Annotated in this window: 45 protein-coding genes and 1 other RNA gene (1 of these 46 running past the window's edge); 32 read left to right on the forward strand and 14 right to left on the reverse strand. The window is 56.5% G+C overall.

Features of this window, described 5'->3' with window-relative positions; translation table 11 throughout:
• The 4 genes from BMX75_RS14415 to BMX75_RS14430 all read right to left on the reverse strand — a co-directional run.
• A protein-coding gene (locus BMX75_RS14415; protein ID WP_092829076.1) for an LEPR-XLL domain-containing protein crosses the window boundary here: on the reverse strand, positions 1–21,628 show its 5' portion. 5,279 nt of this gene lie to the left of the window's left edge; 21,628 of the gene's 26,907 nt are visible here — the first part of the coding sequence; its start codon is at positions 21,626–21,628; the stop codon falls past the left edge of the window.
• Between the two features lie 95 nt (positions 21,629–21,723).
• The gene (locus BMX75_RS14420) at positions 21,724–22,527 is read right to left on the reverse strand and encodes a SapC family protein (RefSeq protein ID WP_092829078.1); all 804 of its coding nucleotides are present in this window, start codon (positions 22,525–22,527) and stop codon (positions 21,724–21,726) included.
• Between the two features lie 5 nt (positions 22,528–22,532).
• Positions 22,533–23,393 carry a hypothetical protein gene (locus BMX75_RS14425; protein ID WP_139197170.1) on the reverse strand — a complete coding sequence of 287 codons (861 nt, stop codon included), beginning with the start codon at positions 23,391–23,393 and terminating at the stop codon, positions 22,533–22,535.
• On the reverse strand, positions 23,362–24,741 hold the full coding sequence (locus BMX75_RS14430; RefSeq protein ID WP_092829082.1) for a TolC family outer membrane protein: 1,380 nt from the start codon (positions 24,739–24,741) through the stop codon (positions 23,362–23,364). The genes BMX75_RS14425 and BMX75_RS14430 overlap by 32 nt, the downstream gene beginning before the upstream one ends.
• Positions 24,742–24,965: 224 nt before the next feature.
• Here BMX75_RS14430 and BMX75_RS14435 point away from each other — a divergent pair, with 224 nt between their 5' ends.
• From BMX75_RS14435 to BMX75_RS14475, 9 genes are all read left to right on the forward strand, one after another.
• The gene (locus BMX75_RS14435) at positions 24,966–26,003 is read left to right on the forward strand and encodes a helix-turn-helix domain-containing protein (RefSeq protein ID WP_092829085.1); all 1,038 of its coding nucleotides are present in this window, start codon (positions 24,966–24,968) and stop codon (positions 26,001–26,003) included.
• A gap of 257 nt (positions 26,004–26,260) precedes the next feature.
• A complete protein-coding gene (locus BMX75_RS14440) occupies positions 26,261–26,659 on the forward strand; it encodes a tyrosine-type recombinase/integrase (protein ID WP_245748571.1) in 399 nt (132 codons plus the stop codon).
• Between the two features lie 348 nt (positions 26,660–27,007).
• The gene (locus BMX75_RS14445) at positions 27,008–27,346 is read left to right on the forward strand and encodes a type II toxin-antitoxin system RelE/ParE family toxin (RefSeq protein ID WP_092829087.1); all 339 of its coding nucleotides are present in this window, start codon (positions 27,008–27,010) and stop codon (positions 27,344–27,346) included.
• Complete coding sequence (gene nadS, locus BMX75_RS14450) at positions 27,343–27,627, forward strand: NadS family protein (RefSeq protein WP_092829089.1); 285 nt, start codon at positions 27,343–27,345, stop codon at positions 27,625–27,627. The genes BMX75_RS14445 and nadS overlap by 4 nt, the downstream gene beginning before the upstream one ends.
• A gap of 592 nt (positions 27,628–28,219) precedes the next feature.
• Positions 28,220–30,109: a Dam family site-specific DNA-(adenine-N6)-methyltransferase gene (locus tag BMX75_RS14455; RefSeq protein WP_092829091.1), complete on the forward strand. Its 1,890-nt coding sequence runs from the start codon at positions 28,220–28,222 to the stop codon at positions 30,107–30,109.
• Between the two features lie 2 nt (positions 30,110–30,111).
• Positions 30,112–31,857, forward strand: coding sequence for an AlwI family type II restriction endonuclease (locus BMX75_RS14460; protein WP_175474747.1), 1,746 nt, complete (start codon positions 30,112–30,114; stop codon positions 31,855–31,857).
• Positions 31,854–32,204: a restriction system modified-DNA reader domain-containing protein gene (locus BMX75_RS14465; protein WP_092829095.1), complete on the forward strand. Its 351-nt coding sequence runs from the start codon at positions 31,854–31,856 to the stop codon at positions 32,202–32,204. The genes BMX75_RS14460 and BMX75_RS14465 overlap by 4 nt, the downstream gene beginning before the upstream one ends.
• Positions 32,205–32,829: 625 nt before the next feature.
• The gene (locus tag BMX75_RS14470; protein WP_092829097.1) at positions 32,830–33,921 is read left to right on the forward strand and encodes a helix-turn-helix domain-containing protein; all 1,092 of its coding nucleotides are present in this window, start codon (positions 32,830–32,832) and stop codon (positions 33,919–33,921) included.
• Complete coding sequence (locus BMX75_RS14475; protein WP_092829099.1) at positions 33,896–34,384, forward strand: PIN domain-containing protein; 489 nt, start codon at positions 33,896–33,898, stop codon at positions 34,382–34,384. Before BMX75_RS14470 ends, BMX75_RS14475 begins: the two co-directional genes overlap by 26 nt.
• Before the next feature lie 131 nt (positions 34,385–34,515).
• Here BMX75_RS14475 and radC read toward each other — a convergent pair whose 3' ends face one another.
• The 6 genes from radC to BMX75_RS18260 form a co-directional block, all read right to left on the reverse strand.
• On the reverse strand, positions 34,516–35,013 hold the full coding sequence (gene radC / locus BMX75_RS14480; protein WP_092829101.1) for a RadC family protein: 498 nt from the start codon (positions 35,011–35,013) through the stop codon (positions 34,516–34,518).
• 88 nt (positions 35,014–35,101) lie between these two features.
• Complete coding sequence (locus BMX75_RS14485) at positions 35,102–35,713, reverse strand: lambda exonuclease family protein (RefSeq protein ID WP_092829103.1); 612 nt, start codon at positions 35,711–35,713, stop codon at positions 35,102–35,104.
• A 35-nt stretch (positions 35,714–35,748) separates the two neighbouring features.
• A complete protein-coding gene (locus BMX75_RS14490) occupies positions 35,749–36,531 on the reverse strand; it encodes an ERF family protein (RefSeq protein ID WP_245748574.1) in 783 nt (260 codons plus the stop codon).
• 66 nt (positions 36,532–36,597) lie between these two features.
• Positions 36,598–36,774 (reverse strand): hypothetical protein, encoded by a 177-nt coding sequence (locus BMX75_RS18095; protein ID WP_175474748.1) that lies wholly within the window; start codon positions 36,772–36,774, stop codon positions 36,598–36,600.
• Between the two features lie 129 nt (positions 36,775–36,903).
• Positions 36,904–37,872 carry a DUF932 domain-containing protein gene (locus BMX75_RS14495; protein WP_092829105.1) on the reverse strand — a complete coding sequence of 323 codons (969 nt, stop codon included), beginning with the start codon at positions 37,870–37,872 and terminating at the stop codon, positions 36,904–36,906.
• A gap of 133 nt (positions 37,873–38,005) precedes the next feature.
• Positions 38,006–38,338 (reverse strand): hypothetical protein, encoded by a 333-nt coding sequence (locus BMX75_RS18260; protein WP_092829107.1) that lies wholly within the window; start codon positions 38,336–38,338, stop codon positions 38,006–38,008.
• Positions 38,339–38,960: 622 nt separating this feature from the next.
• Between BMX75_RS18260 and BMX75_RS14505 the strand changes: the two genes are divergently transcribed.
• Positions 38,961–39,650, forward strand: a complete 690-nt coding sequence (locus BMX75_RS14505; protein ID WP_092829109.1) for a YagK/YfjJ domain-containing protein — start codon at positions 38,961–38,963, stop codon at positions 39,648–39,650.
• A gap of 199 nt (positions 39,651–39,849) precedes the next feature.
• Positions 39,850–40,059 carry a helix-turn-helix domain-containing protein gene (locus BMX75_RS18420; protein WP_422822075.1) on the forward strand — a complete coding sequence of 70 codons (210 nt, stop codon included), beginning with the start codon at positions 39,850–39,852 and terminating at the stop codon, positions 40,057–40,059.
• A gap of 119 nt (positions 40,060–40,178) precedes the next feature.
• Here the strand turns inward: BMX75_RS18420 and BMX75_RS14515 are convergent, their stop codons facing one another.
• Positions 40,179–41,858, reverse strand: coding sequence for a hypothetical protein (locus BMX75_RS14515; RefSeq protein ID WP_092829113.1), 1,680 nt, complete (start codon positions 41,856–41,858; stop codon positions 40,179–40,181).
• 118 nt (positions 41,859–41,976) lie between these two features.
• Here BMX75_RS14515 and BMX75_RS14520 point away from each other — a divergent pair, with 118 nt between their 5' ends.
• Positions 41,977–43,113, forward strand: a complete 1,137-nt coding sequence (locus BMX75_RS14520; protein WP_092829115.1) for a YagK/YfjJ domain-containing protein — start codon at positions 41,977–41,979, stop codon at positions 43,111–43,113.
• Positions 43,114–43,186: 73 nt separating this feature from the next.
• Here BMX75_RS14520 and BMX75_RS14525 read toward each other — a convergent pair whose 3' ends face one another.
• Positions 43,187–43,864, reverse strand: a complete 678-nt coding sequence (locus tag BMX75_RS14525; protein ID WP_175474749.1) for a SapC family protein — start codon at positions 43,862–43,864, stop codon at positions 43,187–43,189.
• Between the two features lie 980 nt (positions 43,865–44,844).
• On the opposite strand from BMX75_RS14525, the gene BMX75_RS14535 reads away from it, so the two are divergent.
• Together BMX75_RS14535 and BMX75_RS14540 are read left to right on the forward strand one after the other, a co-directional pair.
• Positions 44,845–45,567: a helix-turn-helix domain-containing protein gene (locus BMX75_RS14535; protein WP_092829121.1), complete on the forward strand. Its 723-nt coding sequence runs from the start codon at positions 44,845–44,847 to the stop codon at positions 45,565–45,567.
• A 319-nt stretch (positions 45,568–45,886) separates the two neighbouring features.
• On the forward strand, positions 45,887–46,831 hold the full coding sequence (locus tag BMX75_RS14540; RefSeq protein ID WP_175474750.1) for an integrase: 945 nt from the start codon (positions 45,887–45,889) through the stop codon (positions 46,829–46,831).
• 224 nt (positions 46,832–47,055) lie between these two features.
• Here the strand turns inward: BMX75_RS14540 and BMX75_RS14545 are convergent, their stop codons facing one another.
• Together BMX75_RS14545 and BMX75_RS14550 are read right to left on the reverse strand one after the other, a co-directional pair.
• The gene (locus tag BMX75_RS14545) at positions 47,056–47,337 is read right to left on the reverse strand and encodes a hypothetical protein (protein ID WP_092829125.1); all 282 of its coding nucleotides are present in this window, start codon (positions 47,335–47,337) and stop codon (positions 47,056–47,058) included.
• 30 nt (positions 47,338–47,367) lie between these two features.
• On the reverse strand, positions 47,368–47,955 hold the full coding sequence (locus BMX75_RS14550; RefSeq protein WP_217639882.1) for an XRE family transcriptional regulator: 588 nt from the start codon (positions 47,953–47,955) through the stop codon (positions 47,368–47,370).
• Positions 47,956–48,243: 288 nt separating this feature from the next.
• Here BMX75_RS14550 and BMX75_RS14555 point away from each other — a divergent pair, with 288 nt between their 5' ends.
• The 18 genes from BMX75_RS14555 to fliS all read left to right on the forward strand — a co-directional run bounded on the left by BMX75_RS14555 (position 48,244) and on the right by fliS (position 57,517).
• Positions 48,244–48,588 (forward strand): helix-turn-helix domain-containing protein, encoded by a 345-nt coding sequence (locus BMX75_RS14555; RefSeq protein WP_175474751.1) that lies wholly within the window; start codon positions 48,244–48,246, stop codon positions 48,586–48,588.
• 2 nt (positions 48,589–48,590) lie between these two features.
• Complete coding sequence (locus tag BMX75_RS14560) at positions 48,591–49,028, forward strand: hypothetical protein (protein WP_092829131.1); 438 nt, start codon at positions 48,591–48,593, stop codon at positions 49,026–49,028.
• On the forward strand, positions 49,025–51,073 hold the full coding sequence (locus tag BMX75_RS14565; RefSeq protein WP_092829133.1) for a DNA-binding protein: 2,049 nt from the start codon (positions 49,025–49,027) through the stop codon (positions 51,071–51,073). The genes BMX75_RS14560 and BMX75_RS14565 overlap by 4 nt, the downstream gene beginning before the upstream one ends.
• 41 nt (positions 51,074–51,114) lie before the next feature.
• Positions 51,115–51,834: an AAA family ATPase gene (locus BMX75_RS14570; RefSeq protein ID WP_092829135.1), complete on the forward strand. Its 720-nt coding sequence runs from the start codon at positions 51,115–51,117 to the stop codon at positions 51,832–51,834.
• Between the two features lie 2 nt (positions 51,835–51,836).
• On the forward strand, positions 51,837–52,481 hold the full coding sequence (locus BMX75_RS14575) for a hypothetical protein (protein ID WP_092829137.1): 645 nt from the start codon (positions 51,837–51,839) through the stop codon (positions 52,479–52,481).
• Complete coding sequence (locus tag BMX75_RS14580) at positions 52,478–52,876, forward strand: hypothetical protein (RefSeq protein ID WP_092829139.1); 399 nt, start codon at positions 52,478–52,480, stop codon at positions 52,874–52,876. The genes BMX75_RS14575 and BMX75_RS14580 overlap by 4 nt, the downstream gene beginning before the upstream one ends.
• Positions 52,873–53,121 carry a hypothetical protein gene (locus tag BMX75_RS14585; RefSeq protein ID WP_092829141.1) on the forward strand — a complete coding sequence of 83 codons (249 nt, stop codon included), beginning with the start codon at positions 52,873–52,875 and terminating at the stop codon, positions 53,119–53,121. The genes BMX75_RS14580 and BMX75_RS14585 overlap by 4 nt, the downstream gene beginning before the upstream one ends.
• Positions 53,118–53,759 (forward strand): hypothetical protein, encoded by a 642-nt coding sequence (locus tag BMX75_RS14590; protein ID WP_092829143.1) that lies wholly within the window; start codon positions 53,118–53,120, stop codon positions 53,757–53,759. Before BMX75_RS14585 ends, BMX75_RS14590 begins: the two co-directional genes overlap by 4 nt.
• Positions 53,756–54,187 (forward strand): hypothetical protein, encoded by a 432-nt coding sequence (locus BMX75_RS14595; RefSeq protein ID WP_092829145.1) that lies wholly within the window; start codon positions 53,756–53,758, stop codon positions 54,185–54,187. Before BMX75_RS14590 ends, BMX75_RS14595 begins: the two co-directional genes overlap by 4 nt.
• 1 nt (position 54,188) lies before the next feature.
• A complete protein-coding gene (locus BMX75_RS14600) occupies positions 54,189–54,428 on the forward strand; it encodes a hypothetical protein (protein WP_092829147.1) in 240 nt (79 codons plus the stop codon).
• Positions 54,429–54,431: 3 nt separating this feature from the next.
• Positions 54,432–55,067, forward strand: coding sequence for a DUF3164 family protein (locus tag BMX75_RS14605; RefSeq protein ID WP_092829149.1), 636 nt, complete (start codon positions 54,432–54,434; stop codon positions 55,065–55,067).
• A gap of 1 nt (position 55,068) precedes the next feature.
• Positions 55,069–55,293 carry a hypothetical protein gene (locus tag BMX75_RS14610; protein WP_092829151.1) on the forward strand — a complete coding sequence of 75 codons (225 nt, stop codon included), beginning with the start codon at positions 55,069–55,071 and terminating at the stop codon, positions 55,291–55,293.
• Positions 55,290–55,514 (forward strand): hypothetical protein, encoded by a 225-nt coding sequence (locus BMX75_RS17975; RefSeq protein ID WP_139197171.1) that lies wholly within the window; start codon positions 55,290–55,292, stop codon positions 55,512–55,514. Before BMX75_RS14610 ends, BMX75_RS17975 begins: the two co-directional genes overlap by 4 nt.
• An RNA gene (locus tag BMX75_RS14615) (hammerhead ribozyme type II) lies at positions 55,513–55,577 on the forward strand. Before BMX75_RS17975 ends, BMX75_RS14615 begins: the two co-directional genes overlap by 2 nt.
• A 9-nt stretch (positions 55,578–55,586) precedes the next feature.
• On the forward strand, positions 55,587–55,994 hold the full coding sequence (locus BMX75_RS14620; RefSeq protein ID WP_092829153.1) for a hypothetical protein: 408 nt from the start codon (positions 55,587–55,589) through the stop codon (positions 55,992–55,994).
• On the forward strand, positions 55,991–56,413 hold the full coding sequence (locus BMX75_RS14625; RefSeq protein ID WP_092829155.1) for a gp16 family protein: 423 nt from the start codon (positions 55,991–55,993) through the stop codon (positions 56,411–56,413). Before BMX75_RS14620 ends, BMX75_RS14625 begins: the two co-directional genes overlap by 4 nt.
• Positions 56,400–56,828, forward strand: coding sequence for a Mor transcription activator family protein (locus tag BMX75_RS14630; protein WP_092829157.1), 429 nt, complete (start codon positions 56,400–56,402; stop codon positions 56,826–56,828). Before BMX75_RS14625 ends, BMX75_RS14630 begins: the two co-directional genes overlap by 14 nt.
• Before the next feature lie 32 nt (positions 56,829–56,860).
• Positions 56,861–57,517 (forward strand): flagellar export chaperone FliS, encoded by a 657-nt coding sequence (gene fliS / locus BMX75_RS14635; RefSeq protein ID WP_092829159.1) that lies wholly within the window; start codon positions 56,861–56,863, stop codon positions 57,515–57,517.
• Positions 57,518–57,671 lie beyond the last annotated feature (154 nt).

Consider the following 57,671-nt stretch of genomic DNA (forward strand, 5'->3'; position numbering starts at 1 on the left):
AGCTGATGGTGTGAGTCACCAGACTGCTACGCCCTTCCGGATCGGCGGAGACCACGCTACCGGTGACGTCGCCACCGACCACGAAGTTGCTGCTGCCGACGCCGCCGATCAGCTCGGTGACCACGTCGGGGCTGGTGCTAAGCACGAAGAAGGTGTCGTCGCCCTCCAGGGAGTCGACCCGCACCCGCTGAATGTTGTCGAAACCGATGTTGAGGCCGGCCCCGAACACCCCGTCCTCGGTGATCACGAAGTTGTCGTCGAGCTCGGTGCCGAGCACGGTGGTGGTGTTATATCCAGCACCACCGTCGATGCTGAGCGGAGCATTGATGTTGTACTCAATATTGTCATCACCACCGCCAGCATATATTTCGATGTCGTCTTCGGCGACGAAGGCGCGGACGATGAAGTCGTCGTTGCCGTCTTCACCTTCCATGCGCAGCAGCGCCTTGTTGCTGTAGACAATGAAATCGTCGTTGCCATCACCACCATAGATCACCAGCGCTTCGCTGTTACCGTAGCTGAGATAGCCCTGAGTGGTTTGTGTGACGTTGATCTCATCTGCTTCCCCGCGGATTCCGGAGAGGTAGTTGCCATCTCCATCCTTTGCGTTGGGGTCATCGGTAAAGATTTGGCCAACCTGAAAGCGATCGTTGCCGTTGCCACCGTCGAGGGTCATCAACGCCGAGGTGTCGTCGACCACGAACACATCGTCGCCTTCATGGCCGTTGACGGTGACCCGGCCGTTCATGGTGTCGTCGTAGTTGATGCGCTCCACCGCCGCACCTTCTGAGACCCCGCTATCGCCATCGCCCTCCATTCGGGCAATAAAATTGAAGCGAATCAGGAACAGGTCCTCGTCAGCATTGCCTGCATCGCTCAGGTCACGATCCAGATTGCCGTCGTAATTGTCATAGCCGCGCCCCTCGATATACAGGAAGTCGACACCCTCGTTGATCGCGCCGCTGTCAGCGACGGTGATCTCGTAGTTGGCACTATCACCCTGGCGGGTAACAATGCGGTAGACGTCGCTTCCGGCGCCGCCATCCAGGGTCAGCAGTTCATCGCGGTCATTGAGTTCGACTACCGTGAGCAGGTTATCATCGCCGCCGCCGAGCAGTTGGATCTCGCCGAGCAGCTCATCGGCTTGCAGCATCAGGTCGTCGTCGCCGGCGTTCCCGTTTAAGACCATCTCGCCACCTGTGGCATCGATGCGGCCGTGCACACGCAGCGCATCGTTGCCATCACCAAGCTGTATGTCCAGACGATCAATGATGCGGTGGTTGCCGTCGAAGGTTACATGATCATCGTCCTGGCCGCCGGCCACTTTCAGGTAACCGGCCTCGATGCGGCCACTGAGATAAACGCTGTTGGTGCCATCGCCAGTCAACACATCGACGTCCGGTGCCTGTAGCAGCACGTCGTCGCCCAAGGTCCATACCTGTCCCTGGGTATCGCCGCCTTGCAGCAGGATACGCTGGCCAGCACTCAGGGTACCGGCGACGAGCTGGGCGAATCCCTGCTTTCCAGAGGCGGTGCCGGTCTTCGGCATCTGTAGATTCAGCTCGATCGCTTCGTGGGCGTCCAGCAACACGTCATCATCGATGACGATACCTTCGGCGGCATATACCAAGATACTGCCCTGTTCGGCAACCACCTGAACACCGTCGGTGAAGGTGATCACGTCGTCTGTGTCGCTGTCGTTGGAGGAGAAGGTGATGTCGCCCTCTCGGCTGATCACGTCCTGAGTTACGTGAATCGGGCTATTGGCGGTGATCTCGATGCTGTTCTCAGCGACCATGCCGCTCTCGGCGATTTCCAGCTCGCCGCTATTCTCCAGGTACACAAAGCCCTGGCGCGACTCACCCTCAAGCACCCCCATCCGGGTGGTGATCACCTTCAACTCCGTGCCGATGTTCTGCTGGGCAATCAACCGCACCCCGAAGGTCAATATATTCTCTCCCTCCCCATCCTTCAGGGCATTGAAGATATTACCCTGCTCCGAGAAGATCAGTGCAATGGTGTTCTCGCTGCCTGCTTCAACCTGCCCAAGCCGCAGGTCACCGCTGCGATTGAGATCGTCGGACCCCAGCACCTCACGCACGAAGACCGTATTGGCCGCATCAATATCCAGCCGACCCACCTCATCGTCGGTCATGATTGCCAGCAGGCGGTCGGCCTCACCGACACCGCCGATACGCGTTTCCAGCCGCAGGGTGGTGGCCTTGACGTCACCGGCCAACTCATTGCCGTTGGTGCCGACGATCGACTGCAATGCACGCAGATGGGCATGCTCACTCGCCTCGATAAAGCCGATGGACATGCTGGCATCCACGGTATCGAGGAAGATGTTGCCATCTGCCTGGGCATCGATCACACCGCCCGGACGGGTGGCAAACTCCAGGAAGTTCCCGACACTGCCGATGTCTTCTCCTGCGATCAAGGTGATGTTGTTGGCCAGCATATTGATGAGATCGTGATTGAGACCATCGACAATGCTGCCATCGGCGCGAAGCACTACGTCGCCGCTTTGGGAGTACATGGTGCCCACCCGCAGGTCGCTATCCAGGGCACGCAGGAAGATGCCATCCTGAGCGCGGGCAGTGACCGTGGCACCTGTCTGAAGGTCGAGCTGTAGAGGAGCATCGGCATCGGTTCCGATCTGGCCATTGGCAGCTTCAAGTACCAGGTCGCCACTGCGCAAGACCAAATCACCGGAAAGGGTCTGAGCGGCCAGAATGCTGCCAGAGACCTTGATGCGAGCATCGGCGCCGGCCTCCATCTTGACGAGACGAATACTCGCCTCGCCCTCTTCTGCATCGGCGCCCAGATACACGGACCCACCGGCCTCGACAAAGACCTCGCCGGTGTTGTTAATGTTGAAGTCTTCAACCTGACTGATGGCGATGAATTGAATGACGTTGATCGGATCGCCGTTTTCGTCGATCTCCACCGCGGTCTGCGGGTCGAGCAATACCGTAGCGAGGCTGACGTCAACGCCCGACTCAGCGACCACGTCCAGCCCGGTCTCCAGCACCAGCTCAGCGCCATCCACTGAGATGATGTCGTAATAGAGCCCATTTTCGGTGACGTTAAGGGTGCCACCGTCGATATCCAGGCTTTCTCCGGCCTGGAACCAGGTGGTATCCCAGCCCTGGCCGTCGTTGCGCTCCAGGGTGACGGTAGTTACACCATCAACGGTATCACCGACAACGAAGTTGACATTGGCATCCTCAGGCGCGTGCTTGAGATAACTCACATCCTGACGCTCTGCGGCGGAAAGCAGCAAGCGCTCTTCATCCGAAAGCCCGGCCAGGCCGTCTGACATGTCGAGCACTTCACGGCCATTGGCTACCCCTATATCGCCGCCGGCAATCAACGTGATATCGCCCAATGGTGACTCGACATTAGCCGCCTGAATTTCCGTGCGGGTGCTGGTGGTTTCCTGGAGCAGCCCGGCGCCAATGAGAGAGAGCAGCTCCTGCTCAGTCCACTCCTTGACCGAGGACTCGATATTCGCCTCCTCGGCAGCGGTCAACGTCGGCGTATATGCCAGATCTCGTAGATCGGTGGCAGAACCGTCATCTTCGACACCATAAACCGTATGCAGCTGACGATAGACACTGGTGCGATCCTCGGCGATACCGTCGATACGCGCTTCCAGAGCCGTTTCATCATCTTCTAGCGCCGGATCCAACTCCTTCAGCGCATCACGATAAGCATCCCGCTCATTGTCAGTGAGGATCACTCCCTGGTTCTCGTCATACTCAACCACACGACGATAGGTCAACGACTGCCCCACGGCCAGGCCAGCACCCGCCGCCACAAGTCCGTCGCCGGTAATGTCGGTGAGGCTGTCAAAGGTTATAACAGTGCCACTATCATCAATGAGGCGATGCTCAGCACGGAAGTCATCGGCATCGATATCCGGCGTCGACAGCACCACCTCCCTCAAATCGCCATTCTCGTCCTCGATCCCGAGCAGCAGGTTGCCGTCATCGACTGCCTTGACGTGGTAGGTCTTGCCGTCCTCGAGGCCACTGATAACGTCCTCGCTGGTGGCATAGCGATAGTTCCAGTAGGTCTGATACTCATTGGCCTTACGATGCTTGAGCTCATCCTTGGCGTCGGCTATACGACCGCCGTCCTCGCCGGGTATGAGACCCATGCGATCCCAGACGCCCTGCAACTGCTCAATGGTGCGCTCGTCGCGGCGACTGTCATCGTTGCGGTCAAGCAGGTCGCCGTCAGCCTTGAGCCACACGTCGCCTTGGCTGCTGGCAACCCGCTCAACGCCCAGATCACCACTAACCTGATGCAGGGCGATATTGTTTCGTGCCTCAGCGTTAAGACGGCCTTCGCTGGATTGCTGGATCAGCAGCGGGCTGGCCGCACCAGAGCCAATACTGCCCCCAGAGGTCAAGGTGATATTGCGGCCCTGCACGTTAGCGTCGGCATCATCAGGCAGGCTGCCAGCGAGCAAGTCGCCAGCAGCGTCAAGGCTTACATCGCCGCCGGCATGGGCGCGCTCGACAACGATATCGCCATTGAGCTGGTTCACGTTCAGGTTGCCACGTGCGGTGGTCGCATCCAGACGCAGCGGCGGTGCACTTGCGGCATCCGGCCCTAGGCGGTTATGCAGATCGATGGCGCGCCCAGCACCAATGCCATCCTCAGCGCGTAGTATTACTTCAGCCCCGCTGATACGAATGTCACGACGTTGATCGTCGGCCTGACGAATCGCGCCCTGGCTGGTCACGCTGCTCGTGCCGTTATGATTGGCCAGATCGCCGATCAGTACCACATCACCTTGAGAATCAACGTTGAGAGTGCCGGTCTGATTGCCGATAAAGTTAATATCGACGTCGCGGTTAGCCACTATAGAGTGGGTGTACAGGACGACATCCTGCTTCTCCTGCACAAACTTGGCGTAGTTGGTCTTCTTGCCGTACCAGGTGCTCTCCGACCACTTGCGCACCTGTTGAACGTCACCCCACTCGCCATCGCCCTCACCGTCTGGCGGAGCAATTTCTCGTTCGCTATATTCGTAACCGCTCTCACTGGCGTCGGTATAAAAATAGGACAGCGCGTCCTGCAGCTCACCCTTACTTACCTCTGGCTCACCCTCCCATTCAATGTTTTCGGGATCGGCAGCGAAGGCATTGATACCCGCCCAACTGCTGGAGCCTTCAACGGCATAACGGCGCTGTGTTCTATCCTCGGATACGCTGAAGCCGTATCGGGCATCGCCATCAGGGCTGAAGGTATAGGTATTGTTGCCATCTGGATCGTAGAAGTATTCATGCAGCCCGGTATAGGCGTCGTCGATGCGCAGGTAACCCTCACCCGGCCGACTGACGTCGAGGTTACCTACCGCCAGTGTGTAGTCCGTGTTGTTAATCACATCAATAGTGCCGTAGCCGCCCAGCACTTCGAGCAGACCATTGCCGGTATTGACCACATGCCCAGTGATGTCCAAGCGGCCGCCTTCGATGGCGATATTCTCGACTTCGATCTGGCCACTGCGCGGGTTAAAGGTGACCAGAGCCGTACCGCTGGAAGAGGGCAAAGTGATGTTACTAGTACTGCCACTAGCAATGTGATTGGCAATCCGCTGAGCATCCGCATGACCGACCTCAAGCCGATAGCTATCTTGGCCGGCGCGGATGTAACCATTGAGGTTGACGTATTCGGCATCGATCACGATCACGCCCGCCGAAAGATTCGGTGAACTGCCACGACTGTTCTCAATGGCTGAAAGCGCATCGCTGTCGAGCTTGCCGGCACCACGGTCGCTATCGGCATTGACTGCTTGAGCATCGGGGTTACCCCCGGGGTTGAACTGCGATAGCCCGCGTACCGAGATCTCACCCGCCGAAGAAAGCACCAGGTTTTCGGCCCGCATTTCTCCCTCGATCTCCAGCGAGCCGGCGGCGTAGGAGACAATCTCGCCGGAAACGTTGCGGGTAATGCCATCCGATGCATAAAGAATGCTGGAGGCAGGGGCACTGTCGTAGGGAGTCCGGTCATAGAGCGCAGCTTCAAGGGCAACACTACCTAGATCTTCCAAGCCCAGGCCGCGAATCAATGCATTGAGTACCTGCTCCTGTGTGCCGTCATCGGGGTTGAAGTTAACCCCGTAGCTGTTGACGATGGTGATACGTGGAGTCGCCTCGTCACTACCCGCCGTGTTGAGCCCGGTGATATCGGCGGTTAGCAACTCATTCAAGTCATTGATGGCATCAGCGCTATCCACTTCGGTCAGGTTGAGGTAGAGCCCACCCACGACCTGAGGAATCTCGGTATTACCCATTACCATGCGCGAGGGCGCAGTATTGAGGATGGTGACACTGGCATCCCCCGGGGCGTCCACCTCGCCATGGCCGGTGAGATTATCGGCAAATACATAAACGGTGCCGGCCTGAGCCCAGACATCGTCAATAAAGACCGTCAGCTGGTCGACTTCGTTGACGATCAGCGTGCCATCGGACTGCCGCTCACCGAAGCCCTCGTCGACCAGACGCTGCTCGATCCGCTCGATCTCGTTTTCATAAAAGGTAACCAACTGCTGATTGCCGGAGTTTCGATACAGCGTGTAGCGCTCGCTAAGGTCTTCCAGCTCCTCTACCAGTTCCGATTGGGCGCGCGAATAGCCGACACTAAAGCCGATATCGTCGTAACCGTCGCGGGCTTGCACGAAATCGCCGGCGCCCCCGGAGAACAAGGCATCCAGGTCATTTTCCTTGGCTGTTATTTCGGCCTGCTTGGCATCGACTTCATCTTGCTTGTCGTTGACTTCTTGCTCTTTATCATCGATCTCAGTGTGTTTGGCATCGATCTCACCCTGCTTGGTATCGATCTCACTCTGTTTGGCATCAACCTCATCCTGCTTGGTATCAACCTCACCCTGCTTGGCGTCGATCTCACCCTGCTTTTCATTGATATCATCTTGCCTGGCTGCTATGTCATTGTCCTTTTGTTCTAGCTGGTTGGTGAGCTCATTAATTGCAGATTGATCGTCCGGATCATTCTCATCGAGAGCATCCAACTGCTCCTGGAGATCAACACGCTCTGCCTCCAGATCCGACAGCACATTCTCTAGCGCCGCCTTGTCGTCTTCAAGATCGTCGAGCGCCGCTTCCAGCAATGCCAGCTCGTCTTCTAGATCTGCAAGAGTAGCCTCCAGCAGCTGCATCTGGATATCCAGCTCGGCCAACTGGTCTTTCAAACCGCCCAGTTCAACGCCCAGCGACTGTCTTTCCGCCAACAGGGGCTGGAGTTCGGCACGCAGCTCATCCAGCGCATCATTGATCACAGAAGCTTGATCATCGACGTTAGTCATCTCCAGTATCAGACGCTGATCGCGGTCGATGCCGGTTCTTATCAAGCCGTCGATGTTCACCAGGGCGTCAGACTCGGTGATGACATCGCCATCCAGGATTTCGCTCCCCCCGTCGCTACCAAGAGCTGCGTCGATGGCATCGCCCACTGCAGAAATCCAGCTCACCCCCTTGGCTTGGGCATTCATGTCACTGAAGCCGAAGCGCTCGGTAAACAGGGTCACATCACGGGCACTCACCAATTCAGAGCCGCTCTGGATGTCGATGCGATGAGTCTGATTCATCATCGCCATGGCATTAAGATCCTCAATGGGGATCAAGCTGCCAGCAAAGCTGTCCAGGCTCGCATTCAAGGCGTATTGGTCACGATTACCGCGGATGTCACCACCGGCGGCGAAATTGACATCACCAAACGCCGTGGCGCTGGCGCCTTCGGCTATCACGATACGGTTGGTCGGGCTAAGGATCACATTAGCACTCCCCACGCCGACGGTGGCGGCCCCATAGGTATCCATCAGCAGCACTGCGCTTAAATCCGCAGAGCCTCGCGCCGTGGCCACAAGCTCACCTGCGCTTAACAGCTCAGCGTTGTCATGGATCAACACGCTGGCGGCCATGTCATCGTCGCGCAGATCTGCCGTCAATCCGGCACCCGAGGCCAGCCCCCCGGCTGTGAGGTTGATCTGCTCGTAGAAAGTGATGTCGTTGAAGGCCTCTAGACGCAGATCGCCCTGTGTTGTCAGCAGCGAAGCCCTATCTCCTACCTCAACACGTGTATCGAGATCGAACAACGCATCACTGACACCGCCGGCACCTGCCACTGCACCACCGGCTATACCACGAATGGTGTCATCGCCAGCGCCTGCCAAGCGATCACGAATCACTGTACTATCGGCCAGCATATCGAGACTGTCGGCGCGCACTGCGGCGTCTGGCGATACCTCGGCCAAGGTATTCGCATTGATTCGGAAAATGGCCTCTGCCCCGGCACCCGCCAGCACGCCACCGGCAGCGGCCAATATCTGGCTTTCCATCTCGAAGGTCTGGTCAGCACGGATCAGTAACTTGCCGGCATCGGCATCGGTGCTGCCCGGTGAGGCACTGACCGATAGCGTCGAGGCACCCAGCGTGGCGGTCGTCGTAGCGGTTTGGGTCAGGCGATTGCTGGCGCCAGCACCCGCGGCGACGCCGCCGCTGCCGGCTAGAGTATAGAGCTCGGCCTGCTGATGGCCGGCAGCGTCTACGCTAACCCGCTCGGCGCCGATCAGGTGGCCATCGCCTATGCGCCCGCGGCTCTGGGTATTTTGACGCACGTCCACCACAGCCGCGCCGGCCGCAACGAGCCCGCCCACCAGGCTCGTGGAATGACCTTCCAGCGAAGTGCGCAAGTCAGTAGCTATACGTAAATGCCCCGCCAACTCAAGGTTGTTCTCGGTGTCAGTTTCACCTGGTGCACCAGAAGTGGTCTGGGTATCGCCGATCAAAGCATCGGCGCTAGTGTTGTCACGCAGGGTCACCACGGTGGCATTGAGGCCGAGGAGACCTCCGCCGGCCGAACCGGTGGCTTTGGCAGACAACGAGGGAGCCCCCCCCAGTAGCTCACTGCCCGATTGTACGGTCAGATTGTCGGCTCGTAGGCTGATATCACTATTGTTGTTGCCCGGCGTCCCCAAATGGGCCAACACCTGAGTCCCCAGGGTGCCGACCACTACCGAAGCACCTATACTCACACCGCCGCTGACCGCCACGCCCAGCGACTGGACGCTGATGCGCGGGGTGTGCAGCGCACTGATAACCACGTCACCCAAAGTAGACAGGGTTACACCACTGCCCACCCATGCTTCGACCTTATTACCAAGGTTGACGGTAGAGACATTGGCAGTACCTGCGCCGCCCAGGCCGGCCGCCACCGCGGCGACGGTCAAGTCGACCTTGTCGATACTGGCTGAGGTTACCGTCACGCTCTGCAGAAGAACATCGTCGCCGAGCACGGCATTTTCGCCAATCCAAGCCTGGGTGGCGCCACTAATCTCGATGACACCCACCGAAAGCCCCCCAGCCACAGTACCGATGCTGCCACCGGCGGCGAGGGCTTCATGGTTACGCTCTGCCGTTGCGCTGACGATGAGGCTAGCGGGATTATTGCTATCAATCGCGTCGACGAGGACGCCGCCATCTTCGAGGGATGCCTGCTGAATGGTACGGTCGAGAATGGTTGTACTTTGGCCACCCACTGCGATTCCCAGCGCGGCGGCACCGCCAACGGCTTCGAGATTGCTGTCGAACTCAGCATGGCTGGCTACGCGCACCTCGCCACCAGCAAGCAATACGCTGTTGAAACCAACGCCGGACGTCACCGCCCCGTTAAGTTCAAGCACGGCAATCGAGATGCCCACGCTGGCGGCACCTGATATGGCCGCCCCACCTGTAGCGATATTCACGTCCAGCACTTCTTGGGCATCTATCGTAATATCACTACCTGCGGTCAGGGAGACGTTGCGACCGACCGTCGCAGAGGTATCGCCCACGGTTTGCCCTGTTGCCACATCGAAGTCGACATCGAAGATGAGGTCATTGAGCGCGGCATTGGTGCTCTTGCGGTTGCTCTCGTTCTGGTTGCCAGCATCGCTCGGGATGTCGAAATCTTCTTCAAACTGAGCCTGTTCGTCAGCATCAAAGGTTTTGTCTTCGTCCTCAACGACCCCGGAATCATCTTCCGAGCTCTTCTCTTGCATTTCATACTCACCGGACTTCAGGTCAGCGAACGTTTTATCGATCAGCGAACTGAGTTCCTCGACCTCCTCCTGATTCTCTTGGCTGAGCCCGCTCCCCAGGCTAACCACCGAAATGGCCCCACTGATGCTCAGCGCCGCCGTGGCCGAGAACGCCACCGCAGTGGAGTTCAGCACCCGGTTAAGCTCGGCCTGCACATCCAGATGACGCCCGGCGGTGATCTGAGAGTGGTTACCAACGGTGGCACTGGTCCGCTCACGCAGCACCATGACGTCCACGGCGGCACCAGCACCGGCGCCACCCACTGCGGCAGCCCCCACGGCCTGTAGATAGTCTCCCGGCGCACTGCGCTGATTGATCAACGTGGTTGTGGTCGCCATCACCGCAACATCGCGACCGGCATTGAGCACGCTATGTCGCCCATCCAGGCTACCGACCCTGGCAACGGTCTCGGCATCAGACATCATCACCGACACTGCACCGGCCACTGCACCAAGCCCCGCCGCGCCAGTCGCCACCGTGATCCCCATATCCATCTGCTGGTTGGCATTGACCTGGATATCACCTGCGGCATCCAGAGACGTACCCATCACCTCGGCGCTGGCGTTGGAATTGAACAGACCCACGGCCAGACTGGCACCGACACCCACGCCTCCGCTGCCCGCCGCTGCCCCGGCGATAAAGCGCCCGCTGACGTCATTGACGGCGTTGATGTTGATATCAACCGCTTCCAGCGTCACGTCTTGCACATAGGCGCGGGTATTCAGCGCCATGCTCACCGCGCTGGCCGAGCCAGACGCTGCAACGCCGGCCGCACCAAAGCTGGCACCAATAACCACTGACAAAAAGTCGACACTCGCCCGCGCATCGACGGCGAGAGCTTCTTCCGCCTGCACCATGGTCTTATCAGCTGCGAAGTCAGAACCATCAATCCAGGCGTGAGTGCGATGACCAAAGAGATTGACATCCACCCCCACGGTCGCTGCTGCAGTCAAGTCCAGCGCTGCTGAGCCACCGCCGCTGTCGGCATCGGCATGATGCAAGGCGCGCACGACAACGTCCGCATCGCTGCTGACCTCGGCATTATCGATCCAGGCCTGGGTATGTCCATTCACACCATCCACCGTAACGTTAGCCGCCACAGAGCCAACGACACCGCCAGCGACCGCCACGGCCAGGGTCAGGAACTCCATATGGCTGGTGGCCAGCACTACCACCCCGCTGCGCGATTCAGTGCTCCAGTCGCCATCTCCCCAGTTGATGTTACGGTCACGCTCATCTTCATCGGTGCTACCCACTTCTGCGGGGGCGCCATCCCAGGCAAAGGCGACATCGCGTGCGCTGCCGTTTGCCCGCGCCAGAACCACCGCACCGCCGCCAATCCAGGCCTCAGAATTACTGCCCATCAGATCGACGCCAACGCTGCCGCCGATTGCCACAGCGCCAACCGCAACGGCACCCAGCTTGACGCTGCTGGTGTCGTTGGTGTCCGCATGCACCATCAGGTTGCCGTCAGCGATTACCGTGCCACCATTGATGCGTGCCTGGGTGGTGTTATTGATCAAGGAGCTGCCGGTAATGCCAGCACCCGCACCAAACGTGCCGTAGGTGACCCCCGCCAGCACCGCCCAGTTGGACGAGCGGGAGTCCGCCAAGATAACGATATCGCCGCCACCGGCGCCCGTCTGGGTGGTTTCCAGGGTGGCGTTGTGGCTGCCCGCGACGATGCTGTTCTGGATATCGTGATAGGCCACCGACAGGCCAGCCGCACCGCCTTTGACGGCGACGGTGAGCTGTGCACTGGCCGAATCGATGCGGCTTTCATCCTGCGCCACGATGAAAATGCTGCCATCCGCCGTGACCGTTGCTCCCTGGACGTCGGCGAGAATCTCCTTGCGGGTAAAGTTTAGCGAGACCGTACCGCTTAGAGCGGCCACACCGGCCACCGAGGCGCCCAACGTGTAAGCATTGATTTGCGAGGTCGATTCGGCGAGCAGGTCAACGTTGCCGCCTGCAGTCACCTGGGTGGCCGCGCCTTCGATAACCGCGCGCAGCCGGTTTGGCGCTGCGCTGGTCGGGTCATCCGGGTCCCCACCGATATAGTTGTAAGCAAAGTAGCCTGCCAGGGCCACGGCGCCGGCCCCTGCACCGCCCACCGTGAAGGCGTTCATGGCCAGGTCATCGGTGGCCTGCAGGCGTATATCGCCACCTGCATCAAGCTCGGCACCGTCTGCCACAACCGCTTCGAGATTGGTGCGCATCCAGTTCAGCGACAGGCCGCCGGCGACGGCCAGCTTGCCACCGCCCGCCCCTGATAGGGCGAAGCTCCATATCTGATCACCCGCCTCTGGCGTGGCGGGCCGATCTTCATCGTCTTTCTCTGGAGGAATCAAGTCATCGTCGACGTCGATGGAGGGCACGTCGGTGACACGTATAAGGGCTGACTGGACGTGGATATCGCCGTCCGCCGTGACTCGGGTATCGGCACCGTCAATCCTGGCGCTGAGAATAGACGCCATATCGTTGGTGGCCGATGCGCCGGCTAGACCCGCGGCACCGGCCCCGGCGGCGGCACCCGAGACGTTGATCATGATCGGGGCCACTGACGCGCTTACAGTCACGTGTCCCGAATCCGCGGCGCCGCCGGCCTTGGCGATCACGACGGCATCGTTACGGATCGCCGCCAGCACATCGTTTTGCATAAGGTTGATGCCAATCGAACCGGCCAGTGCAACCTTGCCCGCTGCGGCGCCCCCTGCGGTGATATTCAGCAGCTGCGCTTTGGCGTTTGCCTCAACCGTCACGTTCCCTGCGTTGGCAGTCACTTTTGAGTCGTCGATCACCGCAGCGATCTGGCCCAGTTTATAGCCAGTGGGGGCGCCCCCCAGATCGAGCATCAACATGTCTTCCGACGCGTCGACATCCTCGTCATCTTCACTGGTGTTCTCGATGGTACGCGAGGGGTCCGTGGGGTCACCGCCAAGGTAGTTGAAGGCGATGGCACCGCCACCGGCTAGCTTGCCGGCACCGGCAACGCCGAAGGCGAAATTGACCAGGCCCTTGCTGTCGTAAGCCTCGACGGTCACGCCACCACCCGCGGTGACGTCGGCACCGTTAACGATTTCCGCGCGCACCGACGAACGCATCCAATTGAGACCCACCGCGGCGGAGCCGGCCGCGCTGCCGCCGGCGGCACCGGCGATACTGATGTTAATGACCCCCGAAGAGAAGTCGAGGTTGGACATGTCGCGCGGGGCGATATCCGACTCCTCGTCCTCATCGAGATCGTCTTCGTCGTCGACCCCTTCGCTCTCGAGGTCAACATCACCGAGCCCGACACTGGCCAGGTCGAAGTCATCGTCATCGTCAGCCAGCCCCGCCAGCACATTTACATTACCACCAGCATCGAGACTGGCAGCGCTGACGCTGGCCATGATCAGACTGTCGGTCTGCGCCGTGCTGGCGCTGATGCCCCCGGCCACCTTGCCGGCTCCTGCGGCACCAATGGCAATCACCACCAGTACGGTACTGTCCTCAGCCTGGACGTTGATATTCCCGGCGGTGGTGATATCAGCATCTTCACCGATCTGCGCCAGCGTCTGGCCCGATACGCTATTGACGGTAATGGCACCGGCCAGGCCTACCTTGCCGGCGGCAGAGCCGCCGAAGGCGACCGACACTACCAGGTTCTCGCTAAGCGCTTCGACGGTCAGGAGGTCGGCAGTAATATCGCCGCCATGGATCAGGGCGCTGGTATCGTTATCGATAACGTTGACGCTGACGCTGCCGGCTAACGCCGCCTTGCCGGAAGCCGCGGCCGCCCCGCTGATAGCGATCAACTGGGTTCTATCGTAGGCGCCGACGTGCACCTGCTCTTCAATATCCTTCATCCGAGTATTACGCGACTCCGCCGTGACGCTGTTGGCGATCACGTTGGCCGATATGCTGCCCGAGCCGGCGACTTTTGCGCTCGCCCCGACGCCGATGGTGACTGTCCGCAGCAGGCCGGTATTGTTGGCACCGACGTCGACACTCTCCGCATTGAGCAGGCTGCTATCGACGACGCTGGCCTGGGTAGTATTGGTAATCACATTGACCGAAATGGCCGCGCCAAAGCCAACGGCCCTGCCCCCACCGAGTGCACCCGCCAGGCCCCAGATGCTGCTCTTGTCGTCGGCGTTAATCGCCACCTCGCCGCCATCAAGATTGAAGTGGCTGTTCTCGACCAAGGCCTGGGTGGTGTTGGTAATCACATTGACGGTGATAGTGCCGGCGAGGCCCACCCCCTTGTCGCTACCGCCGATGCCGGCCGACCCGGCCAGACCGATCATCAGGGCGTCGTTGCGCGCCTCCACGGTGAGCGCGTCCACATCAATGTCGCTATCCTGCTCGCCGAGATTTGCCAAGCGTGTCTCTACGTCGTGCCTCATCAAGGAGAAGGCTAGCGCCCCACCTACGCCCGCTTTTCCACCAGCCCCCAAGGCGCCGGCGATAATCACAGAATTGGCTGCATCGCGTGCACTCACCTCGACAACGCCCAGGGCGCCAGACTTGATGTTCAACAAGCGCGCATCGATGGTGCGCGTCGAGGTCAAGGCTGCACCGGAGGCGGCAAAGCCGAAACCTTTCTGGGTAGCGGCAATGGCAAGCCCGGCCGAGGCCATCACCGACCAGCCAAACCGCTCGGCGTCGATGCGCAAATCAGAGGTGGTGAGCTGGTCGATATCGCTCACGCTGGCGCGGGTCACGCCGTCCTGAATCGCCAGAGCCCCGGCGCCAGCCACCGCCACACTGACATCATCGCTCTCGCCACGCGCAAGGGTTGCGCCGCCGGACAGTACGCCAAGATGGGTGGCATCGTTGGCGGCAACCTCCAGGCTACCACTCACCTGGAGGCTTTCCAGGCCGGCCACCTCGGCGAGGGTGGTGTCATCGCCGATATGCACCACCATTGAACCGGTAATCCCCACCGCCACGCTGTTATCACTATCGCTGCTCTGGCTACCGGCGCCCTGGCCCAGCACGGAAGAGACGCTGCCGATCTCTTGATCTGACTTATCCTGGCTTCCTTTAAGACTGGATGAGCTATCACTACTGGCGTTGGCGTCAGGCTTGCTACCCGCCACACTACCCGCCAGAGCCATATCAACGATCACACCGCTGGTTCTGGCATCGACAAGCGTGTTGCCACCAACATGAACCGAACCGCTAATGCCATTGTTGTCGGTTCCCAACCATGCCTGGGTATCACGCTCCACCACAGAAACGGCAACGGAGGCGCCGATGCCGACGCTTTCGCTCTGCACTACGCCACCGGCGAGGCCAAACACATAGCTCTCATCGTTGGCGCTGACCCGCAGCGCCGGGCCTACAGGATCATCATTCTCATCGCGATCGACACCGCCATCACCAATCTTCAATGCCACGCCGTTGTGAACCCGCGCGGTAGTCTCGTTCAGTACTACGTTGGCAACACCGGTACCATTAAAGGCGAGATTAGCCGCCTTGCCGCTGGTGGCCCCCATGCCTACCAGCAGGGCCTCGTTGTGGGCGGATACATCGAGGCTATTGGCCACCAAGGAGACGCCCGACTCGATTTCCGCACTGGCACTGCCCTGCAGGACATGCACGCCTAGCGCAACACCAACACCCACGCCATCTGACTTGACGCCAGCAAAACCCGACTTAACTTTTTTCCAGTCGCTTTCGAATGCTTTTTTCCACTTCTCGCCGTTGGCCTCCGAAGCGCCAGCAAGCTTGGGCAGGCTAAAGTTGCCGACCATGGCAAAGAGGTGATTATCGTTGTGGGCACGCACGCTGACGTCCTGGTCGTCAGTAGGCGAAACATCGGCGAACTCGGCCTCGCCCACATTGATCGTCGCGCCTTCGCGAATGCGCGCATCGCTGTTTTGATTGAGCAGCAGCACATTGGCCGAACCGGAGATGGCAAGCTTGCTGCCCTCTGCCGTGGCCAGCGTCCAGCTATCAAAGCTACCCGGGAGACCCAAGTTCCCCGAGGTATAGCTGTCGAGTGTGGCAATGAACTCGTCGATGCGCTGTTCAAGGGGCGTACCGAGCTTCTCCCAGCGGTCTTCATCATCGAAATCTTCAGCGCTTAGATCGATCTCGCCTGCGTCGCCCTGAAACTGATAAACCTGCCCGGCCTCACCGCCGTTGACATGGTCATCGGCGACCAGGACCTTCTGGGCTTCTGCAAGGTTCGTCTCTCCCTCGGCACTAACATGGTCAAAGGTCTCATCGAGTTCGCCGAAGTTCTTGCCCGCCGTATAGAGATTGGCGCCCCACAGGCTCAAGGGGTCGACCGTATTAAGGCTTTCCGCCTCGACCGTCAGACTGCCCTTGGCGTTGAGGTCGACATTGCCTTCGATACTGGCGTTGGCATGATTGTCCAGCAACCCGAAGGCCATGGCGCCTGCCACCCCCACCTTGGCGGCATCTTTGCCTGCAATGGTGTCGTCTTTCTTCTCTTTCTTGCTCGCTTCCGCGGATTTTCCACCACTGACCGCAGAATCCTTTGGCTTAGATAGCGACTTGCCCAGCAGGGTATTGCCCAGCACTTTCTGACCGAAACTTTCCTTTTCTTTCTTTTTGTTCGGGTCGACCCCGGTGGCAGCACCGCTGGCGCTGACGGCCGGGCGGTGATCGCTTACCGCCTTCACCAGGACGCCGCCCGCCACCGTAATAACGCTGCGCTCGTCGTCATTCAGTATATTGCCGTCGCGATCGACGTCGGTACCAAGCCTGGCGTCGGCACGATTGATATCCACCGATACGGCAATGCCCGCGGCGACATCCGCCGTGTTGGACTTTTCATTGCTGTCGTCGGAATCAAAGCGCTTGCTGATAAAGTCGGGGGCCTTGTCTGAGGCCTGCTCTTTGGCCTTCTTGGTGATGGCCTCCCCTGTGGCCTTCTTGGCGTTGCCGAGGGTCGCCTCGGGCGATGCATCGCTACGGGTTTTCTTGATGCCGTCGAGCAGACTATCCGGGCCGCTGGGCTTTGATGTACCGGCACTGGCCGTGGTCGCACCATTGGCGTCGCCTTGCTCACTGTTAGCGGTCACGTTCAGATCGCCCTGTACCTCGATCTGGCCGGCCAGCTGCGCTTCGGTAACGCCGGTCGCCACGTTGACCGAAAGCGCAATGCCCACCACGCCTTTTTCGGGGCCGGACGCTGCCTTGGTCGTGCTGCTGTGAACGCTCGTAGCTGCCACGGTCAGATCGCCGCCCGACTCGATCCGGGCATCCTCCCAGACCATCACCCGCGACTCGCTGACGCGCACGCTCACCGCCACGGCGCCAGCGACGCCCTTCACGCCGCTGGGCGATGCCTCGACGTTCTGCACTGTGGTCACCGCACTGGTCAGGTCCACATCACCACCGGCCTGCAGGTCACCGTGCACATGCACATTGGACCTGGCGACGATGGTGCTGACCGAGACCCCCAGCCCCCACGCCTTGGTGGGCTTGATATCCGCCGTCAGCTCGATCTCGGATTGCACGCTGAGGCTATGTGTCGCGGTAATGGAGGCCTGTTCGCCAATATCGATCCTCGAGTCGGCGATCAGCGTGGAAATGCTGCCGAAGAACGACAGGTCCTGAATAAAGTCCAGCGCGGCATCGATGCCGCTGTCTATGAAGCCGAGGCCGGTACGCTCATTGAACCAGTCACGATCCGGGTCGACGATCCTGGCGTCCAGGGTGATATTGTTGCCTTCCAGCGCCGCCTCGCCCAGGGTCAGGGAGACATCGAAGAGCCCCACATCGACGAAGCTGTTGACCGGTGCCTGGAGTACGTCAGGGAGATGGGCATTGAGGGTGAGGTCGCCCTCACCGCTGTCGATAATGCTGCCGCCGTCGATATCCAAATGGCGTGCGGTCAACGTCAGCGACGCAGCTCCTTCGGTAAAGAGCTGCATGCCGTCGGTCAGGCTAAGCGATCCACTGGCACGCAGTTCGACATCATTACTGAAGGTATAGCCGCCGTCGAAGTCAGAACCGCTCAGGGTGCTATCGTCCGTCCAGAGGCCAATCAGCACACTCTCATCATTTTCAAGGGTGACTTCGTCCAGACCATCCAGGCGGTCGGCCTCGAGCTCGACGATGATGTCGTCGTCATCGGCTGCATCCACCGTGATATCCAGGAGACCTTTACCCAGCTCGATCAGGCTGCCACCGACGGTGAAGCCCGAGGTGCTGACAGACACGCCAGCTGCGTCGCCAAAGATCGAGAGTTCCGCCAGCGAAATATTGGAAAGCGTGCTGGTGACACTGCCCAGGACCAGCTCGCCATTGGTCAGTGTGATCTCCTCGTCATCTTCCTCGTCATCGTCGCTTTCCTCGACCTCATAGGACGTCCGTAGCGTGTTGCTCCCCTGGCCACCGTCCACCTCCTGCTCACCGCCGGCGATAATGATCACGTCGTCGCCACGGCTGCCGGTCAAGGTGTTGTCACCGCCCTCGCCAGCATCCAGCGTGACGCCCCGCGCGACCAGCTCCTGGCTACGCCATTCGCTGCCTTGTACCGTCATGCCCAGGGCATCGGTCAGAATCGCCGCCGTGTCGTCGGCCTCGATGGAGAAGTCGCCATCGCCACTGGTCAGGTCACGCACCACCAGGCGACCGCTGGCAGTGTCGATTTCGGCCTCGAGCAGCGAGTTGCCATCGGCATCCTCGATACTTTCCAACAGCAGGAAGAGGTGTTCAACCGTCAGGGCATCGGCAATATTGAGTTCGTGCGCACTACCGTCCTTGAGCGTGATGCTCAGCGTCGCGCTGGTCTGCTGGAGGTCACTCGTTTCAAGGGTTGCCAGGTAGGCCTGATAATCCTCGGCTTCCTCAAAGTCCTCTTCGCCCAGGAAGACGTCTCCAAGCGCCCCCAGGAAGTTAGCGATCTCGGCCGCATCGACCCCCTGCTGACGCATCAACTCGCTCAGCTCGGTGTACTCGCCGACACCGTGCCAACCGCTGGCGTCCAGGGTGTTGTCACCCGTGTCACCTCGCAGTGTGAGGCGTTCGATATTAATATAATGCGACGCCTTGCCGTCCAGCTCGACGCTATCCCCTTCGACACTGATCGACTGATCGGCGGTCGCCTGCACGATAAGGTGATCGACATCCGCCCCGCCGATGATGTCAACTTCCCCGCCGCTGACATGGATCGTATTGTTACCCGCCACCGCAGAGATCTCGGTCTCGCCCTGGCCGGCATAGAAGGTATCGTTACCGGCACCGCCTTCCAGGAAGACGCGACCCTCGAAGCCACTCGCATCGAGCACGGTATTGCCAAACTCGGCCTGCAGCGCGGCACCCTGGATATTCGTGTAGGCATCAATTCCGGCTTCCCGTTCGCGCTGCACGCTGGAGGCTACCACCTGGGCACTGGCACCCAGCAGCGCCACTTCCAGGCTATCTCGCGCCAGCGACTTGACGAAATCGCCGCTCTGATCAATCGCCATGAAGTCGCTGATAAAGCGTACTGTCCAGGCGACCTTGTCTTCGCCACCTTCGGTAAAGAACTCACGCGAGACCTGCAAGTTGCCCTGACCGATATCGCTTAGAGATTCCAGGGCATGCTGAACTTCCAGTGCGTCTGCCTGCATGCTCAGGTCAAGGGTTTCGGCGCCGTCATAGCCGAAGCTCACCCGCGCATCGGCGTCATAGGTCATCACCAGCCGATGCTCCTCGGCAATATCGCCGCGCAGCAGTTGGTTATCTTGCAGTTCGAGGTAGTGGGCGGTGCTGCCCATTATCACATTCTCTTCGCCACCGCCGCCGTCGAGGGTGTTGTTGCCACGATAGCCGTAGAGCACATCATTACCGGCACCGCCGGTCAGGGTATCGTTACCCAGGCCGCCCAGCAGAAGAGAGCCGCCATCGCCAGCGTAGAGGCGGTTGTCACCGTCCACCCCCTCCAGACGCACTGCGCCCCGGAAGCCTCGCGCGTCCAGCACATCGTCACCCTCACCGCCCACCAGCACGGCTTGCTGGACGCCTTCCAGGGTGAACGCTTCCCAGGCGTCGACGACACTCTCGTCTTCAGGGTCTTTGAGCGTGACCGACAGCTTGGCGGCATTGTCGTCATCGCCATCGCTGATGTCTTCCAGGCGCATGGTGACGTTGAAGGGGGACTCGACACCCACCCCTGCTTCGATGACGTTTTCGTCACCGCCGTTGCCTTGGATATGGCCGCCGCCCGGGCCAAGTAGAAAGCGGTCGCTGCTGGCGCTGCCCAGCATGGTGGTATTCGCCGCACTCTCGAGCATCTGGAAGGTGACGCCGCCGGGCTCGTCATAGCCGCTGGCATCCAGCGTCTGATCACTGCCCGTGGCGGACAGCACCAGCTCAAAGGGTGCCTGGTTGAACCTTAGCGTGTCATCGCCAGCCTCGGCAGTGATGCCACTCTCGTCGGAGCTCAGGGTGATATGGGTGGCGCGCTCCACCACGAAGGTGGTGTCGTTGACCTCGGCCCCCTCGAGACGAAACTCGTCGTCACCGCCGCGCGAGATCAGGGTGCTGATGCCCTCCCCTGTGATCAGGGTATCGTCACCGCTGCCACCGATGATCAGGTTGTCGCCATTACGCCCATCGAGGATGGTATCCAGGGCGTCATTCCGATTGTCGCCGATCAGAATATCGTCGCCATCGGTGCCGATCACATGGTCAAAGCCGGTAACGGACTGAAACCCTGTCGCGCTCTCATCCCCGAGGTTGACCTCCACCGGCGACACATAGTCGGAGAAATCGAGGATATCCCCAACTTTTCCTTCGAGCTTATCGATACCGGAAAAGGAGAGTTCGCCAAGCTGCAGATCCCCGGCGTCCAGCATCGACCAGCGTGCCTCATCGAGGCTGCTGGACAGCGTATGCGCGTTGGCGTCATCAATCGGCAGAATGGCGCCCTCAGACGTCTCGCGATAGGCCGCGGCATCGATGCGTGCGACCCCCGAGAAACTCAGCCACTCCTGATGATTCGCTAGCTCGGCATCCCCCGCCCCTGCACCGCTGACCGACCAGGCGGTATTCGCTTCAAGCCCCTCGATCCGATCATCCCCTTCGCCCCCCGCAAAGGTAAGCACCAGGCCCTGACTATTCGCCAGCGCCAGGGTATCGTCGCCATCCCCGCCGTTGAAATTCACTACCAGTCCGTTGACGGATTCACTCAGCAGGCTATCGTCAAAGCTAAGGCGGTCATTGTCGTCGCTGCCTTGAATGGTAATGCCGCGCTCTTTTGCCTCTGCCAAGCCGATACTGGAGAGCTCATCGTCACCATCCAGGAAATCGATCTGCTGAACGACGCCGTCCATCTCTTCGACCAATTCAAGATGCTGGCTGTCCTCCGACAGCCGCAGCATGACCTCGCTGCCCGACGCCAGCGCCGCCGACAAGGGATCGGCGGAGAGCAGCATGCGCGGCTCGAGGCCCTCGAAGACGAAGCGCGATTTCTGAGCCTGCGCGCGGGTCGCCTGGGTGCGCTTGCGGGTCAGCCTGGCGACCAGGGTGGCAAGTGGCTTGCGCATCGGGTGGAAGGGGCGATTCATGGCGATTCTCCTGGCGATCCGCTACCCGTCTGTGCTGGGGGCTGCACTGGGTAGCGGGGAAACTCAATAGCGTGAAGCGAGTAGCTGTCCCACCGTTAGTGAACCGGTGCCGTATCGTCAGCATCGCTGGCAACAGCCTGGTCGGCAGGGTCACCTTTGGACTGGGCGCCGACGCGCTCACCGCCGCGGGCCAGACGGCTGAGACGATTGAAATTGCGCATCGACTGCAGGTGGATATACAGCAGCTCCAGCTCATCATTGGCCAGCATGGCCTTGAGGGCATTCTCTTCGATCGCCTTGAGCTTGCTGCGATTGACCGCCTTGAACCCTGTCAGGGTGCGAGAACCACCCTCGCCCTGCCGCACCTGGGCCTGGACGTCCTCGAGCAGATCGAGCTCCAGCAGCCGCTTGCCAAAGGCGCGGGTGCGCTGAAAGTGCGCCTGATAATCCTGCAGGAAGCTGAGCACCCGCTCGAGATACTGAGTGCGCTGGCCGTCACTATCGAAGAAACGCTCGCCCTTGCCTTCAGCGTTGATGCCCGAGTAGGTGTCATCGATGCACAGAGTGAAGGTCTTGCCCTCTTCGCTTGAGGCAAACACGAACGGATAGCGGCGCAGGAAGGCAGGCACGTACTCACCGCGCCACTGACCCTCTTCATCGACCATCAGATTGCTGTCCTGAGCCAACCCCAGCACCGCCACCGGCAGCACGCCGTCGTCGGTGTCAGTAAAGACAATCGGCAGATCCGTGGCGGCAGCAGGAAACTCGCCGGCCATCAGCGGTACCGAATTGACCTCGGCGGCGAAACCGAAGTCCTGGCTAACCTTGAGTGACAGCTCGCCATGCTTATCGCGGGTGATCGGCTGTACGTTGCGATAGATAAGAAGTTGCGTTGCCATTGGGATTAGTACTCCTGGTTGGGACGTTTGGCGACATGGCCGCCGTAGTAGCAGGTGAAGAAGGGCCGGCCTAGATGATCCACCCCTAGTGAAATATTGCTCAGCAGCTTATCGCCGTATCGACCCAGCCAACGCTGAACCAGCATTCGAGGGCCCAACTGCCAGTGCCTGGCGAGGCCGAAGAGTGGACCGGCGATACGCCCCAGCGGCATCTGCGCGGCGTGAACGTGCAGGTTGATAGAGTGGCGGGGCGTTGCCTGGCCAAGGCGATGCTCCTCAATCCGCACGCTGATCGGCGGCCAGGAAACCTGCTTCAAAGCAAACTGGATCTCAAGATGTTCGACCAGGTCGCCGAGTGGCTCTGGCATATCCTTGAGCTGGTCATTGATCCAGCGGCGCGCCTCCTCCGCCGAACAGGCCAGCACATAGTCAGAGCAGTCAGCCGCCGGCTCGCCGGCCTGCCATTTCCAGGCGCGGTAGAGTGAAAAACGCTGCGTCGGGGGAGCGCTGGGCATTGGCGTCTCCCAATACACCTTGCAACGTTGTTCCTCGACACCCAGGTGAAGGTAGTGAGGACGTTGCCCACACTGCGAGGCGGCGAGAAAGTTGCCCTGATCGCGTGACGGCATGCCGAGCGACTCGAGTAACGTCGGCAATCTCTTCTGCAGTTGCGACATATCAAGCTGCTGCAGTGGAATACCGACTAAGCGACGTGCCGACGACCACTGCGCTGGCCGCCACTTGTCCGAGCGCTCCTCGAAATGCCCATGGCCAAGTGCTTCAGCAAACTCACGCATCAGCGCCAGATGTCGATATGTCGCCGCATGCGAGGCGTCAGAAACTGGAAAGTTGGCTAGCAAAGACATCAACAGGTTCATCCAGTAGGGCATCGATCTGCTGCAGATCGTCTGCGTTGATTACCCCAGCGGCATGCCGCAGGCGCAGCACGCCAAGCAGGTAGTCGTAGCGAGCCCCCGCCAGTTCGCTACGGGCGAAGAACAGCTCGCGTTCGGCGTCGAGCAGGTCTAGCAGCGGCGTCACGCCGGATTCATACCCCACTTGACGCGATTCGACGATTCGCTGGCTGGTACGCAGCGATTCACTAAGTGCCCGCTCACGAGACATCGCGGTGAGAATCCCCTGATAGCCGGCGCGCACCTCGCGGTTGAGCTGGCGACGCACCTGGTCATGTCGAGAGCGGCTTACCTCGATCAGTTGCTCCCCCTCACGCACCTGAGACGAGACCATGCCGCCGCTATAGATGGGAATATTCAGATCGAGGCGCGCAATCTGGGTTTCCACTTGGCTACCGCCGCCGAACAACGAGCCCTCGGTATCGTCGTTCTCATAGCTGACTGTCAGCCCCAGCGTCGGCAAGTGACCACCACGCCGCACCCGCACTTCCTGGTTGGCAACTTCCATTGCCAATTCGGCGGCCTGCAGTCGTGGGTTGCGCTCCAGCCCCAGCCGCGTCCACTCATCTTGGTCATCAGGGTCGGGACGCTCCAGATTGAGGTCATCACGCACCGGCTTGAGGCGGTCCGGCAAGGAACCGGTAACCTCTTCCAGGCCGTTCAAGGCATCACGCAGCGAATTTTCGACCTCCAGCTCACGCGATTCCACCTGTAGCAGCCGCGATTCGGCGTCGAGCAGATCCACCTCACGAGAAAGACCATCCTCGTATCGCGCCCGAGCCTCTGTGAGATTAGTGGCAACTTCCTCCTTTTCTGCCTGCAGGAAGGTCAAATTCTCATAGAGGGCCAAAGCATCAAAATAGCGTTCGGCAACTCGCAGCACCAGATCCTGGCGGGCTACCTCAAGCTCTGAAGCAGCTTGCTGGGTTTCTGTGTCGGCCTGACGAAAGGCGGCCCAGCGCGAGTAGTCGTAAACCGATTGCTCAAGGGAGATACCATAGACGGTGGTGGGAAAGCTGGTACTGCCGCTGTCAAACACTTCATTATCGGTGCTGACAATACTCTGCGACGTATCGGTATAGCTGGCATTGGCCGATATTTGCGGCAAAAGCGCCGCGCGAGCCTGGTCATAGCGCTCGTCAGTTGCCAGCTTGCCGTAGAAGTCCACTTGGAACTGAGGATCGTTCTGCATTGCCGCCTCATGAGCCTGCATCAGGCTGGTTGCTGACGCCGTCGGTGTAACCAGTAATGAGGCCACCGCGAGCGACAATAGGTGGCGGCGGGTTATTGCCCTGCTCATTGTTGTATCACTCCTCGAAGCGAGGCTCCCTGCGTTGGAGCGTGTTAAATGTTACATGGCTTTACAATTTTACTAATTAGGTCATTCTAGTGACTTAGATCGCACTCAGCGCGACAGTCTGTTCCATACATAACGCCAATTTGTCCTTAACGAACTTGGCAACCGCTGCACCGCTAAAATGATCAGGCGAGTGCCCGACGCCAAAATGTAAAACGGGAGGTAACGTGCAGCGACAACAACGACACAACAAAACAGGGTATATGGAGCAGCCATTACCTCACGTTCAATTCACCACACATGGCCTAAAGAAAGAATACAAATCAAAAGCTTGGCGAGATATATCCGCTCCCTTCTTTCACGTTGATCCGTATCGAAGCGAGACCCTGGAGGGCGAAATCGACTCCTACCTGTTTGGGGATTGGATGTTCGGCACGATTCGCTGCAATCGCCACCGCTTTTTTCGTGAAGCGTCGACCGCTCCAAGTGAAGGACTTAACTATTATTTCATCCAGTTGTATGAAAGCGGTTACCTAGAGGGGTATTGCGGCGACACGCTGATACAGGCAAGGCCTGGAGACATCAGTTTTCTCGACACCCGGCAGCAAATCGACCTGAAGGCGAGCCCGATGGAGAGCCTCACCTTGATCATGCCGAGATATGATCTCGGCTTCGACGTCAACGAGACCAATCTGCATGGCACTCTGCTACGTCGTGAACTACCATTGACCCAACTGATCTCAGCACATCTGAAGCAGCTCTGCGCGATACTGCCCGAGTTGAGACAATGTGACGTGCCTCGCTTGCAGCCATCGACTCGCACCCTACTTGCCTCGGGCATCGATCCTGCGGAATACAGTAAGGCGAGTCTTGCTCCATCCGCCAACAGCTTGAAACAGAGGCTACATGCATTCATTGATCGCCACTTGACGGATCCCTCGCTCGGTCCTGCCATGTTGATAGAAGCCTTCAACATCTCTCGCACTACCTTATATCGGGCCTTCGGCAAGCCGGGCGTCAGTGATTATGTTTGCTATCGGCGTTTGGAGTCGTCACTAAGGGACATGCGAAATCAGCCTCAGCAGCCGGTAAGTCAGGTAGCGTTTCGCTGGGGGTTTTCTAACGAGAGACAATTCCAGCGCGCCTTCAAGACTCACTTCGGAATGACACCTCAGGAGGCAAGAGACCAGAGCGACCTTCTCTTGCAGCGCAGCTCTCCGACCATCGCCATTCAAGAGACCTTGCACTACTGGTCAAATCATTAAGGTCTCATTGCAGAAGGATGGTAACCTCATCCTAATAGCCCAGACATTGAACCAAAAAAGGCTCTCAATTTTCGGTTTAGGTAAAGTCGCACGGAATGTAATTATGCTAGCCATACTTAACAGCATACGCTGCTGAGAACGGATGGCGCTGGTAACTAAAAATGTCCACAACGGGCTAATTGCGCTCTAGTCACACCAGACAAAAAACGTTAACCCCAGGTCCATTCCACTTCTGAAAGAAGCAATTCCATTGATGAATGGAGCGAAGCCCAATACCTCCGTTCAGAGTTGGTAAGAGACGGTCGCGTTACCTACGTGGATACCAAGAACGGGCGCAGCCGGTCGGTACCCTTGCTGACGACCTCTATCAACGCCTCAAGGCTCACGGCCCAGAGGTCGGGCGTCTATTCCCAAGCGATGCTTACCAAGCCTTTACCAATGCCATCAAAAATACAGACATCAACCTGCCTAAAGGGCAGCGAACCCATGTTCTCAGACACACCTTTGCCAGCCATTTCATTATGAACGGTGGCAACTTATTAACATTGCAAAAGATACTCGGCCATCAATCCATACAAATGACCATGAGATATTCCCACTTGGCACCTGACCACCTAAAAGAAACGATCACGTTCGGCCCGAAGATCTTCGGTTGACACTTGGTTGACACTTTGCGGGAAAAAGTACATCGAGGGAGGGAATTTTGGCGCGTAAGTCATTGATAATTGGTGGGCCCAGTCCGACTTGAACGGACGACCAAGGGATTATGAGTGCAACCAAACTAACTTTGGGATCGCGCCTGCAATGCGGAAACACTGATTTTCAATGAGTTAAGGATTTCCATAGTTTACACCAATAACATGGTTTTCACCCTGTTAGCAGCCAAATAACAACCATGTGGCAACCTAATCACTGACAGCTACAGCAAGATAAGGTCGATAATTGATAACCATGCATGTACAGTGTACACTAAAAAACGCATTGGCTAAAGGAAGTGCCCTTACGTGAGTCATGCGATTGAATTTATCGAAACCCCGACGTTCACACGCCAGATCCATGCCATTGCGACAGACGACGAATTAAAGGAGCTGCAGCGCATCCTGATTGCGCAACCCGACAAAGGTGACCTGATCCAGGGCACGGGAGGACTGCGCAAAATACGCATGGCTTTGGGTAACCAAGGCAAGAGTGGCGGTGCCAGGGTTATCTATTTTTTGGCAACAGCAGAGAGAATCTACCTGATACTGGCCTACCCCAAGAGCGTAAAGGACAGCTTAACTCCCGCTGAAAAGGCCACATTGAAAGCACTGACCCACCAACTGAAGGGGGAGGTTTCCAAATGAGCATTTTTGACGAACTGCAATCATCACTGCAGGAAGCCGTTGAGATCAAACAAGGTAAGGCGCAGGCCAGCCGCATCACACGTCATGAGGTGGCCGATGTAAAAGCCATTCGCTCTAAGCTCCATGTATCTCAGACGGAATTTGCTAAAGCTATGGGTACCAGTGTTGATACCATCAAAAGCTGGGAAACCAAGCGCCGTAACCCTACGGGACTAGCCGCTAAGGTGCTGGCGACGATTCAGGACAACCCCGCTTTTTTCAATGAGCTTGCTTCGCATTAGCATTAAAAACATGCGAGAAAGAAAGCGTAATTCTTGGTATAGATGCCTATTGGATAGTAAGCGTTCATTCCAAGGCGTTCTGCCACTCCGATAAATTTTTCCCTGAAGTAATTTCACAATTTTCAATACGAGGTCACCCACGTCACCTCCATGAGCAAGCATCGGACGCTGGAAAACCTGGTTCGTCGACACTCCGTTACGGGCACTGATCGACCCACGCGCCCCTGACCACCAAAGCCAACAGCCGGAGGCCACATTCCATGCGCATTGAAGACCTGAACATTGACCAGTTACTCGAAATGAATCTGAATATTGATAAATTAAAAATTAGTCAACAAAAACAAATATTTATAATAAATAAAACAAATATTTTAAGATATACTCCCCAATCTACTCCCCACATTGCGTAGATATAGAATCATGAGGAGGGGTATGCCACCAATAGGTTTTTGCAAAGACTAGAACAGCTAGCCACCGCAGAGAAGCCCAACTTCATTACAGACTGATTACAAACCATCGAAATACATGAATGACTATTGACAAGCGCGGTGAATTGGATCAAATTTGATCCAAAATTTCAGGAATCAAATTGATGAAGTGTGTAGCAACAAAGGCTGTAGCCAAAACGATTCAGGCAAAGCCTTTCCTCAAATGGGCGGGCGGCAAAACGCAGCTTCTCGCTGAGCTCAGGGCCAAGGCACCATCCAGCTATGGCCAGTATATTGAGCCATTTATCGGCGGGGGCGCTATGTTCTTCGCCATGCAGCCACGTACTGGTGTCATCGCCGATTCAAATCCTGAATTGGTTAACGTCTATAAATGTCTTGCCAACAATGTGGAGCAAGTCATAGAGCACCTTGCAAGCTTTAAAAACGATGAAACGGACTTTTACGCAGTTCGGGCGTTGCGTGCTGAGGAGCTAGAAAAGGAATATGCAGCTGCTCGCACCATATACCTGAATCGTACTTGTTTTAATGGCCTCTATCGTGTCAATAAGAAAGGTGAGTTCAATGTTCCTTATGGCCGATATAAAAGTCCCAGCTTTTGCCAACCAGAAACTTTGCGGGCCGCATCAGAGGCGCTCAAGAATGTAGAGATTATCTGTGGCGATTATAGGGATGTACTCGCCCAAAAGGCAAAACGTGGCGATTTTATTTTCCTCGATCCTCCCTATTTACCAGTATCGAAATACGCCGACTTCAAGCGGTACACCAAAGAGCAATTCTATGAAGAAGATCACCGCGAACTAGCTGAGGAAGTCGCCCGCCTTCAAAGGTTAGGTTGCCATGTTATCTTGACAAACTCCAACCATCCGCTTGTTCATGAACTGTACGAACCTTACGAAATAGAAGTTGTTAACACCCGTCGCAATATAAGTTCAAAAGCCGGGAGCCGCACTGCCGAGGACGTAATTGTCAACGTACAACCATATCCACGTTTCGCTATCCGTGAAGTGCCTGCCCCGTTGAATAAAAAGGTATTTGCGTACCCATCCACCCGCTTCATGGGGTCAAAAGAGAAGCTTTTGCCCTATATTCAAGACGTAGCCTCTCAGTTTGAATTTGATTCAGCCCTAGATCTATTCTCTGGCTCCGGCGTAGTAGGCTATCTGTTCAAGACGATGGGAAAACAGGTGTTCACTAATGACTACATGGCCATGAGCGCTACGTTCTCAAAAGCCATGGTCGAGAATAACGGCCACACCCTCACTGAAAAGGAAATCGACAAGCTTTTTTCACCTAATCCAAAGGCGAGTCGCTTTGTACAGGAAACTTTTGAAGGGCTTTATTACACCGATGAGGAAAATGCCATCATAGACTTGGTGCGCTCCAACATTTGCAAATTACCCAATAGCGAAAAGCGAGCTGTAGCCATGTCGGCGCTCATTCGGGCATGCCTTAAAAAGCGTGCGCGGGGCATATTCACCTATACCGGGTTGCGTTACGATGATGGCCGCGCTGACCTTCGTATGAGCATGGAAGAGCAAATACGAAATGCAGCCAAGCTGATAAATGCTGCCGTCTTTGACAACGGCAAAAAGAACCGTGCGCGTCATGGTGATGCCATGACGACTCGATACAAAGCCGATCTTGTCTATATTGATCCTCCTTATTACAGCCCACTTTCCGATAATGAATACGTCCGGCGTTATCATTTCGTAGAAGGACTGGCCCGGAACTGGGAAGATGTAGACATGCAATGGCATACTAAGACGAAGAAATTCAAAAACTACCCGACTCCGTTTAGCACACGCTTTGGAGCTATAGATGCTTTCGACAAGCTATTTCGACGCCTAAAAGACAGCATTTTACTTGTGTCGTATTCGTCAAACTCGCAGCCAACCCGCGAGGAGATCATATCGCTCATGTCCAAATACAAACGGCATGTCGAGGTGATTGACATTGATTATCGATACAGCTTCGCTAACCAAAGCAACGATACAAAGAACGAAGTACAAGAATATCTATTTGTAGGCTATTGATGATGCTCTGGCATATTGGCAATACAACTGTTCGCACACCCTACCGCCTCCGCGATGCCTTGCGAGTTTTGCAAGGCTCGCCGTTAAACGGCAACATATCGGGCCGGGCTCAGGAAAACACCTTTGCCTATCTATTGCATGACGAAGGCATACTCAATGCTCCCCGAGTAACCGAGGGTAAGGACGCATCTGATCTTGGGCGTAAATGGCGGGCAGCGCTTTCGCAGCTGGGCTTTATCACTCCGCAGCTCACGAGAGGTATTCACAGCGGCACGACAGATCCAGTCTTAGCCGCTTCGACCGAAGATATTGAACAGCTTTCTGGCCGTCCCTATGAAATCACGCCAAACGGCTACCGTCTTGCGCATTCCGAAATCATCACCGCGCAACAGGAATGCTTTCTGCGCTCGCTTGCGAGCTATCGCATTCCCTCGCCGATCGAGAAGCAATATACCGGCGATAGTTTTTCTCCGCTGCGCTTCACTCTACGCGTGATGCAGGGCCTAGCCGAAGGCGGACACGTCGCGACACTTTCCTTTCAGGAGTTTGCCCTCTTCGTGCAAACTTCGACCCCGGCAAATGGCATCAATAACACCGTAAGGAAGATCGTAAATTTTCGACAGGGGCGCGATGAGGCACGAGGAAATGTCCGCGCCTATGACCGCAGATTTTACGAAGATATAGCCGCCGAGATCGACCGCCAGACCAGTACGCTCGATGATTATGCCGACCTTTCTTTCCGTTATTTGAAAGCCACTGGCCTTTTCCGCACCGCAGGGCGCGGCATAGCCCTTTCCCAGCCTCGCGCGCAGCTTGCCGCCTTGTTGCTTGATGAGGAAGAAACCACGCTCGATAACAAGCCTTATTTTTATGCGCTCTGGCAAGGTGCGGAATTACCTACTGATAACGCCGAATCTTCCAATACCGTGGTGCAAGATCTTGTAGAGCAGCTCCAGGATCGTGGCGTTCAGGTAGAGGCGCCTGCAGCCGATACGCCTTTGCCCGATCTTGAACAGTTCCGGCACGAGCTAGACGCTATGCTCTTGCAGCTCGACGAACAGGAATATGCTGACCGGCAAGCAGATGAACTGGATGAAATCATGGCATGGCTTGAAGCCATACCGACTCGTGGCAGCGCCACTTTGCCGGACGGCAATAGGGTCACAATTCCACGCGGGGAGGGCCCGGTCTATCTAGAATGGGCTATATGGCGCGCATTCCTTGCTATGGACAGCCTTTGCAATCCGCCTTGGGAAGCCCGGCGCTTCCAGATCGACCAGGACTTCCTACCGGTAAATTGCGCCCCCGGCGGCGGGCCTGATATGGTTTTTGAATTCGAGGATGCCATTATCGTGGTGGAAGTAACTCTAACCACCTCATCACGGCAGGAGGCCGCCGAGGGCGAGCCAGTTCGCCGTCATGTTGCGCAATACACCGAAACATCGACAAAACCTGTCTATGGTCTGTTTATCGCCGTACAGATTGATAGCAATACAGCCCATACCTTCCGTTCCGGTGACTGGTATCTGTCAGATGACAGCAAAATATCTCTCGATATTGTGCCACTGACCCTTGGCGACTTCGGGAACTTTCTTGCATCTGGCAGTGAACGGCTGGCCGATATGCCCGGATTGCTGCGCCAGCTCATGATTGAATGCCGCGCCAGGGCCAATCAGGATGCGCCCCAGTGGAAACAGTCAATCCGTGCGATTGTGCAGCGTGTTTCCGGTCACGGAGGCGCAGTATGAGTGATAAACGGATCAAGCTCGCCGCTCTGATCGAGGCCGGTATAATCAAACCCACCTTTCCCATTCATGTGAACTTTAGGGGCAAGGATTTTCGCGCCGAGATTGACTCGGACGGCTTCGTGCTAATGAACGGCAAACGCCATACATCACTGTCAATCGCTGGCGGTGTTGTCCGCGCTACCGTATCGGGCAAACCCGATGACGGCCTGCCTTATCGCCGCGTCAATGGCTGGACGTTCTGGCGATATATCGACGAAGATGGCCAGACAAGGCCGGTGGACGATTTAAGAAAAAAATACAAAGCGAGCAGACCTTTTACGCTAGAAAATAAGAAAGACGATGCTTAACGAAACAAGAAAAGGCTCTTCTATGCTGGGTGTGGAATTCATCCCCTGAGCTGGGCCAAAATATGACCTCCATAACGGCAGTAGGTATGGCATGGACGGCACCCAGATTCTAACTTCAGCTTGGGCTTGGAAGTGCCTTGCACCCTCAAGGACCAGCACCTGAATACCGCCTTGTCATCCCACCCCCTGTATCTTTATTTCGAGTCGGAGTGAAGCACCCATTTATTCCTGTCCAGAATGTTGTAAGTCCTGCCACTGTTCTGGCGTATGTTGCTTTCTCACGTGGGGTAACCTTGTGTTGGGAAGTGAGAGGCTACTGTAGGATGATTTTCATCGGGGTGGCAAAATGCCCTGAAATGAACGCTCACGTCGAATATGGCAACTCACCAAGAGAGCAGAGCCGCCATGCTAAGTCCTGATCTTTTGCGTCCTACCGGCCAAGGGTCCCGCCTTGGTTGGGAATCCTTCCTTCATTTCATCTTCCTTGATTCCCTCGTAGTAGTTTTCTAATAAGAAAACCACCACATGTAGTGTCCCTATGTCTAAATCTACATGCTAGGTTGACAGGTTTAAACCCAATCACCATATTGTCAACTTAATCCACCTTACAATAAGGTAGTAAGTCATGCTGCATGATCGTATACATCGTGCGCGTGTCCTCAAGAATATGACCTTGCAGCAGTTAGCCGATCTGCTGGGGGGCATAACCAAGCAAGCTCTGTCGAAATATGAACAGGGCAAGGACGCGCCCAATTCGACTCGCTTGATCCAACTGGCGGACGCGCTTGGGGTTAACCCTGAGTATTTTTTCCGTTCAGACTCAGTAGAGCTGGGAAAAGTAGACTTCCGTAAGCACTCTGCCTTCGGAAAACGCCAGCAAGAAGCCGTCAAGGAGCAAGTGCGTGAGCACCTTGAGCGCTATTTAGCGGCAGAGAGCCTTTTCCAAACCGGCCAATCACCTGATGAATTTTCCAAATGGCATCAGCGTTTTTCCGTATCCAATATCGATGAGGTTGAACAGGCAGCTAATAAACTCCGCGAAGAATGGCAGCTTGGGCTAAACCCTATCGCCAATCTGACTGAAACCCTGGAAGAAAACGGCATTAAAGTCGTCAGTCTTCAGGCCAACGAGAAATTTGATGGGCTTTGCGCCCTCGTCAACGATGGCGCGGATGCCGTTATTGTCAGTAATACTGAGCGTCCTGGTGAACGCCAGCGTTTTAATCTCGCCCATGAGCTAGGACATTTGGTGATGTCACTGCCTGAGGAGCTTCATGGCACTCGGGATGAAGAAAACTGGTGCCACCGCTTTGCTGGGGCGTTTCTTTTCCCTGCAAATCAAGTGCGCGCTACCTTTGGTGAGCACCGCAAACGGGTACTATTCCAGGAGTTCCTTCTGGCCAAGGAGGAGTGGGGTATTTCTATTCAAGCCACTTTGCGTCGGTTATATGACCTGGCTATCGTTAGTTCGAGCTTCTATCAGAACACTTTTCGCCTATGGTCGATGCAGGGTTATCGAAAAAATGAACCTGGTCGACAAGAGCCTGAAAAATCCTATCGCCTGAAACAATTGGTTTACAGGGCGCTGGCTGAAGGGCTGGTTACTCCTTCAAGAGCGGCGGAGTTGCTCAGTGTAAGCCTCGGCGAGATCGAGGAGATTATGGCAAACGGACAGGCAGGTGACAGTGAGCATGCCCGCGAAAATTCTTGTCACTGATACCAATATCTGGATTGACCTAAACCACAGCGGCCTGCTTGAAACCGTGTTTTCTCTACCTCACCAGTTCGTAACCACCGACTTTGTGTGGCGAGAGCTGAAAAAGCCACCTGGTAAAGAACTAACACGCCTGGGGCTTGCGGTTGAAGCATTCAATGGCGATGAGGTAGCAACGCTTTTTACGCTACGCCAAACATTGGGTAACACCTCGCTTGCGGATGTCTCCTGCTATTTTCTTGCAAAAGAAAGGGGCTGGACACTGTTGACCAATGACGGTGCGCTCAGGAAATCAGGTCAGAAAAGCCAGCTAGAGGTTCGTGGTGTACTTTGGATCCTGGATGAACTGGAAGCCCATGCGCTTCTTGCTCCATGCCAGCTGGCCGATGCTTTGGAAACGATGCTGGAAGCGGGAGCCTGGCTACCGGAACACGAGTGTTATCAACGACTCGGCCGATGGCGGTAAATATGGCGTTCGAGATAACGCCCCAGAACAGGTAAAAGGCTTCTTGTCGGCTATGAATATTAGCCAAAAAAAACAGCTCAATCGGAGGGGGACCGCTCCCCAGGAGCGGCGCCAGATTTAGAGTTAATCAGTTACAAATACCCTATCTCAGCAAATGACTTACACCCATCGCTTCCCACCACTACATGATCAATCACCTTGATCTCCATCAGCCCCAGGGCTTCCTTCAGGCGCTCAGTGATTCGCCTATCTGAATCGCTGGGTTCAGGGTCACCACTGGGGTGGTTATGCACCAGAATGACGGCAGCGGCGTTATAGGCCAGCGCGGCTTTCAGCACTTCGCGTGGGTAAACGCTTGCGGTGTCGATGGTGCCACGAAAAAGCTCTTCAAAACGGATAACGCGGTGCTGGCTATCCAGGAATAAGACGCTGAACACCTCATGCTCGTAGTCTTGCAGCAATAATTGCAGGTGCTCAAAGGCTTGCGAGGGTTGGGTGATCTTGCGGCCTTTGGCCAGCTTGCGGCGCGCAAAGCGCTTGGCCATGGTGATAATATCGGTTTCAGTGACGGGCGAGGTAACGTGATAGGTACCCGCCACTTCCCCCGCTTTTAGTTTCGAGTGCGTCATGGTTGACTCCTAAAAAGAAAACGCCGGGGTGGTGGCCCCGGCGTCTATGTCGATATGTGATTTGTGGTTCGTCGATGATGAGTTTGGCTCATGCCACCATCACTTGACTAATGCGCCGCTCCATTTCTTCGTGGAAGGCCTCGACGCGCTCGGCAATGGTGCGGATCATGATGTCATCGCGGTAGGCGCGTTTGATGAATAGCGGCATACCCGGCCAGTAGCTCACGAAGTCGATCCATTCCCGCTCGCTGACCCAAAGCCCTCCCTGGCACTGTGGTACATGTTCCTCCGGTATTTCTCCTTTCAGCAGCACCTCGATCTGGAATTTGGGCAGCTTGGTTTTGATCTCCAGCAGCCCATTTGCACCGACCAGGCTGTCGGGCGAATAGCCAACACCGTGGTTGAGGATAAGGCCCACTTCCTGCGGTTCTGGCTCGCCAGTGGTGTTTCGGTAAAGCTCGCGTGCCACGCCTTCCAGCTCGTGGCCCCGCCGCGTATGGGCATTGCCCTGAAACGGCTCGGCCAATTCACCGGTCATCCGCTCACCCATCAACTGGTGCATGTAGGTAATGGCCCCGGCACCTAATCCACCAGGACCTTTACCCTTAACCAGCAACGTCTTCAGCTCCGACATGGTGACGCGCCCTAAGCGTGCCGCCAGCCACTCAGGAGAGCCTTGCGGCATATTGAGGATCTGCATGGTCGCCTCCTTTACTTTGTGTGTTAGAACGCGGGTTACTTAACGGCTCGCTTGGTGAGGGATGCCCGTAGCTTGTCAAAATCGCTGTAGGGCACCTGAACGGCAGACCCGTACTTGCCGCTGAACCACTCCTGCGTTGTGGCCGGACATTGGCTAATCAGCCGCTGGATCTGCCCCGCTTGAAAAGCGGTGACTGTCTTAATACCCGCTTTGGTGCTGGCGTTACCGTTATCGTCCTGGCCACGTGTGGTGATGTTGAGCAGTGCGCACAGCACGTAGCGCTTGCCATAGCTGGTAGAGGAACCAAACGCCTGCACCGCATTCTTGTTGCCGCTAATATCCGCCGGTAACAGCATGCTGGTTTCCTCGCGATGGCCGTCCTTGTGCATTAGTACGCCGGTGATCTGAATACCGCGCTCCTGCGTCTGAATACGAAAGCTCACCGCAAAGCCGTGCTTCTGCAGGATGGGGCGTACGGTATCGACGATATCCTCCAGGGTGGCGTAGAAGCCGTTATTGGTTTGTCCTCGCTCCTCAATGCTGGGCAGCTCGGTCTGCATGGCCGCCATGGCGGCGCTGTAGGCCATCATTGCCTGGCGATCCATGACGCGTTCCTGCATTTGTAGCAAGCGCTCCATCTTGTCGATATCGACGTCCGGGTTAAGCGCGGCCCGCTCGATCACCTGAATGATCGCGGTACTGTCAGCGGTTGGGTGGGCCTCAACCGACGCAGGCACGCCCACTGATTCGGCGTTATTAACCAAGGTGGGTGATGGGGACGTGGATGATGGCTGGGTTGTAGGGTGTCGCTGTGCCATGGGGCACCTCCAGAAATTGATCAACAGAAAATCAGGGCGAGAAGTGGTGTCTCTCTCGGTATCGGGTTAGTCAGCCATGTGCTCGGCCAGCGCCTCGGGGTCAATGGGCTCCAGGCGGACTTCCGCCCGGTAGAATTTGCCCTGGGCACAGACCACCGTGTCGGCGTAGTGGGCCTGCTTGGCCAGCAGGGCTTCGGTCAGTCGGGTCAGCCCGGTTTCGACGGTGTTGGATACGAAGGTCATGTCGGTACCTCGTCATATTGGCCCCATAGCAAAACGCCCGGCCTTTGAGGGGCCGGGCGTCTATGCCGTGGGGATAGGGTTTATGTGAATGAAGACAAATTGTTGGAGAAAAGCGTCCAGGCTGGCGTGCTATGCAACCAGCGCTAAGGCCGCGTCCAGGGCTTCCTGCTTGAGCTGCGCCCCCTGGCCGAACCACGCCGAGTCCATGCGGGTATCATTGCTGCGTGCCCGTTTCTCGTGGTCGACATACTCCGTCACGGCATTGAGCAACCCCCAGGCGGTATCCTTGGCCGTTACCAGGTGCGAACCGCGCCCTTCGCCGTGGTAAAGCTTCTGAACCTTATTGAGCGCTCGGTAATTGGGCAGCTTGGAGGGGTCGTCTATTGGCTTCTCAGCGCCGCAGAGCACCGACTGGAGGTACTGCTGCGCTTCACGGTGGTCGATCTTGCGTTCCGACAGGGCCTTCATGCGGTACATGAAGTCGTTCCACTGGGAAACGGATATCCCCAACTGACGTTTCACCGCACGCGGGTCGAACTCAGAACGGTGCGGCACCTTGACTGCCTGCGACGTTCCATCCACGGCAATCTGCAGCGTATTGTTGCACACCACCCGCACCGTGGTCGGCGTGGCCATGGTCGCCAGTGTCCCATCGCATGAGGTAGCCAGCAGTAGGTAGTCATTCACCTCATCCTGACCTTTCAGCGAGGTGCTCAAACCGCTGCGTGCCAGGGCCCAGAACTTGCGACCGCCCTTGAGCACACCGGCGGTTTCCAGCTCGTAACCGGCGTACTCGGTCAGGTCACGGTAAAACTCAAGGATTTCCTCGGGCTGCACCACCTTGTAGCGCTGCGACACCACCGACAGCGGGGCCTTGTTATCCGAGCGGTAGAGCACCTTCTGTTCGGGGAAAGAATGGATGCTGCCCAGGTGGCTTGCGCCCTCGGCAATAAAGCGCACCGGGGCTTCTTCGATGTGCCAGTTCATACCGGCCTGTTGTTGCCAGACTTCCAGCGGTTGATGGCGCGACAGTTGCTGCCCCAGGCCATGCCAAGGGGTGTCGCCCAAGTAAGCCATTTGTTCAACGAGATGAGCCATTACAAACTCCTTAAGATTTTTCGATATTAATAAGCGCGCACGGCATAACGGCCCGCCCTGAATAAGGCGGGCAAGCGGACGCGGGTAGAGGTAGTGAACGAATTAAGCGTTAGAAAGGGCCGCTGATAGGCGGTTACTCAGCGTGGGGACGAAAAGTGCATTCACAGGCACAGCAGGCGTAGTTATCGAGCATTTTTTGATCAATCTCATGGCCCAGCTTGGCACCGGCAACACCAAAGGTTGTGCCGCCTAATAACCCACCAAATACAGCACCGGACAGGCCACCAATCGTAATGCCCGCGGGCCCGACCATTGCGCCGACCAGCGCTCCTGCTTTGGCACCGCTAAGAGCACCGGCTGCCCCAGAGGCCGCACCGGCAGCCGCTCCCGTGGTACCGCCGACCTTTCTTCCAACATTGCGGGATATAACGTGTGGTGAACCACAATTGGGACAATGGATCGTCATGATAATTTTCCTCCATGGACAGCGAATGGATGCGTATCAAGCCATTCCTGATAGCTTCATGGAGGTAGTATGTGGCTGAGATTTTTTTGAATCGAATGAGAAAGTTGCACTCGATGTGTACATAGTATGTATCCGGCAGCAACGTAAAAAAGTGGGGAATGACGGCCTCCGGCGGCAAGTGCCGGAGTAATTAGACAGGGTGTAATTCTTTACACGGCGTGGCTATCTGATGCCACGAGTTCATTTCCGGTGAGAGTAGCTGACGTAGCTTTAAAACCCAGACAAGCAAGGGTACAGACTGCGTTTAAGGCAACGAATCCCGGCCTAGCCCTCTTGACGTATCTTACTGATTTTTAGGGGTCCGTTAGTATATATAGGAACATCGAACTAAGCGTATCTCCGAAGGAGTAATACAGCGCGAGTAAGCAACGATGAGCGCGTAGCAAGCTCACTCATGGGAAGCCGTCAATTCGGGATACTAGCAACGCTAAATTATCCTTGATGGTTATCTTTTCAAGGTGCTTATTCGAGGCGGGTAATGGTTCCTCTGCCAATGAATCGTGGCGATAGCCGTGAGCTTCATCAGCTCACTTTTTCCTAATCGTCAGCGAGACTTATCATCATGATCCACAAACCAAAGCGCTTAAAAGCCAATCGCAACCACACCCTCCATTACGAGCCAATCTTCATTACCGATGATCACATTGAGCTAAATGTCATGACCGATAAAGGTCCCCTACTGAGAGACTACCTCGAAGATGGGTATGAAGTTTTTAAAAAAGCCATAGATGCACACAGGCGGGTATTGGTACTACGCTTTGACCTGCAATTGCCGCTGGGGCTTACACTGCCAGACGACGCCGAGACCAATAAGGTAATTCGACGGTTTTTATCCTCGTTTCAGAGCAAGATCGATTCACACTTGAAGCGAAACGACGTGAAACATAAGTGCCCGGTTCGCCACATTATTGCCCGTGAAATTGGCACCAACAGCCAGCGCCCCCATTTTCACGTCATGTTGCTTCTGAACTGTAATGCCTTCCAAAATATGGGGAGTAGGGAATACGAGGGTAAAAACAATTTCTGGCGCATTGCTGAAGCTTGGGCCAGTGCGTTGGAGATCTCACCCAAAGAAGCCGCAAAAAGGGTGCAATGTACAAAGAAAAAGATTGGTTTTACTTTTTACCGCCTACAACCCAAGGATGGATACGCCCAGCTTTCTGAAGCGTTCTATCGGATGAGCTATTTCTGCAAGGCGCATACCAAAGCCTATGGTCTGCGCCACAGGGGGCTACTGACAAGTAATAAGTAGCACCTGCGCTACCATGATATAGGCCCGTCAACGCGGGCCTTTCCTTTTGGTATACAGGAGAGTTCTGATGGCACGATACCCTTGGCAACACCCTACCGCGTCGATAACCAGTGCTGCTGGTTCGAACACACCACCTCAACCCCAATCACAGACCTACCTGCCGGCATCATTAGACTCCGATCAATTACGATTAGCCGCCATGGAGCAGGATGAACCCAAGCGCCGAATAATCCGCGATGCTGCTGCCGTGCGTAAGCAGCGAGGGATTACTCAAGTCCAGATGGCTGAAGAGCTGGGGGTGCCGTGCCGCACCCTGGAGGAGTGGTTACAGGGGCGGCGCTATCCGAAAGGTCCAGGCATGACGTTGATTCGACGATGGGTAGTGCAACATAGCAGGAAACTTACCTGACGACAAAATGACAGCACATTGGCCAAAAAAGCGAAAAAAAGCCCTTGAGAAGAGCAGAAATGAAAAACATATTAACTCAGTTGTCGTCTTGTCTAGGTGGCTTAGGCTCCCTTAAGCTCTCAAAAGCATTTTAAAGGGGTCCACCGAATGTGCGCAGAAACAGGTGCGGATTGTTCCGAATCATCCATTTTCGATAGCTGCCAAAGGCAGCGTGATCCACGCTTGCCCAGCGACTCTAACCGTAGCCCGAAGTAAGCTACCAGCTTCTTACACCGACCAAACTCAGCCCCAAGGGCATTGGGGGTCTCCGGCCAACGAGAACGGTACGGGGGCGAGTCAGGGCAATGTGAATCCAGCACCTCCAGCCAATCTTTGACGGAGTGTGTGTAGCTGTCCTCACCATGAGCTTTGATGTAGCGCATCAACGCTGTCGCCACAGGGCTTTCGTCCACCGCGTCCTGCCACTCAATCGCCTGGAGGCTTTGAAAGGCCCTGCTGAATGCCTGATCGTCTCTACCAAGAAAACGCGCCACAATCACACCGATGCGATAAAAATCTTCCCACCCAGATGAGATTGGACCACTCAATATCACCAAGCCCTCCATCGCGTGAACTTCACCTAGCAGCTGCAGTAACGCCGCAAACGAATTAGGAAAAAGATGATTTTGATTACTTGGCCTATTTATCCAATCACTTGTGAGAGGGTGTTTAGCATCGAGCTGCAACGTCAAGGTTTGACGCTTTAGCGTAGGCTCCGTAATAACGCTCTTCTCGGCATTAAGCGCCACCGGACGCCGCGTCAAAAGCGGCGTGGAAAACTCCTTGGATTGCCCCCAATCAACACTCATCCCCGCCATCACGTGGCTCAAAGCGTGCTGTGCCGGAAGAGAGAGCGACGATACGTTATCCAAGCTAATCAGGTAATGTTCTTTCGCCAGCTGTCTGACGCGCTGGAGGTTCCGTGGTGTCTCCTGAATTAGTGATTCGGTACTGGGATTGATCAACTCTTTCATAATCAACAGCAACGTGCTCTTACCGTTTTCCGGTGCGCCGATGAGTTCCAGCAGCACCTGCCGTTTATAAGGCATCATCGCCAGCACCATCCAGGTAACGAGTAGAAGGTGATCATCCTGATCCAAGGGGAGTGAATTGAGGAGCATATTTAACGTATGTGGTGCATTAACTTGGCGTGAGGAAAACGGGGAGAATAAGCTTTTGGTGGGCCATAGCGTCGGGATAGCGGGCGTTTCCAACCACGACGCCTCTCTCCTTTTTGGCCAATAGCCCCAATACCCTAGGTGGCCTATCACTTGATACTGACCATTGGGTGCATAGCCCACCGGCCCCATTGAAATGTCCAGCTGTCTATCTGTGCCACGGGCACGCATAATCCGCACCGCCGTCTTGATCATCCCTCCTGAGATGGTAACTCCGTGATCGTGGGCCAACCGCTGGATAATACCAACCAGATACGCAGGATCAGCAGGCAATACCGCACCGTTGCTCTTGTCGATCAACAGCAACTGGCCAGTCGGCTCAGATATAAGTTCGTAATGCGTATAAAGCTGCTGCAAAACGCCCTCTTGCTTGCTGTATCCGCTGATCTCTAGCTTAGCGTTTGGCTGAGGCTGTTGGAGCTTGCGAGCGGAAATAGCACGTTTAAATGATGGGATCTCGTTGCTAGTACGAAAACTCGTAACGCTCCCGGTGGCTGGTAAGCCATCTAGCGTGTATTCCGTTGGCGGACCGCATTCACCGGTATATCTGTCAAAGTCAAATCCGAAATCAAGTTCGTTCATAGGGCTTTCTCGTCAGCAAGGGGTGAATTTAAGCACTTGCGATGGCCGCGCTGAGCGGCTAAGCTGATCAACATATTAGTTTTGACCCACTTATTAAACAACCCCTGGAGCACTGGCGATGGCCCGCCCCCTCAAACCTACTTTCAACCCGGCGGAGAGAGAGGAGCTTCACCGCCTTACCTCGGATGGCCCCCTTGAGATGACCTATATGAACAACGGGGAGTATGAACGTCAGAGCATGCGGACCAGCGAACCTGATCACCTCCAGCAGCTGCTCAACGCCGAACAACTAGCAGTTACCCATAGTCACTGGCGGCAAGCACCCAACTATCAATTATCGCCTATCGAAAGCAGGCACTCGATAAGGGTTGTACCAAGCGATGAGCTACGGAAATTAGTGTATGCATGGCAGGACTTAGCCGACGTGATGGAGACGTCAACCTCGTCCGCCAAGCAGCTGTCGCCCCGCCTTGAACATTTCTTTGCAGCCTATAAGACATTCATGCTGCGTTACCGAGAGGAGCTTCTTCAACAAAGGGAGGTTTTCGACCCTGGTCTGAATATCAATACCTTACGCCACGACATTGATAAACATTTAGAGGAGGGATTTGACTACTACCAGCAGGCTATACGAAGCCATACCTTCAGACGTGCTATCAAGCAAAACCAAACCAATCACAATCGTAACCGTCGCTCTCTGCTTAACTATGTGGAGGTTTTGTTGGAGGCCTATCCATCGCTGTATGTGCTGCACCTGGACCTGGGCTACAACGTATTCAATGACGCGACCATGCTCAAAGCCACGTATTCACGCCTACGGGAGGATCTGAACGCCTTGTTACACGCCCGACACCGCAACCCAATGTGGAAAGATGACCTGGTGGGGCACCTATGGAAGATCGAAGACGCTCCACTGAGACGTTTTCACGCGCACCTGTTTCTGTTCTACAACGGCGTTACCGCCGAACACCACCAACAGGATGTGAACCGCTTACAGCAGCGCTGGATTGAGGAGATTACGCATCAAGAGGGTGCGCTCTATGCGCGGAGAAAAGGTCAAAAATCGGTATGGGTTCCCGAAAACAGGGGGTACTTGATCACAAGCAACGATGTAACACAGGTACACCAATTAAAAGAGTATCTTAATTACTTGGTGCAGATCGATAAATTATTTGGCTTGGAGACATTGCCCCAGGCACGTGTATTTGGCAAGGGAAACGCGCCGAATCTGCCAACCATCGCACCCAATGAATAACACCATTGCTCAATTCAAGAATGGTGTTTTTTCGCCTGCTCTTTAACAATGCAGTAAATAGCACTCAGACATGTTAGCAGCTAGCTCGATCAGCTAACTGAGGTACTTGATTGAGTGATTGCCGAAGAAACGTCGCAAGTGGCTCGGCATTCCTCCCTACTAGAGGTGTTGTCTTATCCAAACGCTTAACCGTCTCGATATCGAGGATATATAGCTCGGGAATGGCGATGCCGAACTGATGCTGCAAGTCGGCAGGCCATGGTCTAACAGCCCCAGCATCAGCCAAGATCGAGAGAAGCTTTCTTGTTTCTTCCCGTAGGGCTATATAAGGGCGTACGTCTTCCAAACGATTTGCCGACTTCCCTACTAAATCATGGCTCGGCGAAAAAAAAGGAAACCCTCCGTTTTTTTCGTCTAGCAAACCGCTATCTACATCGAAAACAAGTCCCGCTTTCCCGTCAACATCTTCACCTGCTGCGAATGGATAATGCGTCAAAAAAACAGGCTGATAATTAGCAGTCCAAGCGCCCTGTTGAACAAAAGCGTTTTGATGAGGGCGCAACCCACATACCGCAACCAATTTCCAGCCAAAACGACCTTGGGTAATTGCTAACGGCATATCTACTGAAGCAGCTTGTGCTTCGGGGCCATAAAGGGGTATCAAGTGCCAGCAACTAGCGAACTCAAAATTATCAGGCTCATGCCAACTATGATTTTTGAAATCGATAGAGGTAACTATGCGAAAATCCAAAGCAAAACTCCGAAACAATATTAAGATTTAATCTTACCGGTTATTGCATGGAGCTGCATGAAAACAGGTTACCCCCACCTTCTTGCACTATAGCTACCAGAGGCAGATAGGTTCGTTCCACGCTATTATTCCCTGCACCACAGTCTTCAATGTAGGCACCGACAAACTCATCGAGTGCGTCGCCCGACGCAATGGATTCCGGGGAGTCGCCCAGCCGCAAACCACTGAATTTAGAGAGCGTAGCGACTGTCTCCAGGTTGGCTTGAGTTGCTCGTTCGGACAGTAGATACCCCCAAGCCGCTTGGTCGGGTAACGGAGGGAACGGGAGCCATATCAGGGCCTTAAGTATCGGTGTCGGCATCGCGGCCATATGGCCGCGATTATCCCGTGAGTTAGGTTCAAAGTTCATTAGATTGCGGCATAAAAAGCCGCACAGGGCGGCATTTGAGACTGCAAGCGTGGCTCGGCTGGATAGAATTCAGGGGCTGCCCTTTTTGGATAGCTTTTCGCTCAATAACAACCCCGGATCGATGTTCATGCAGAAGCACGCTCAATACCCAAGCGATATTTCCCGTAGGCAATCTGGCTGTCGATGAAACGGGCCTGTCACTTTGAGCATCACTCGCGCGGGAATTTGCGTGCGTCCCGCCTGATAAGACTTTTCTGCACTGGCTGGCTCCCACTGAACCCCTAGGCGATTCAATGCCTCTTTGGCGACTTGATCAAAGCCACCGGGCGCCGCAATCATTGGCTTACCCGTGATACGGTTTTGGCGCGCTTTGGCATATAGCCCCTTACCAATACGTACTAATCTTTCCCTACCCCCTGGCTGGCTGCTCTGTCGTCATCCAGCGGAAGCTGGTCTTCTGTTATCAACCCTAGGCATTTGACTGCAAATCTGACTGTTGGCATGGACGAAGGACTGAAAAATCAATACATTTGCGTATTGATAAAGTTACCACATAGAAAGGCAGCCTTGTATGAGTACAGCAAAAACGATCGGAGAGAGGCTACGCCATCTCATGGAAGAGCAGGGAATTGGTGAAAATGAATTGGCACGGCGCTCCAAGGTGCCACAGCCAACCATACATCGCATACTCAAGGGTGTAAGCAATTCTCCAAGAATCAATAATTTAGAGAAGTTAGCAGCCTCGTTAGGGACTACTGCTAGTTTTCTTGCCCATGGCGGTGGAGGCCAGGGTCTATTCGGGTTGTCGGACACGGGAATGCCGATGATAGGAGCGGCAGCATCTGCCTCAGCCGTATCTGCACGACATAACAGAGCGCCCCCTCACCCACGGTTTTGGTCGTACCCAATTCTCACCTGGTCCGAAGCTACACAAGCTAAACGGCAGAAAGCACCTACACCTGGCGATAAAAATCAATGTGAATCAAGTGATTACTTAAAGATCGGAATAGCTTTTTGGCTCAAGATGTGTGGTGATGCCATGGCAGCGCCGATCGGGGTCTCTCCTAGCCTACCTGAGAGGACTCTTGTGCTATTAGACACAGGTCTACAGGCGGTGCCTGGCAAGCTGGTCCTTGTCGAACTCCCTGACAGCCCGACGCCAACGCTCCGCATGTTGATAGAAGAGAGTGGTCGGCAGTATTTGAAACCACTTAACCCAGCCTACCCACTGATTTCATTAGACAATAAATGTCACATATTGGCGGTAGCTATCGAAGCTAGGATCAAATTGTAACTTCCCAAACCCATATCTCAGCTCCTCCACAAGCTAGGCTCACCCCTCCTAATGCGAAAACGTATTGACTATCTAATGCGTTTTAGTATTATAGCCTTATGACCAGCTCCATTAGGCAAAAGAGGCTTCCCATGTCAAACAAATTGCTAAAGCCAGAAGACGTTTCAGAAAAACTAGGAATGAGCCTCAGCTGGGTCTACAGCAAAAAACACAAGATCGGGTTCATCCAGTTTGGCAAAGCCATTCGCTTTGAGCACGAAGCCGTTACGGAGTACGCTAGAGGATGCAGGCGCGATCCTCAGTTAAAGGAGGATCGGGAATGGGATATACCGTTTCAAAGAGAAAAGACCGTGACACCTGGATCGTCCGAGCCAGGGTCAACGGCAAGCGTTCTCAACGAACTTTTCGCTCAGAAGGAGAAGCGAGGCAGTACGCACTAAAGGCAGAGGCTCAGCGTCAAGAAGATAAGTTCAATGGCGTAATGGGCCGTAAGCCCAAATACACGTTCTCAGAGGGGCTGCAGCGGATGGTCAGCGAATATGACGTTCGTTCCCAGAAGCAGCACATACTTCTGGTCGCCAGGTGGATGGATAAGCATGCCCCAGGCATCATCATTGGCCAGGAACTACTGGATGCCACTCGGAAAATGCAGAAGGCTCTTAAAGAGAATGGGTTGGCGCAGTCAACCATTAACAACCGGACTCAGGTTGTTAAACGAGTGCTGTCGCTGTCATATCGTGAATGGGACTGGATCGACTTGCCGCTCGACGGGAAGCTACGTAAGCCCTCGCCAAAAAATGAGCGCCACGTTTACCTCTCCGAACTGGAGCTTGCTGAGCTGCTGGAAGCTGTACCCGAGCGGTATGAGATCGAAAGGAAAGTGATTCTACTAGCGATGCTGACGGGAATGCGGCGAGGTGAGCTGATGGCGCTGGAACCGAAGAACGTTTATAACGGCCGGATTGTGCTCAAGCCAGACCAGACGAAAAACGGTAAACCCAGGGTCATTCCGCTTTCCGAAGAAGCAATTCCGCTGCTGGAAAGCTTACCGTTTGCAACAACGGGAGATCGAGTCAGGGGAGCGTTTGAGAAGGCCCGAGAAGCCATTGGTAGGCCAGACGTTCGTTTTCACGATATGCGCCACTGTTACGCTTCATTGCTCGCCAGCAAGGGGGAATCACTAACGAGTATCAGGGATTTGCTAGGGCATTCATCGCTGACTGTAACCAGCCGGTATGCTCACGCTGATCCAACTGTGGGTTAGCAGGAGATATGGCACAACGGTCTAATGTGGGACTATATACAGCAAAGCGGGATAAACAGGGATGAGCGGCGAAATTTAGCGCAGTAGATTCAGAAGGTTACGAGCACGAAGCCAGTATATAGCGCCAGCAGATTAGACACCAACAGTGCCAAAGGCGCGCAAATAGAAAAGAAGGCCGTTCCAATGTGGAGCGGCCTTTTTTGCAATTTAATTGGCACAGAATCTCAAGCCTTCTCTAGCCCACACCATGTTCGGCCCTTCGATTCGGTTACAAGAATGGAGTACTTGGGGCCAACCCCTCCAGCAGCTGCTTTCGCCTTTTCAAAAACATCTTCTCGCGTGGCCGCACCATCGAAAATATATTCGGCATCAGGTAGCTCATAGACTTGGCCACTGCTTCCTTCAATCTCTTTGCTGAAACCCTTCATCTCCATTCGAGCATACAGCTTCTCGTAATCGTCCCAATCCCCATCCTTCAAGACGATGCGCACTGTAAATGAAGCCATTCTACCTCCTATCTAATTGTTTTAACTTACTTACAACCACCCCGCCGACCACACGGCCCGCCCGATGATATCCAGTTCGTGCAAGCGGTCACGCGGTACAACCACTTCGCGGTATTCCTTGTTGGTGCTGATGATGCTCACGCCGTCGAAGTTGCGCTGTAAGCGCTTGGCGTAGAGGTGTCCATCCAGGCGGAGGATATAGATACCCTCACCCTCAATCGTGGTGCGAGTGTGGTCGATCAGCACGGTGTCACCGCTGTGCAGTATCGGCTCCATGCTGTCGCCATCAATGCGGATCGCAGAAAGGTGCTCCGGCGTTAGGCCCTGCTTGCGCAGTGAGTAGCGCGTGAAGCTGATGTGCGTTAGCACCCGACAGTTCTCGTTCCATGCTCCATCGCCAGCGCTGCACTGCGCGTCATACAGCGGCACAAAGGCGTAATCCTCCATGCCTGCAACTTCTTCCTGGCCACTCTCTTGTTTATCTCCCTCACCAGTAGCAAGCCAGCCCAGGGAGACATCGCTTGCTAACGCGATAGCGATAAGCGCTTTTCGACTAGGCTCACCTCCATTCAGATAACGCTGCAGCCCACTTTGCGAAACGCCAGCAGCTTTTGCCAAAGCGTTCACGCTCCCGTGATATTCAGCGAGGCTACGCAAGCGCTCTATAAACGCTTCATCTCTTTCAAGTTCTTTCTTAGAACTTGAAAGTGTCGAGCCATCTGAGCTTTCAACTTTCATGTTTAGCCAAGTCCTTGATATAAGAGCGGTTTAACCATATTCGACTAACAACCTAGTCAGAAAGAACTTTAAAAACCTCTATTCGACTTGATCACCTAACCGGATAGCGTTATGTTTATGGGGAACGACAGGTTAGACACCCCAAAAAAACGCCACCGAGGTGACGCCATGAACCAACAAATTCCTGCCAATCCAATCCAGCGCTGGGAGTGGCTGAAGTACCGACTCCGCAGCCAAGGTTCCAGCTTGCGCAAGTTAAGCGACGAGCTCGACGTCACCGGCAACGCAGTGCAACTGGTCAAGTACACGCCGTACCCACGCATGGAACGCGCTATCGCCAAAAAGCTTGGCTTAACCCCACAAGCCATTTGGCCAGAGCGCTGGAACCATGACGGCACCCCGTGCCGCGAACGCCCCAACCGTGCCGAGCTATGTCAGAAGTCAATGCGCGACAACACCAATACTAGCGTTTCTAACGCGTCTACGCATCGTCAAATGGTGCGGGAGGCTTAGTCATGAGGCGCGTCAAAGATACCCAAACGCTAGACATCTTCGAAGTGCCTGCCCCCGTGGTGCCTTTGCCGGGCAGTGGCAACTACGCCAGCCAGGTGAGCGAGCTTGTTGGCGTAGTGCTTAAAGACTGCCCCGTAGACCGATACGAAGTCGCGGCACAAATGAGCCGCCTTTCTGGCGACGACGTCTCCAAGCACATGTTGGACGCCTGGAGTTCACCGGGTCGTTGCGACCACAACATCCCTTTCTACCGCATTCCACTTTTGGAAGAAGTCTGCCAGAGCCACGTCTTTACCGACTGGATCGTTCACCTGCGTGGTGGACGCGTGGCCTATGGCCGTGAAGCGCTGGCCGCCGAGTACGGCAAACGCCAGCAGATGCTCGAAAAGCTCAAAGGCGACATGAAGGAACTCAAGCGGCTAATGGGGGATGACCAATGAACTGGTATTCCGCCAAAGAACTGGCCGGGCTGCCAGGTATGCCTGGCACCGTCCAGGGCGTTAAAGCCAAAGCCAAAACCCAAAGCTGGGAAGCACAAAAGCGCATGGGTCGCGGTGGCGGTTACGAATACGCCTTTGCCGTGCTGCCTATCGAAACCCAGAACGCGCTGCTTTTGGCACAGGCGGAGAACGCCGAACCCGCCCCCGCCAGCACCGTAGCCTCAACTCCCGAAGACCCGCGCCCAGGCCAGCAGCAGCTGACCGATGCTCAGCGCCAAGTGATGAGCGCCCGCGTGGCCTTCGTGCGAGAGATCGAGCGCATGAGCCGGATGGTTAGCCAGCAGCGCGCTATCGAAACGTTAGTCTCCCACGCGAGGGAAAACGATCTAACGCCGTACCTTAAAGAGCGCGTGGTATTGGCCAACGACCGTAAAACGGAGACACGCACCCTTAGCGAGCGCACCCTCAAGCGCTGGATGAGCGACTTTAAAAAGCACGGCGAGCGCGGCCTAGCCCCCAAGCGCCGTCAGGCAGACATGAGCATGCCACCCTGGGCCGGTGATTTTCTCAAGCGTTACCAGAAGCCGCAGAAGCCCAGCGTGGAAGCGGCCTATCAAATGCTGGTCGAACAGACCCCGCCGCCACACCCCTCTATCCACCAGGTGCGCCGCTGGCTTGCCAAGCTCAGCCCGGAAGCCCGCGAGCGTGGCCGCATGGGCGCGCATGAAATCAAGGCGCTCCAACCGTTCAAACGCCGTAGCAGCAAAGACCTTTGGCCCAACGATGTGTGGGTCGCGGATGGCCATACCTTCGACGCCGAGGTCATCAACCCGCTCACCGGCCAAGCGTTCCGCCCAGAAGTCACGCTGATCATCGACTGGGCGACGCGTCGCATCGTCGGCTTTGCCTTGAACCTTGCCGAATCCACCCTGGCCACGCTGGATGCGCTACGCGATGCCGTCAGCCGCGCGGGCATGTTCAATCTGTTTTACGTCGATAACGGCTCAGGCTTCGATAACGCCACAGTGTATGAAGTGGTCGATCGTCTGGGCGGCACCATCACCCACTCGCTGCCGTACAACTCCCAGGCACGCGGCGTGATCGAGCGCGCCCACCAAAGCACCTTGGTCAAGCTCGCCAAGACCATGAGCAGCTACATCGGCGCGGACATGGATAAAGAAGCATCGACCAGGGCGCACAAGCTAAGCCGCCGCGACATCAAGAAAGGCCTCAAGCCTGCCCTGATCCCCACGTTCCAGGAGTTCTTCGACCGGCTCAACGACGCCCTGGACGTCTATAACCACCGCCCACACTCGGGCCTTACCAAAATTCGCGACCTGGACAGCGGCAGGTTACGCCACCAAAGCCCGATTGAAGCCTGGAAGAACGCCGAGGCCGAAGGCTTTGAAGCGCTGACCGCGCCGAGTGATGTGGTCGCCTCGCTCATGCGCCCGCAAGAAGTGCGCAAAACCAACCGTGGCGAGGTTCGCATCAACGGCGGCACCTACTTTATGGACGCGCTGCGCGACTTCCACGGCGAAGAGATCCGCGTGGCGTGGGACTACCGCGATACCGCCAGCGTCGGCGTCTACACCCTGGAAGGCGAACACATCGGCAATGCGTTACTGGACGGCAACGCCACCACCGCCATGCCCGCCAGCATGATCCAGCGCGCCGCCGAGAAACGCGAAAAAGGTCAGCTCAACCGCCTGGCACAAAAAGCCAAAACCATCACCGGCAGCGATGTCGAGATCCGCGCCATTACCCCCGCTGCCAGCTACTCAGATGAAAAGCAGGCCGCCGCAGGCCGTGCCTACGCCAAACAACTGGCAGATGAAGGCACGCGCTTCCAGATACCTCAAGACAAGATGGCGCGCTACCGCCTTTGGAAAAAGCTGGATGCGCAGATGCAACAAGGGGAAGACGTGCCGAAAGAAGCGCGTGACTGGTACGAGCACTACCGGGAAAACAGAGACTTGAAAGCCATTGCAGAAGTAATGGACACGGACGGGCTGCCACCCGTCCGCAATCCGCGGGCCAGGTAACCACCTGGCCCACAACACCCGAAGCCAAGTAAGGAAGCACTATGAGTGTCAATGCCATTGTACCACTGACCAACGTTGGCCTGCTCGCCGCCGCCGTGTCCAGCGCCGCCCACCGTCCACCGGAACTGCCCGGCCTGGTCGTGATGTACGGCCCCAGCGGCTACGGCAAGAGCCTGGCAGCGGCCTACGCGGCCAACCTGCACCGCGCCTACTACGTCGAGTGCCGCGAAAGCTGGACCAAGAAAGCCTTTGTGGTCGCCGTACTGCGCGAGATGGGCATCATCCCCATGAAAACGCTCAGCGAGATGGTCGACCAGATCGCCGAGCAGCTCTCCCGCTCCGGCCGTCCGCTGATCATTGATGACGTCCAGTACGTGATCGACAAAGCCGCCGCCAACGTCCTCACCGACATCTATAACGCCAGCCAGGGCACGTTGATCCTGATCGGCGAGGAACGCGTGCCCGCCTCAATGGCCCGCCTGGAACGCCTGCATAACCGAGTACTGGAATGGGTGCCCGCCCAAGCCGCCAGCCTGGATGACGTCCGGGCACTGGCCGACAAAAGCTACCCAGAGCTTGAGATCGAAGACGACCTGCTGGAAACCGTCAACGACCGCGTTAAAGGCTGCCTGCGCCGCGTCGCCGTCAACCTCTACCAGATCAACTCTGAGGCTACCGCCAACGGCTGGACGATGGTCGGCCTGCGGGAATGGGGCGAGCGTGAGATCCACACCGGCCAACCACCGGCGCGGAGGGGCTGATCATGACAAAGACAGGCATGGCAAAACGTAAACCCCAACTCAACGCCCAAGGCCCCCGCATCGACCGCCAGGCCATCTGGGAAACCCTGCGCGATATGCACGCCAAAGGGTTGGCCATCACTACGGTCGATGTATCGCTGCTGATGCCCGATGCCGTTAGCCAGGGCCGCGTGCGCGACTACCTGAACGGCCTCGAAAAAGGCGGCTACCTCGCCCGTAAAGATGTGCCCCGCAAAAGCGGCGAGCCGGTGCAGTACGAGCTGGTTAAAGACGTCGGTGTGGAAGCCCCGCGTGTACGCAAAGACGGCTCCACGCCCACCGGTGGGCTGGGCCGTGAACAGATGTGGCGCACGCTCAAAATCATCGGCGACTGCACCGCCCGCGAGCTGGCGGACGCCGCCACCACGCCCCAGGTCGTCATAGCGGAACCCACCGCCAATGAATACCTGCGCTTTCTCGCAGCCGCCGAGTACGTCGCCGTTATTCGCGCGGGCGGGCCTGGCGTGCTGACGCGTTACCGCCTGGTCTCCAGCCGCTGGACCGGCCCGCGCGCGCCGATGATCCAGCGCACCAAGCAACTCTACGACCCCAACACCGGCGAAGTGGTGTACAGCCGCGTGACCCAAACCGAAGGGGGTGAGCCATGAACGCGCCTATCACACAAGACGTCATCCGCCGTACCCGCACCGTCGACATATCCAACTGGGGTGACGACGTGCCGCGCTGGATCGTGCTGCTCGCCGATGAAGTACGCGCCACCAACCGCAAGATCACCGCCGAGCGCATCGGCGTCTCGCGCAGTGCAGTGTCGTTGGCACTGGCCAACCGCTACCCCAGCCCCTCCACCGCGAGCATCGAAAAGAAGGTGTTGGAAGCGCTGGACGGCCTCGACTGCCCAGCGCTCGCGATCAAGATCAGTGCCGAGCAGTGCCGCGACTACCGCGCCCGCCCCGCGCCCACCCATAACCCCATGGCCATGCGCATGTGGCAGCACTGCCAGCGCTGCCCCCACAACCCCGACCGCCAGGGAGAAGAACAATGAGCGTTACCAACCTCTTCCCGCCCCAGCCGGATGGCTTCCATGTGCTGGATAAGGACGCCCAGCTGTACCGCGTTTTTGCGATGCCGCTGCCAGACCCTGAGCCGGGCGTTGCCAATGTTGCCCTGCACATCATTGGCGTCACCGTAGAAACCCGGCTCGAACTGCACCTGACCGACGATCAGGTGCGCAACGTACAGCGTGAACTTCAAACGGCCCTGAACCAGGTCAACGGAGGCGACCAATGACCCTTAAAGCCACCTGCCCCGAGTGCGGCATGACCGGCGACATGGCCGCCTTCGTCACCCAGGGCGAACACAACCAGGCGTTAGCGGCGGCACTGGATATGCCCGCGCTGCTGAGTAGCCGCATCGTGCGCTACTTAGGCTTTTTCCGGCCCGCCAGCCGAGCGCTGGCCAGTTCAAAAAGCGCCCGCCTGCTGACCGAGCTGAAAGACGTGATCACCAGCGGCGTGATCGAGCGCAAAGGCATCACGCGGGAGGCACCGCTCAAGGTGTGGGTGATGGCCCTCGACCAGATGCTGGAAAGCCCGCCTACCGGCTTACCGCTAAGCGGCCACGGCTACCTGTACGAAGTCGTCGCCCGCTGTGCTGACCGCTACGCCGGTGAACAGGAAAAGCTGCAAGAAGAAGCCAAGCGCAGCGGTGCCAAACCGCCTGCAAATCGTGCCACCGCTGCCGCGTTTCAAGAGCGCTCGACCGATGACGTGCTGGCCGAACATGCCCGTATGGCCAACCGCCAATCCACGGTGGCCAATGTCCAAAAGGGCCAGCGCCACAACGCCAAAACGACTGAGCAAGCCAATGCCCCCAAGCGCTTATCGGAGCTGTTGAAAGGGGCTGCCAGCAAGGGAGACGACCAATGACCACCTACAGCGATGAAACCCTGGAGCAATACGCCGACCGCTTCGTGCAGCTGCGGCTGGCCCGCCACGGCGTCAACCTGGCGCAGTACCTGGCCAACCCCGTGCAGTTTGAACGCCTGGCGTTGGAGCCGGAACCGCTACTACCCGCACAGCAAGCCGCCGTTTTGCGTATCTGGCAGCGCTGGGATACCGGCCTAGCCGAGCAGCCAGTCGCTGCACAGGAAAGCTCGGTACCGGACTGGGACTGGGACTGGCGCGACCTGCTGGATCGTTGGCACACCGAAACCGAGCAGGCCGAGCGAGCCGTGGCGCGTATGCAGCAGCGCAATGGAGCGTATGTCGAGCCGCTACACCACCACCGCCACAACCGGGGCAATGCGCGCACCACCGCCAATTTTGAACGTAAGCAAACCCGCAAAGGAGCCTGAAATGAGCGCCACCACCAACGCCATGCTTCGCCTGCTCAACATCGACGACATCGGCCAAGCCGCCGTATGCGATGTGCTTAACGACATGGCTGCCATCAACGCGGGCCAAGTGGCCATTCAGCTCAGCGACAACAGCGGCCAAGTACGCGGTGCGCTGGTATGCCTTAACGGCCCCGACAGCCAGCGTTATATCGACGCCTTTAACCGCGTCAGCGAAGAGCTCGAAAACGAACAGGAGTAACCCATGAATACCGAAGCAACCGACGCCCAGCAAATACCAGAAGGCTTCCGCATGGACGCCAAGGGCCGACTGGTGCCCGAAGAGCAGATCAAAGAGATCGACCAAATTCGCGATGAGCTGGTGCTCTCGATTATTGACCGCGCCTGTGAGCTGCGCGACCAGCTCCGCGATTTCAAAAGCGATGTGTTCAGCGAGATCGAAGCCTTCGTTCAAACCTCCGCCCAGGAGTACGACGTCCAGATCGGCGGCAAGAAAGGCAACATCCAGCTGGTCAGCTTCTGCGGCAAATACAAAGTGGTTCGGGCCATCCAGGAGCGGATCACGTTCGACGAACGCTTACAGGCTGCGAAGGCATTGATTGACGAATGCCTGCGCGAATGGACCGCTGATGCTCGGCCTGAATTGGCTGCCATTGTTCAAGACGCCTTCAGGGTCGACCAGGCTGGGAATATCCGCACTGGTGAAGTGCTGTCACTTCGTCGCCGCTTCGACATCAACGACAAGCGTTGGCTGAAGGCGATGGATGCAATTAGCGATGCCGTGCAGGTCACCGGCTCCAAGAGCTACATCCGCATCTATGAGCGGGTTGGCAGCACAGACCAGTACCGTCCCATCAGCCTAGATATCGCGGGGGTGTGAGATGAAATCAGCAACGATACGCGTCAGCCCAGCTATAGGCGGCTTTGTCGCCACGCTTCGAGGCAAGCGTGCAACCGGCATCACGCACCGCGAAGCGGCCTTAACAGTCGCACGTCAGGTGTATGGGCCGAAGGTTAACGTCGTCAACGACTACCTGCGCGACGCCGACCCGATGGCGGGCATCCAGTACCGCTACCACATCACGCATCAGCGAGGTGCCGCATGAGCCTACCAACAGAGATCCGCATTCGCCGCGCGTCTGGTAGCGGCTATGCCGCCAGCGGCGGCGGCCAGCGTGCTACATGCAGCTGGAGCCCAATGGAAGCCGCCCGCCGCTGCGCCGACAAGCTAGCCGGTGAAGGCCGCCACCGCCTGGAGCGCATCGAGGCGCGTGTCACCGACAAGGAAAAGGGCGTGCTCTACCGCTTCAAAGTCGAGGCCAAATAAGCGAAACGCCCCACACGGGGCGTCTGCTGGGCGTGGTGGCCTAGCACTGATGAGCAGCCAATGAGGTGGGCAATGGATAAATGGAAGCAACTAGAAGAGCATCTGTCTGGCGTTTTTGGCAACGCCACTGTGCTTGCTGGCGGCCATGAGGTGACGTTTAGCAAGTGCCTCGACCGAGAAAAGCTAGTCATCCAGGTCTTTGTGGATGGCTGGATGAAAGGTGTCTGGACAAACGTTGACGATGACGGAGAGCCACAGCATCCGGAAGGCCGCTTTTTCCGCCCGATGAAGCGCCGCGCTTGGAAGCTGAAACAGTACAAGGATCTGAAGAAGGTTTTCGGAAAGAAGGAAGCCGACCGCATGACCCAGCTACGAGTGGTTGGCTTTATGCCCTACTGGGGTAGCCCGCGCACGCTGATCAGTCACCTGAAAAAGAACTTCCCAGACCTTGAGATCAAGCCTGATGAGGTGTCGTCATGATCAGCAAAGGCAAGCTGGCACAAATCCACATCGCCAAGGCACAGCTGGGGCTAAGCGATGAAGACTATCGCGCCATCCTCGCCCGCACCGCAGGTGTTAGCAGTGCCAAAGATCTCACAAATCGCACCGTTGGCGGTGTGATGCATGAGTTCCGGCGGCTGGGCTTTGAGCCGAAGCCCGCCAAGAAAGCGGGCCGGAAGGCACCGCGCACGCCGCGTTCGCGCCAGAACGTAATGGCCAAGATCGAAGCGATGCTGACCCATGCTCAGCGCCCCTGGGCATACGCCGACAGCATGGCAAAACGCATGTTTAACGTTGAGCGGGTGGACTGGCTAGATGATGACCAGCTCCATCGGCTAATGACCGGTTTGATCATCGACGCCAAGCGGCAAGGACGGTATCCCGATGACCTCGCATAAGGCAGACAACCTCGATCTGGGCTTTGGTATTCCTAACGACGCGCTGGACTACCTCGACCCCGAGATCCTCAAGAAGTGGCCACAGGGTCTCTCAGACATGCTTACCGTGATCGAGAGCGCTCACATTCGCGCCGGTGATGAACCCAAGATAGCCCGCCGCCGAGCCTTTGCCGCCGTGCGGGCTATCAGTTCGTTTGCGGGTGGGCGGAGTCTTTACGTCCCCCAAGGCCGCCAGCTCGACCGCGCCCTGCGGGATCGGGAGATATGGGAGCGACACCGTGGCGACAACATCCCTCAACTGGTCGAAGACTACGAACTGACCGAGGCGCAGATCTACAGCATCCTCGCTGAGCAGCGTAAGCTCGCCCGCGCACGCTTACAGTCAGACCTGTTCGTTGATCGTGATAAAGGCTAAGCTAACTACGATTATAAAAATGGAGGCTGACTATGGGCTGGTTGAAAAAGATACATGAATGGCTTTTAAAAAAACCAAAGGACACACAGCCTAGAAAGGCCATGAATGTAAATGTGGTTGTAAGCCCTCCAACGGCACAAGATGAAACCATAAGCTCACTGCACAAAGAGGCCACCGCCGCCATTAATGAAAAAGATTTTGAAGGGGCTGTGGAGCGCCTTCAAAAAGCCTATGCAATGATGGTGGAAGCTCGAACCGATTACCCTATTGAGCGATATCTGCGCCTGCCCAATTACCTTCAGCAAGCAGGCCGCATGGAAGAAGCCGAAGCCATCTTTCAAGAGATGTTGTCCACGTGGCAACAAGGCAATGAGAAAGCGAGTATTCATAACCAAATGCGTATTGCTTACGGCCGTGAAAAGCGTTTTGATATTGCCACCGTGCACGGTATGCATAGCATCCTCTGGCGCTGTATCTCCTACACAGAGCACAGAACACCATTGCCGAAGGAAGAGTGGGCGACCTTAGAGCATTGGAAGCCAGAAGTAGAGAAGTTGTTGAAGCGCACTAAGCAAACAGAATTACTGGATCAAGTGCTCGATAAGCTGCAAGTTTTTCTGGCCAACCCTGACCGCGACCAACTGAAAAAAACGGCTGATGAAATCGAATCGATCATCCAAGCGCGTTGAATACAAAACGAATCCATAACCCGCCACGGCGGGTTGTTTGCTTTCTGGGGCACCAAAACTCCTAAACCGCTTGATTCCCGCCGCCTAGCCCAACCCCTCTAGCCTGAACCTCACTGCAACGTGCTTTCGTCACCCATGCAATGAGGCCTCTCCC

Source organism: Vreelandella subterranea, from assembly GCF_900111305.1.
Taxonomy (GTDB): Bacteria; Pseudomonadota; Gammaproteobacteria; order Pseudomonadales; family Halomonadaceae; genus Vreelandella; species Vreelandella subterranea.

Coding starts and splice junctions, on each gene's coding strand:
- BMX75_RS14420 (WP_092829078.1), bottom strand. CDS start 22,527: ATGGCAACGCAACTTCTTATCTATCGCAACGTACAGCCGATCACCCGC.
- BMX75_RS14425 (WP_139197170.1), bottom strand. CDS start 23,393: ATGTCTTTGCTAGCCAACTTTCCAGTTTCTGACGCCTCGCATGCGGCG.
- BMX75_RS14430 (WP_092829082.1), bottom strand. CDS start 24,741: ATGAGCAGGGCAATAACCCGCCGCCACCTATTGTCGCTCGCGGTGGCC.
- BMX75_RS14440 (WP_245748571.1), top strand. CDS start 26,261: ATGGAGCGAAGCCCAATACCTCCGTTCAGAGTTGGTAAGAGACGGTCG.
- nadS (WP_092829089.1), top strand. CDS start 27,343: ATGAGCATTTTTGACGAACTGCAATCATCACTGCAGGAAGCCGTTGAG.
- BMX75_RS14455 (WP_092829091.1), top strand. CDS start 28,220: ATGAAGTGTGTAGCAACAAAGGCTGTAGCCAAAACGATTCAGGCAAAG.
- BMX75_RS14460 (WP_175474747.1), top strand. CDS start 30,112: ATGCTCTGGCATATTGGCAATACAACTGTTCGCACACCCTACCGCCTC.
- BMX75_RS14465 (WP_092829095.1), top strand. CDS start 31,854: ATGAGTGATAAACGGATCAAGCTCGCCGCTCTGATCGAGGCCGGTATA.
- BMX75_RS14470 (WP_092829097.1), top strand. CDS start 32,830: ATGCTGCATGATCGTATACATCGTGCGCGTGTCCTCAAGAATATGACC.
- BMX75_RS14475 (WP_092829099.1), top strand. CDS start 33,896: ATGCCCGCGAAAATTCTTGTCACTGATACCAATATCTGGATTGACCTA.
- radC (WP_092829101.1), bottom strand. CDS start 35,013: ATGACGCACTCGAAACTAAAAGCGGGGGAAGTGGCGGGTACCTATCAC.
- BMX75_RS14485 (WP_092829103.1), bottom strand. CDS start 35,713: ATGCAGATCCTCAATATGCCGCAAGGCTCTCCTGAGTGGCTGGCGGCA.
- BMX75_RS14490 (WP_245748574.1), bottom strand. CDS start 36,531: ATGGCACAGCGACACCCTACAACCCAGCCATCATCCACGTCCCCATCA.
- BMX75_RS18095 (WP_175474748.1), bottom strand. CDS start 36,774: ATGACCTTCGTATCCAACACCGTCGAAACCGGGCTGACCCGACTGACC.
- BMX75_RS14495 (WP_092829105.1), bottom strand. CDS start 37,872: ATGGCTCATCTCGTTGAACAAATGGCTTACTTGGGCGACACCCCTTGG.
- BMX75_RS18260 (WP_092829107.1), bottom strand. CDS start 38,338: ATGACGATCCATTGTCCCAATTGTGGTTCACCACACGTTATATCCCGC.
- BMX75_RS14505 (WP_092829109.1), top strand. CDS start 38,961: ATGATCCACAAACCAAAGCGCTTAAAAGCCAATCGCAACCACACCCTC.
- BMX75_RS18420 (WP_422822075.1), top strand. CDS start 39,850: ATGGAGCAGGATGAACCCAAGCGCCGAATAATCCGCGATGCTGCTGCC.
- BMX75_RS14515 (WP_092829113.1), bottom strand. CDS start 41,858: ATGAACGAACTTGATTTCGGATTTGACTTTGACAGATATACCGGTGAA.
- BMX75_RS14520 (WP_092829115.1), top strand. CDS start 41,977: ATGGCCCGCCCCCTCAAACCTACTTTCAACCCGGCGGAGAGAGAGGAG.
- BMX75_RS14535 (WP_092829121.1), top strand. CDS start 44,845: ATGAGTACAGCAAAAACGATCGGAGAGAGGCTACGCCATCTCATGGAA.
- BMX75_RS14540 (WP_175474750.1), top strand. CDS start 45,887: ATGGGATATACCGTTTCAAAGAGAAAAGACCGTGACACCTGGATCGTC.
- BMX75_RS14545 (WP_092829125.1), bottom strand. CDS start 47,337: ATGGCTTCATTTACAGTGCGCATCGTCTTGAAGGATGGGGATTGGGAC.
- BMX75_RS14555 (WP_175474751.1), top strand. CDS start 48,244: ATGAACCAACAAATTCCTGCCAATCCAATCCAGCGCTGGGAGTGGCTG.
- BMX75_RS14560 (WP_092829131.1), top strand. CDS start 48,591: ATGAGGCGCGTCAAAGATACCCAAACGCTAGACATCTTCGAAGTGCCT.
- BMX75_RS14565 (WP_092829133.1), top strand. CDS start 49,025: ATGAACTGGTATTCCGCCAAAGAACTGGCCGGGCTGCCAGGTATGCCT.
- BMX75_RS14570 (WP_092829135.1), top strand. CDS start 51,115: ATGAGTGTCAATGCCATTGTACCACTGACCAACGTTGGCCTGCTCGCC.
- BMX75_RS14575 (WP_092829137.1), top strand. CDS start 51,837: ATGACAAAGACAGGCATGGCAAAACGTAAACCCCAACTCAACGCCCAA.
- BMX75_RS14580 (WP_092829139.1), top strand. CDS start 52,478: ATGAACGCGCCTATCACACAAGACGTCATCCGCCGTACCCGCACCGTC.
- BMX75_RS14585 (WP_092829141.1), top strand. CDS start 52,873: ATGAGCGTTACCAACCTCTTCCCGCCCCAGCCGGATGGCTTCCATGTG.
- BMX75_RS14590 (WP_092829143.1), top strand. CDS start 53,118: ATGACCCTTAAAGCCACCTGCCCCGAGTGCGGCATGACCGGCGACATG.
- BMX75_RS14595 (WP_092829145.1), top strand. CDS start 53,756: ATGACCACCTACAGCGATGAAACCCTGGAGCAATACGCCGACCGCTTC.
- BMX75_RS14600 (WP_092829147.1), top strand. CDS start 54,189: ATGAGCGCCACCACCAACGCCATGCTTCGCCTGCTCAACATCGACGAC.
- BMX75_RS14605 (WP_092829149.1), top strand. CDS start 54,432: ATGAATACCGAAGCAACCGACGCCCAGCAAATACCAGAAGGCTTCCGC.
- BMX75_RS14610 (WP_092829151.1), top strand. CDS start 55,069: ATGAAATCAGCAACGATACGCGTCAGCCCAGCTATAGGCGGCTTTGTC.
- BMX75_RS17975 (WP_139197171.1), top strand. CDS start 55,290: ATGAGCCTACCAACAGAGATCCGCATTCGCCGCGCGTCTGGTAGCGGC.
- BMX75_RS14620 (WP_092829153.1), top strand. CDS start 55,587: ATGGATAAATGGAAGCAACTAGAAGAGCATCTGTCTGGCGTTTTTGGC.
- BMX75_RS14625 (WP_092829155.1), top strand. CDS start 55,991: ATGATCAGCAAAGGCAAGCTGGCACAAATCCACATCGCCAAGGCACAG.
- BMX75_RS14630 (WP_092829157.1), top strand. CDS start 56,400: ATGACCTCGCATAAGGCAGACAACCTCGATCTGGGCTTTGGTATTCCT.
- fliS (WP_092829159.1), top strand. CDS start 56,861: ATGGGCTGGTTGAAAAAGATACATGAATGGCTTTTAAAAAAACCAAAG.